68 protein-coding genes and 3 pseudogenes (2 of these 71 cut by a window edge) are annotated in these 53,461 nt (G+C 70.1%); 30 read left to right on the forward strand and 41 right to left on the reverse strand.

All coding sequences use genetic code 11. The features are described from left to right. The 4 genes from QSK25_RS17825 to QSK25_RS17840 form a co-directional block, all read right to left on the reverse strand. Positions 1-365, reverse strand: partial view of a fatty acid desaturase family protein gene (locus QSK25_RS17825; protein WP_285639617.1) — the 5' portion only. It extends 676 nt beyond the left edge of the window; only the first 365 of its 1,041 coding nucleotides appear in the window; the start codon lies at positions 363-365; its stop codon lies beyond the left edge, outside the window. Positions 366-405: 40 nt separating this feature from the next. Then, positions 406-1,566 (reverse strand): AI-2E family transporter, encoded by a 1,161-nt coding sequence (locus QSK25_RS17830; protein ID WP_285639618.1) that lies wholly within the window; start codon positions 1,564-1,566, stop codon positions 406-408. Positions 1,567-1,719: 153 nt separating this feature from the next. Then, positions 1,720-1,875 carry a DUF6307 family protein gene (locus QSK25_RS17835; RefSeq protein WP_285639619.1) on the reverse strand — a complete coding sequence of 52 codons (156 nt, stop codon included), beginning with the start codon at positions 1,873-1,875 and terminating at the stop codon, positions 1,720-1,722. A gap of 6 nt (positions 1,876-1,881) precedes the next feature. After that, a complete protein-coding gene (locus QSK25_RS17840; RefSeq protein ID WP_285639620.1) occupies positions 1,882-2,370 on the reverse strand; it encodes a DUF5994 family protein in 489 nt (162 codons plus the stop codon). Between the two features lie 482 nt (positions 2,371-2,852). On the opposite strand from QSK25_RS17840, the gene QSK25_RS17845 reads away from it, so the two are divergent. Together QSK25_RS17845 and QSK25_RS17850 are read left to right on the forward strand one after the other, a co-directional pair. Next, positions 2,853-3,209: an HPF/RaiA family ribosome-associated protein gene (locus tag QSK25_RS17845; RefSeq protein WP_285639621.1), complete on the forward strand. Its 357-nt coding sequence runs from the start codon at positions 2,853-2,855 to the stop codon at positions 3,207-3,209. A 148-nt stretch (positions 3,210-3,357) separates the two neighbouring features. Continuing rightward, positions 3,358-3,639, forward strand: a complete 282-nt coding sequence (locus tag QSK25_RS17850) for a hypothetical protein (RefSeq protein ID WP_285639623.1) — start codon at positions 3,358-3,360, stop codon at positions 3,637-3,639. Between the two features lie 6 nt (positions 3,640-3,645). On the opposite strand, the gene QSK25_RS45385 is transcribed toward QSK25_RS17850, so the two are convergent. The 4 genes from QSK25_RS45385 to QSK25_RS17860 are packed head-to-tail and all read right to left on the reverse strand — an operon-like array spanning position 3,646 to position 5,208. Continuing rightward, positions 3,646-3,906: an NAD(P)/FAD-dependent oxidoreductase gene (locus QSK25_RS45385; RefSeq protein WP_352236007.1), complete on the reverse strand. Its 261-nt coding sequence runs from the start codon at positions 3,904-3,906 to the stop codon at positions 3,646-3,648. Between the two features lie 28 nt (positions 3,907-3,934). Further along, a complete protein-coding gene (locus tag QSK25_RS45390) occupies positions 3,935-4,093 on the reverse strand; it encodes a hypothetical protein (RefSeq protein ID WP_352236009.1) in 159 nt (52 codons plus the stop codon). Continuing rightward, entirely contained in the window at positions 4,048-4,311 is a 264-nt protein-coding gene (locus QSK25_RS45395) for a hypothetical protein (protein ID WP_352236011.1), read from the reverse strand. The genes QSK25_RS45390 and QSK25_RS45395 overlap by 46 nt, the downstream gene beginning before the upstream one ends. A gap of 60 nt (positions 4,312-4,371) precedes the next feature. Then, entirely contained in the window at positions 4,372-5,208 is an 837-nt protein-coding gene (locus tag QSK25_RS17860; RefSeq protein WP_285639626.1) for a helix-turn-helix domain-containing GNAT family N-acetyltransferase, read from the reverse strand. A 98-nt stretch (positions 5,209-5,306) separates the two neighbouring features. On the opposite strand from QSK25_RS17860, the gene QSK25_RS17865 reads away from it, so the two are divergent. From QSK25_RS17865 to QSK25_RS17880, 4 genes are all read left to right on the forward strand, one after another. Next, positions 5,307-6,638 (forward strand): FAD-dependent oxidoreductase, encoded by a 1,332-nt coding sequence (locus QSK25_RS17865; RefSeq protein WP_285639628.1) that lies wholly within the window; start codon positions 5,307-5,309, stop codon positions 6,636-6,638. Positions 6,639-6,681: 43 nt separating this feature from the next. Then, positions 6,682-7,818 (forward strand): MFS transporter, encoded by a 1,137-nt coding sequence (locus QSK25_RS17870; protein WP_285639629.1) that lies wholly within the window; start codon positions 6,682-6,684, stop codon positions 7,816-7,818. 175 nt (positions 7,819-7,993) lie between these two features. After that, positions 7,994-8,197 (forward strand): hypothetical protein, encoded by a 204-nt coding sequence (locus QSK25_RS17875; protein ID WP_285639630.1) that lies wholly within the window; start codon positions 7,994-7,996, stop codon positions 8,195-8,197. Between the two features lie 8 nt (positions 8,198-8,205). Next, positions 8,206-8,520, forward strand: a complete 315-nt coding sequence (locus QSK25_RS17880) for a TSUP family transporter (RefSeq protein WP_285639631.1) — start codon at positions 8,206-8,208, stop codon at positions 8,518-8,520. A 1-nt stretch (position 8,521) separates the two neighbouring features. Here QSK25_RS17880 and QSK25_RS17885 read toward each other — a convergent pair whose 3' ends face one another. Beyond that, the gene (locus QSK25_RS17885; RefSeq protein WP_285639632.1) at positions 8,522-8,923 is read right to left on the reverse strand and encodes an arsenate reductase ArsC; all 402 of its coding nucleotides are present in this window, start codon (positions 8,921-8,923) and stop codon (positions 8,522-8,524) included. A 30-nt stretch (positions 8,924-8,953) separates the two neighbouring features. Further along, complete coding sequence (locus tag QSK25_RS17890) at positions 8,954-9,370, reverse strand: low molecular weight phosphatase family protein (protein WP_285639633.1); 417 nt, start codon at positions 9,368-9,370, stop codon at positions 8,954-8,956. 85 nt (positions 9,371-9,455) lie between these two features. On the opposite strand from QSK25_RS17890, the gene QSK25_RS17895 reads away from it, so the two are divergent. The 3 genes from QSK25_RS17895 to QSK25_RS17905 all read left to right on the forward strand — a co-directional run bounded on the left by QSK25_RS17895 (position 9,456) and on the right by QSK25_RS17905 (position 11,893). Further along, positions 9,456-9,785, forward strand: coding sequence for an ArsR/SmtB family transcription factor (locus tag QSK25_RS17895; RefSeq protein ID WP_285639634.1), 330 nt, complete (start codon positions 9,456-9,458; stop codon positions 9,783-9,785). A gap of 64 nt (positions 9,786-9,849) precedes the next feature. Beyond that, positions 9,850-10,923 carry an ACR3 family arsenite efflux transporter gene (gene arsB / locus QSK25_RS17900; protein WP_285639636.1) on the forward strand — a complete coding sequence of 358 codons (1,074 nt, stop codon included), beginning with the start codon at positions 9,850-9,852 and terminating at the stop codon, positions 10,921-10,923. Then, entirely contained in the window at positions 10,910-11,893 is a 984-nt protein-coding gene (locus QSK25_RS17905; RefSeq protein ID WP_285639637.1) for an ArsO family NAD(P)H-dependent flavin-containing monooxygenase, read from the forward strand. Before arsB ends, QSK25_RS17905 begins: the two co-directional genes overlap by 14 nt. Here the strand turns inward: QSK25_RS17905 and QSK25_RS17910 are convergent. After that, a complete protein-coding gene (locus QSK25_RS17910; protein WP_285639639.1) occupies positions 11,865-12,107 on the reverse strand; it encodes a hypothetical protein in 243 nt (80 codons plus the stop codon). The two genes, QSK25_RS17905 and QSK25_RS17910, sit on opposite strands and share 29 nt — an antisense overlap. Before the next feature lie 200 nt (positions 12,108-12,307). Between QSK25_RS17910 and QSK25_RS45400 the strand changes: the two are divergent. Continuing rightward, positions 12,308-12,634: pseudogene (locus tag QSK25_RS45400) on the forward strand (arsenate-mycothiol transferase ArsC); the annotation flags it as partial. A 241-nt stretch (positions 12,635-12,875) separates the two neighbouring features. Continuing rightward, positions 12,876-13,220, forward strand: a pseudogene (locus tag QSK25_RS45405) (three-helix bundle dimerization domain-containing protein); the annotation flags it as partial. Between the two features lie 145 nt (positions 13,221-13,365). On the opposite strand, the gene QSK25_RS17925 reads toward QSK25_RS45405, so the two are convergent. Next, the gene (locus QSK25_RS17925; RefSeq protein WP_285639643.1) at positions 13,366-13,716 is read right to left on the reverse strand and encodes an ArsR/SmtB family transcription factor; all 351 of its coding nucleotides are present in this window, start codon (positions 13,714-13,716) and stop codon (positions 13,366-13,368) included. Positions 13,717-14,032: 316 nt separating this feature from the next. Between QSK25_RS17925 and QSK25_RS17930 the strand changes: the two genes are divergently transcribed. Then, the gene (locus tag QSK25_RS17930) at positions 14,033-14,233 is read left to right on the forward strand and encodes a methyltransferase domain-containing protein (RefSeq protein ID WP_285639644.1); all 201 of its coding nucleotides are present in this window, start codon (positions 14,033-14,035) and stop codon (positions 14,231-14,233) included. Next, on the forward strand, positions 14,230-14,490 hold the full coding sequence (locus QSK25_RS17935) for a hypothetical protein (RefSeq protein ID WP_285639645.1): 261 nt from the start codon (positions 14,230-14,232) through the stop codon (positions 14,488-14,490). Before QSK25_RS17930 ends, QSK25_RS17935 begins: the two co-directional genes overlap by 4 nt. Positions 14,491-14,505: 15 nt before the next feature. Here QSK25_RS17935 and QSK25_RS17940 read toward each other — a convergent pair whose 3' ends face one another. Both QSK25_RS17940 and QSK25_RS17945 read right to left on the reverse strand, forming a co-directional pair. Further along, on the reverse strand, positions 14,506-15,555 hold the full coding sequence (locus QSK25_RS17940; protein WP_352236015.1) for a tyrosine-type recombinase/integrase: 1,050 nt from the start codon (positions 15,553-15,555) through the stop codon (positions 14,506-14,508). After that, positions 15,552-16,016: a hypothetical protein gene (locus tag QSK25_RS17945; protein ID WP_285639646.1), complete on the reverse strand. Its 465-nt coding sequence runs from the start codon at positions 16,014-16,016 to the stop codon at positions 15,552-15,554. The genes QSK25_RS17940 and QSK25_RS17945 overlap by 4 nt, the downstream gene beginning before the upstream one ends. A 728-nt stretch (positions 16,017-16,744) precedes the next feature. Between QSK25_RS17945 and QSK25_RS45410 the strand changes: the two are divergent. Further along, positions 16,745-16,813, forward strand: a pseudogene (locus QSK25_RS45410) (RGCVC family protein); the annotation flags it as partial. A 79-nt stretch (positions 16,814-16,892) separates the two neighbouring features. Here QSK25_RS45410 and QSK25_RS17955 read toward each other — a convergent pair. Then, the gene (locus QSK25_RS17955) at positions 16,893-17,795 is read right to left on the reverse strand and encodes an AI-2E family transporter (protein ID WP_285639647.1); all 903 of its coding nucleotides are present in this window, start codon (positions 17,793-17,795) and stop codon (positions 16,893-16,895) included. Between the two features lie 162 nt (positions 17,796-17,957). Here QSK25_RS17955 and QSK25_RS17960 point away from each other — a divergent pair, with 162 nt between their 5' ends. Next, a complete protein-coding gene (locus QSK25_RS17960) occupies positions 17,958-18,134 on the forward strand; it encodes a CsbD family protein (protein WP_285639649.1) in 177 nt (58 codons plus the stop codon). Positions 18,135-18,193: 59 nt separating this feature from the next. Here the strand turns inward: QSK25_RS17960 and QSK25_RS17965 are convergent, their stop codons facing one another. Continuing rightward, on the reverse strand, positions 18,194-18,883 hold the full coding sequence (locus tag QSK25_RS17965; protein WP_285639650.1) for a hypothetical protein: 690 nt from the start codon (positions 18,881-18,883) through the stop codon (positions 18,194-18,196). A gap of 193 nt (positions 18,884-19,076) precedes the next feature. On the opposite strand from QSK25_RS17965, the gene QSK25_RS17970 reads away from it, so the two are divergent. Further along, positions 19,077-19,511, forward strand: coding sequence for an STAS domain-containing protein (locus tag QSK25_RS17970; protein ID WP_285639652.1), 435 nt, complete (start codon positions 19,077-19,079; stop codon positions 19,509-19,511). Here QSK25_RS17970 and QSK25_RS17975 read toward each other — a convergent pair. After that, positions 19,486-20,202: a GAF and ANTAR domain-containing protein gene (locus tag QSK25_RS17975; protein WP_285639654.1), complete on the reverse strand. Its 717-nt coding sequence runs from the start codon at positions 20,200-20,202 to the stop codon at positions 19,486-19,488. The two genes, QSK25_RS17970 and QSK25_RS17975, sit on opposite strands and share 26 nt — an antisense overlap. 443 nt (positions 20,203-20,645) lie before the next feature. Between QSK25_RS17975 and QSK25_RS17980 the strand changes: the two genes are divergently transcribed. The 3 genes from QSK25_RS17980 (at position 20,646) to QSK25_RS17990 (ending at position 22,215) form a co-directional block, all read left to right on the forward strand. Further along, entirely contained in the window at positions 20,646-21,197 is a 552-nt protein-coding gene (locus tag QSK25_RS17980; protein WP_285639655.1) for a DUF5994 family protein, read from the forward strand. Beyond that, on the forward strand, positions 21,194-21,355 hold the full coding sequence (locus tag QSK25_RS17985) for a DUF6307 family protein (protein ID WP_285639657.1): 162 nt from the start codon (positions 21,194-21,196) through the stop codon (positions 21,353-21,355). The genes QSK25_RS17980 and QSK25_RS17985 overlap by 4 nt, the downstream gene beginning before the upstream one ends. A gap of 83 nt (positions 21,356-21,438) precedes the next feature. Continuing rightward, positions 21,439-22,215, forward strand: a complete 777-nt coding sequence (locus QSK25_RS17990) for a transglutaminase-like domain-containing protein (RefSeq protein WP_285639659.1) — start codon at positions 21,439-21,441, stop codon at positions 22,213-22,215. Positions 22,216-22,227: 12 nt separating this feature from the next. Here the strand turns inward: QSK25_RS17990 and QSK25_RS17995 are convergent, their stop codons facing one another. The 10 genes from QSK25_RS17995 to QSK25_RS18040 form a co-directional block, all read right to left on the reverse strand. Then, the gene (locus tag QSK25_RS17995) at positions 22,228-22,953 is read right to left on the reverse strand and encodes a GAF and ANTAR domain-containing protein (protein WP_285639661.1); all 726 of its coding nucleotides are present in this window, start codon (positions 22,951-22,953) and stop codon (positions 22,228-22,230) included. A gap of 104 nt (positions 22,954-23,057) precedes the next feature. Then, positions 23,058-23,984: a tetratricopeptide repeat protein gene (locus QSK25_RS18000; RefSeq protein ID WP_285639662.1), complete on the reverse strand. Its 927-nt coding sequence runs from the start codon at positions 23,982-23,984 to the stop codon at positions 23,058-23,060. A gap of 121 nt (positions 23,985-24,105) precedes the next feature. Beyond that, a complete protein-coding gene (locus QSK25_RS18005) occupies positions 24,106-25,065 on the reverse strand; it encodes an acyl-CoA desaturase (protein ID WP_285639663.1) in 960 nt (319 codons plus the stop codon). Between the two features lie 117 nt (positions 25,066-25,182). Next, on the reverse strand, positions 25,183-26,646 hold the full coding sequence (locus QSK25_RS18010; RefSeq protein ID WP_285639664.1) for a glycoside hydrolase family 130 protein: 1,464 nt from the start codon (positions 26,644-26,646) through the stop codon (positions 25,183-25,185). Then, on the reverse strand, positions 26,643-27,653 hold the full coding sequence (locus QSK25_RS18015) for a hypothetical protein (protein ID WP_285639666.1): 1,011 nt from the start codon (positions 27,651-27,653) through the stop codon (positions 26,643-26,645). The genes QSK25_RS18010 and QSK25_RS18015 overlap by 4 nt, the downstream gene beginning before the upstream one ends. Next, entirely contained in the window at positions 27,650-28,672 is a 1,023-nt protein-coding gene (locus QSK25_RS18020) for a glycosyltransferase (protein WP_285639667.1), read from the reverse strand. Before QSK25_RS18020 ends, QSK25_RS18015 begins: the two co-directional genes overlap by 4 nt. Before the next feature lie 230 nt (positions 28,673-28,902). Then, a complete protein-coding gene (locus QSK25_RS18025) occupies positions 28,903-29,082 on the reverse strand; it encodes a hypothetical protein (RefSeq protein ID WP_089927626.1) in 180 nt (59 codons plus the stop codon). 176 nt (positions 29,083-29,258) lie between these two features. Next, positions 29,259-31,922 (reverse strand): SpoIIE family protein phosphatase, encoded by a 2,664-nt coding sequence (locus tag QSK25_RS18030; protein ID WP_285639672.1) that lies wholly within the window; start codon positions 31,920-31,922, stop codon positions 29,259-29,261. A 12-nt stretch (positions 31,923-31,934) separates the two neighbouring features. Continuing rightward, entirely contained in the window at positions 31,935-32,213 is a 279-nt protein-coding gene (locus QSK25_RS18035) for a hypothetical protein (protein ID WP_285639673.1), read from the reverse strand. Between the two features lie 130 nt (positions 32,214-32,343). Beyond that, the gene (locus tag QSK25_RS18040; protein WP_285639674.1) at positions 32,344-33,636 is read right to left on the reverse strand and encodes a cation:proton antiporter; all 1,293 of its coding nucleotides are present in this window, start codon (positions 33,634-33,636) and stop codon (positions 32,344-32,346) included. Between the two features lie 190 nt (positions 33,637-33,826). Between QSK25_RS18040 and QSK25_RS18045 the strand changes: the two genes are divergently transcribed. Further along, a complete protein-coding gene (locus QSK25_RS18045; RefSeq protein ID WP_285639676.1) occupies positions 33,827-33,991 on the forward strand; it encodes an RGCVC family protein in 165 nt (54 codons plus the stop codon). Further along, complete coding sequence (locus tag QSK25_RS18050) at positions 33,988-34,560, forward strand: GNAT family N-acetyltransferase (protein WP_090052826.1); 573 nt, start codon at positions 33,988-33,990, stop codon at positions 34,558-34,560. Before QSK25_RS18045 ends, QSK25_RS18050 begins: the two co-directional genes overlap by 4 nt. Positions 34,561-34,737: 177 nt before the next feature. On the opposite strand, the gene QSK25_RS18055 is transcribed toward QSK25_RS18050, so the two are convergent. Then, on the reverse strand, positions 34,738-34,953 hold the full coding sequence (locus QSK25_RS18055; protein ID WP_143036029.1) for a hypothetical protein: 216 nt from the start codon (positions 34,951-34,953) through the stop codon (positions 34,738-34,740). 9 nt (positions 34,954-34,962) lie between these two features. On the opposite strand from QSK25_RS18055, the gene tal reads away from it, so the two are divergent. Further along, positions 34,963-36,105: a transaldolase gene (gene tal, locus QSK25_RS18060; protein WP_090052823.1), complete on the forward strand. Its 1,143-nt coding sequence runs from the start codon at positions 34,963-34,965 to the stop codon at positions 36,103-36,105. 3 nt (positions 36,106-36,108) lie between these two features. On the opposite strand, the gene QSK25_RS18065 is transcribed toward tal, so the two are convergent. Beyond that, positions 36,109-36,489: a hypothetical protein gene (locus QSK25_RS18065; protein ID WP_285639677.1), complete on the reverse strand. Its 381-nt coding sequence runs from the start codon at positions 36,487-36,489 to the stop codon at positions 36,109-36,111. 36 nt (positions 36,490-36,525) lie between these two features. On the opposite strand from QSK25_RS18065, the gene QSK25_RS18070 reads away from it, so the two are divergent. The 4 genes from QSK25_RS18070 to QSK25_RS18085 are packed head-to-tail and all read left to right on the forward strand — an operon-like array spanning position 36,526 to position 40,277. After that, the gene (locus QSK25_RS18070; protein ID WP_090052817.1) at positions 36,526-37,584 is read left to right on the forward strand and encodes a type III polyketide synthase; all 1,059 of its coding nucleotides are present in this window, start codon (positions 36,526-36,528) and stop codon (positions 37,582-37,584) included. Beyond that, a complete protein-coding gene (locus tag QSK25_RS18075) occupies positions 37,581-38,099 on the forward strand; it encodes an isoprenylcysteine carboxyl methyltransferase family protein (protein ID WP_285639678.1) in 519 nt (172 codons plus the stop codon). The genes QSK25_RS18070 and QSK25_RS18075 overlap by 4 nt, the downstream gene beginning before the upstream one ends. Beyond that, positions 38,092-39,126 carry an NAD(P)/FAD-dependent oxidoreductase gene (locus QSK25_RS18080; protein WP_285639680.1) on the forward strand — a complete coding sequence of 345 codons (1,035 nt, stop codon included), beginning with the start codon at positions 38,092-38,094 and terminating at the stop codon, positions 39,124-39,126. The genes QSK25_RS18075 and QSK25_RS18080 overlap by 8 nt, the downstream gene beginning before the upstream one ends. Beyond that, a complete protein-coding gene (locus QSK25_RS18085) occupies positions 39,126-40,277 on the forward strand; it encodes a geranylgeranyl reductase family protein (protein WP_285639681.1) in 1,152 nt (383 codons plus the stop codon). Before QSK25_RS18080 ends, QSK25_RS18085 begins: the two co-directional genes overlap by 1 nt. Here QSK25_RS18085 and QSK25_RS18090 read toward each other — a convergent pair. From QSK25_RS18090 to QSK25_RS18135, 10 genes are all read right to left on the reverse strand, one after another. Further along, positions 40,263-41,534: a glycosyltransferase gene (locus QSK25_RS18090; protein ID WP_285639682.1), complete on the reverse strand. Its 1,272-nt coding sequence runs from the start codon at positions 41,532-41,534 to the stop codon at positions 40,263-40,265. The genes QSK25_RS18085 and QSK25_RS18090 overlap by 15 nt on opposite strands. Positions 41,535-41,705: 171 nt before the next feature. Beyond that, on the reverse strand, positions 41,706-42,467 hold the full coding sequence (locus QSK25_RS18095; protein ID WP_090052809.1) for a GAF and ANTAR domain-containing protein: 762 nt from the start codon (positions 42,465-42,467) through the stop codon (positions 41,706-41,708). A 72-nt stretch (positions 42,468-42,539) separates the two neighbouring features. Beyond that, positions 42,540-43,241 carry a GAF and ANTAR domain-containing protein gene (locus QSK25_RS18100; protein WP_089927583.1) on the reverse strand — a complete coding sequence of 234 codons (702 nt, stop codon included), beginning with the start codon at positions 43,239-43,241 and terminating at the stop codon, positions 42,540-42,542. 310 nt (positions 43,242-43,551) lie between these two features. Next, the gene (locus QSK25_RS18105) at positions 43,552-43,800 is read right to left on the reverse strand and encodes a DUF2188 domain-containing protein (RefSeq protein WP_285639684.1); all 249 of its coding nucleotides are present in this window, start codon (positions 43,798-43,800) and stop codon (positions 43,552-43,554) included. A gap of 58 nt (positions 43,801-43,858) precedes the next feature. Next, positions 43,859-44,221: an STAS domain-containing protein gene (locus QSK25_RS18110; RefSeq protein WP_090052805.1), complete on the reverse strand. Its 363-nt coding sequence runs from the start codon at positions 44,219-44,221 to the stop codon at positions 43,859-43,861. Then, positions 44,218-45,408: a PP2C family protein-serine/threonine phosphatase gene (locus tag QSK25_RS18115; protein ID WP_285639685.1), complete on the reverse strand. Its 1,191-nt coding sequence runs from the start codon at positions 45,406-45,408 to the stop codon at positions 44,218-44,220. The genes QSK25_RS18110 and QSK25_RS18115 overlap by 4 nt, the downstream gene beginning before the upstream one ends. 32 nt (positions 45,409-45,440) lie before the next feature. Next, entirely contained in the window at positions 45,441-46,241 is an 801-nt protein-coding gene (locus QSK25_RS18120; RefSeq protein ID WP_089927574.1) for an alpha/beta fold hydrolase, read from the reverse strand. Positions 46,242-46,410: 169 nt separating this feature from the next. Further along, positions 46,411-46,620, reverse strand: coding sequence for a sigma factor-like helix-turn-helix DNA-binding protein (locus QSK25_RS18125; RefSeq protein WP_176946912.1), 210 nt, complete (start codon positions 46,618-46,620; stop codon positions 46,411-46,413). 121 nt (positions 46,621-46,741) lie between these two features. Next, positions 46,742-47,239 (reverse strand): GAF domain-containing protein, encoded by a 498-nt coding sequence (locus tag QSK25_RS18130; RefSeq protein ID WP_253325554.1) that lies wholly within the window; start codon positions 47,237-47,239, stop codon positions 46,742-46,744. 292 nt (positions 47,240-47,531) lie between these two features. Beyond that, entirely contained in the window at positions 47,532-48,587 is a 1,056-nt protein-coding gene (locus tag QSK25_RS18135) for an SPFH domain-containing protein (RefSeq protein ID WP_090052798.1), read from the reverse strand. 40 nt (positions 48,588-48,627) lie between these two features. On the opposite strand from QSK25_RS18135, the gene QSK25_RS18140 reads away from it, so the two are divergent. The 3 genes from QSK25_RS18140 (at position 48,628) to QSK25_RS18150 (ending at position 51,537) form a co-directional block, all read left to right on the forward strand. Continuing rightward, positions 48,628-49,845: a tetratricopeptide repeat protein gene (locus QSK25_RS18140; protein ID WP_285639690.1), complete on the forward strand. Its 1,218-nt coding sequence runs from the start codon at positions 48,628-48,630 to the stop codon at positions 49,843-49,845. Beyond that, entirely contained in the window at positions 49,845-51,050 is a 1,206-nt protein-coding gene (locus QSK25_RS18145; protein ID WP_285639691.1) for an FAD-binding protein, read from the forward strand. The genes QSK25_RS18140 and QSK25_RS18145 overlap by 1 nt, the downstream gene beginning before the upstream one ends. A gap of 115 nt (positions 51,051-51,165) precedes the next feature. Further along, complete coding sequence (locus QSK25_RS18150; RefSeq protein ID WP_285639692.1) at positions 51,166-51,537, forward strand: DUF6355 family natural product biosynthesis protein; 372 nt, start codon at positions 51,166-51,168, stop codon at positions 51,535-51,537. 16 nt (positions 51,538-51,553) lie between these two features. Here QSK25_RS18150 and QSK25_RS18155 read toward each other — a convergent pair whose 3' ends face one another. Further along, positions 51,554-52,267, reverse strand: a complete 714-nt coding sequence (locus QSK25_RS18155) for a helix-turn-helix domain-containing protein (RefSeq protein WP_285639693.1) — start codon at positions 52,265-52,267, stop codon at positions 51,554-51,556. Then, positions 52,264-52,617, reverse strand: a complete 354-nt coding sequence (locus tag QSK25_RS18160) for an HC3 family zinc finger protein (RefSeq protein WP_285639694.1) — start codon at positions 52,615-52,617, stop codon at positions 52,264-52,266. Before QSK25_RS18160 ends, QSK25_RS18155 begins: the two co-directional genes overlap by 4 nt. Before the next feature lie 265 nt (positions 52,618-52,882). On the opposite strand from QSK25_RS18160, the gene QSK25_RS18165 reads away from it, so the two are divergent. Next, positions 52,883-53,461: the start of a helix-turn-helix transcriptional regulator gene (locus tag QSK25_RS18165; protein WP_285639695.1), read on the forward strand. It continues 585 nt past the right edge of the window; the window shows 579 of its 1,164 coding nt (coding positions 1-579); it begins with the start codon at positions 52,883-52,885; its stop codon lies beyond the right edge, outside the window.

The raw sequence follows: 53,461 nt of genomic DNA on the forward strand, positions 1-53,461 counted from the left end.
TGCTTGGCGACCCACCACTGGTAGCTGATTCCGGTGAGGCTGCCGTGCAGGTGCCCGACGACGTCGTTGTTGCGGTGGCTGCGGAAGATCTGCCGGTGCCCGGCGTCGTGCCCGATGAACGCCAGTTGCGTGGAGGCCACGGCCAGGACGGCTGCGGTGACCAGTTGCCACCAGGAGTCACCCACCATCACGAACGTCACGGCGATCGCGCCGAGCAGCAGCGCGTTGACCGCCATCCGCAGCAGGTAGTAGCCGCGTCGGCGGTTCAGCAGGCCGGCGGCCTTGAGCTCCTTGGTGAGGCGGGCGAAGTCGCTACCGCGATGGCGATCAGTCGTGTCTGTCGGGACGTCGTGCGTTGAGGTCATGTACCTGCTCCGGGGTGGCTGCGGTGAGCCGTTGTGGGTTTCACTTCTCGGCTTCGGTGTCCAGGCCGGGTTCGTCCGGTCCGGACTCTTCTGGCTGGCTGGTGTGCACGTCGGCGGGTGACACGTGTTCGTCGGCCTCGCTGCGCAGGGAGCGGATCGCGGAGTTGAGCACCGCCAGCAGGGGAACGGCGAGCAGTGCGCCCGCGATGCCTGCGACGAGCAGGCCTGCCGCGATGGCCAGCACCACCGCGAGCGGGTGCAGCTTCACCGCGCGTCCCAGCAGGAACGGTTGCAGGATGTGACTTTCCAGCTGGTTCACGGCGATGACGATGATCAGGACGATCACGGCGGTCAGCGGACCGTTGGCGACGAGTGCGATGAGGACGGCGACCGCACCGGCCACCACCGCGCCGAAGATCGGAACGAACGCGCAGATGAACACCAGTGCCGCCAGCGGAACCGCCAGGGGCACGCGCAGCACGGCCAGTCCGATGCCGATGCCGATCGCGTCCACCACCGCGACCGCTCCGGTGGCGCGGACGTAGCTCACCAGCGCGGCGAGGCTGCGCCGGCCCGCGACGTCGACCCGCCTGCGGGGTCCGTCGGGAACGACGCGGAGGAGGAACTGCCAGATCCGGGGACCGTCGTAGAGGAGGAACGCCAGCGCGAACAGCACCAGCAGCATCTCGGCGAGAACCCCACCGACCGTCGCCGCGGTGGTGATGGCGCCCGTCGTGATGCCGGACTGGTTGTCCTGCGCCGTTTTCACGATCCGGTCGGCGAAGTCGCGCAGCTGCGTCTCGCTCAGCTGCAGCGGGCCGTTGACGAGCCAGCCGGAGATCGCGTCGATGCTGCGGGCCAGTTGCGCTGCCAGGTCCGGCAGGCCGTTGACGAAGGTCACCACGACGAACGTCAGCATCCCGCCGAGCGCGAGCAGTCCGCCGACCAGCACCAGCGCGGTGGCGAGACCTCGGGGAACCCGGTGTGCCATCAGGAAACCGACGGCCGGTGCGAGCAAGGCTGCCAGCAGCAACGCGATCGCGAGCGGCACGGCGAGCGCCGCCAGCCTGCTGAAGATGACACCGACGACGTAGAGCGCAGCGACCACGAGGAGAAAGCGCCAGCTCAGTGCCGCACTGACCCGCAGCACAGCGGGAACCGGACTTCGTTCGAGCGGCACGTCACCGCGGTCGGTGCTCACCAGCGCCTCCAGTGTCGATATCCGACGCCGGGGTCTGGGGTCATCGGTGAGTCGGCAGATGGCTGCCCGTCTCTGCTCGGATTCCCTGCCGCGCAGGTCGCAAACCCGGCTGGGGCAGCGGACGCTCGCGAACCACTCAGGTGCGTTGCTCGATCAACGGATGCTCTCGGGGATGTGGTCCAGCGCGCCCAGCACGTGCACGGCGAGAGCTCGCGAGGATTCGGCGCTGAACCCGGAATGCTCGGTCAGGGTGTCCTGAACCAGCTTGAGCCTGCGCTCGTACAGGGACACGTAGGTCGACGCTGTCATCTCTTCTCATTCTCTCGGCTGTGGTACTCGGGTCTTGAGGGCGATCGAGGAGAACAGGTCCTCGACGGTGTCGGTGTTGTCGCGGTGCGCAGCGCGCATCATCGCTTCATGTGCGGCCGATGAGGACGTGTCGGGGGGAACGAGCAGCAGCGTGAGGCGGCGCCGGTCTGAGGCGATCAGGTCCACGGTGTGCGCGGGTCTGGTGCGGAACCCGTCCAGCCGGACCTGGATGCCTTCGGCGGCTGTGCGGCGGGGCGCGGCGTCCCAGTCGCTGAGGTGATAGTTGACTCTGGGGATCTCACCGAGCCGGACGTTCAGCACTGCGAGCAGGGCGGGCAGTTCGGTGGTGAGGTCGTGGGAACGTGGCCACCAGGCGCCGTCGACGTATCCCGTGGCAGGCGTCTGCGGCCGCAGACGCAGTCGCAGCGGAGACCGGGGTCGGTCATCAGCGTTGGCGGCCGGTGGGGCGTTGGATTGGTGAGGGACCGGCGTCATGCCGGACTCCAGTCTCGGCCAGAGAAACTGCCGGTTCAGGTTTCGTCGAGTACGACCTGAACTTGACCGCTCAGGTGCGAGATGTTCTCGACAAAATCAATCATACACCGCTTTAGTTGTGATCGACCGAAAGTCTTGCGTTTTTCGTGTCGTCGGTGAGCTTCCTCGAAGCTTCAGTCGCAACACCGCCGATCGTTCCGTTCTCACTGGTAGATGCCCTGGTGTGGAGAGATGCGGGACGGCGCTGTGCCGCTCGGCGGCCGAAGGGTCGCTATCGCCGGATTCTCATGTGAATTTCAGGTGATAGTGCGCACGGGTGCTATAGGGTGCGGAGGAGAAGCTATTTCGGACTTTTTCCGTTTTGAGACTGAGGGCAGCGTCCCGTTCGCTCGTCGGGCAGGCGGCTCGTCTTGGTCGTGAGGAGAGATTTCAGTGAGCACTGTCAGCGACAACGCGTGAACGCAACTCCACAAGATGCTTCAGTGATCGCGCAGCGACTGCACCTCGCCGCCGGCTTCCACTCGTCCGAACGCGACTGGGTCGTGGACCGCCTGGCCGCGCTCGGTTCCCGTCTGCGGTCCTACCGCGACGACGAGATCGAACTGGAGATCAGCCTCAAAGACCGCAAGGGCGTCGAGCAGCGCGTCATGCTGCAGTGCTGGATCAGCCACGGCCATCGGCTGCACCTCGTCGCCACCTCGTCCCAGCGAGAGCTTTCCGCGGCGCTCAACGAGGTCCGCGACGAACTGATCCGTCAGGTCGGCGAGACCAAGACCCGCACCGAGCCGCGCAGCAACCGCGCCCTGCGGTCCGTCCCGACACCACCCGAACTCGGCTAGCGGCACCGGCATCGGTCGGTCCGGCAACGCCCCGGCATCAGAGCGCGTGATCGGGATGTGACATCGGTGTGTCCGTGAGGTGAGAAGGCACCTTCCGCACCATGACAGGGCTCGACTGCCGAGTCCTGTCGGTCGCGGCTGGGCGAGGTTGCTCAACGAGGGCACGAAGCCCTTCGACGTGGTCGACTTCGCGAGCTCCTGGCTTGGTGGCAACGTGATGCCTCGAAGCGCGATGATTGCTTTCTGCGACCGGACCATCGCGGCGTCGCATCGTCGGCTCGACCGGGAGAACGCTGTCAGCCTTGCGAGAGGTATGCCGTACCCGACGCGTTGGGATCCGTTCTTCCGCGAGTTCATGACGGTGGCGGATCTGTACCGCTTTCCCATGCGGCACTTCGACTTCCACCGCGAGCAGCTGTCGCTCAGCTGACTGCCGTCACTTGAGCAGGCTACGGACGACGTAGGCGGCGTCACGGCCGACGCCTCGTAGGGTCGCGGAGGAGAGGCTGCGCTGCCATTCGAGGCCTGCGAAACCCAGTCCGCGGTGATGGAGTGAGAGGCCGCGGTCGTGCTCCGTGCTGAGTTTGTCCAGGTAAGCGAGGTCAGGGCGGTATCCGGTGGCCAGGATGATCGCGCCCACGTGCTCGCGCTGCTCGTCGGGCCAGATGACCTTGGAACCTTCGAGTGCGGTGAACATCGGTCTGCGGTCTGGTCGCCGCGTCGGGCTACCGCGAACTGCGCGTGCGGTCGAGCCAGAAGTGCAGGTCACGGCCGAGTGGGCGTTGGGCGGAGAACTTCACGGGCTTGCGGGTGGCGAGGGTCACGCGAGCATGGTCGGCTAGTTCGGCGGCGATCCGGACAGCGGAGTTGCCAGCGCCCACCACGATGACGCGTTGACCTTGGAACGGTTCGTGAGTCCGGTATTGCGCGGCGTGCAAGAGGTGCTCAGGTAGTCGACGACCTCGTCGCGGTGCGGGTAGTGCTCCGGGCTGCCGGGGAACGAGAGGCCGGGCAAGGCGCTGTACCTGGCTGGGGAGAACAAGGTCAGGCTGTCGTAGTAATGCGGCCAGGAGCCGACGAGGGCGTTGCCGGCTTCGAGCACGAGCGGGCACCTCGAAGTAGCCGTCGCCGAGCACGGCGACGGTTGGGTGGTGGTCTGGGGTTAGTCGGTGGTGCGGCGTTCGAGGAAGACGGTGTCGCGCCACACGCCGTGGTGTTGTGCGATGCGTTCGCGGACGCCGAGGGTGCGGAAGCCCGCCGAGTGGTGCAGGGCGAGGCTGGCGCGGTTCTCGGGGAAGATCGAGGTCTGCAACGTCCACAGGCCGGCGTCGTCGGCGGCGTTGACCTGCTTGTGCACCAACGCCTTGCCGACGCCGCGGCCACGGAAGTCCGTGCCGACGTAGACGGAGGTCTCGGCGACGCCCGCGTAGCAGTCCCTTGTGGACACGGCGGTGAGGGCGGCCCAGCCCGCTACCCGGCCGTCGATCTCGGCGATCCAGCGGTGGTCGGGCAGCCACTTGGCGTCCAACGCCCGACGCAGGGGAACTTCGGTTTCAAAGGTGGCGTCGCCGGTGGCGATGCCTTCGCCGTAGATGCGACGGACGGCGTTCCAGTCGGCGGCTTCCAGTGATCGGATCAGCACGTCAGCGGGGAGGTCGGTCGGACAACAGGGGCGGGGCGCGAGCATGCCCATCACGACGTCGGCGGCGTGTGGAAGTCCGGTGCAGCACGACGGGTTCACGCTCACGTGCGTGGCGGTGCCTTCTCTGTGCTGACGTAGGAAACCGACCTCGACGAGCTTGCGGACGTGGTGGGAGCAGGTGGACTGGCTGATGCCGACGAGTTCGGTCAACTCGCCGACGGTCATCGAGCGGCCCGCCGTCGCCACCGCGTGCAGCAGGCGTACGCGGGTCGGTTCGGCCAGGCACGCGAACCAGTCCGCGTAGGTCGCGGCGTCGTCGGCGGGCAGCACGGCCGGCGAGGGCGCTGTCGTCGTCATGGCTGAAGTATCGACGCAAATCGATGGTTGCGTCAATCGATCCGGGTCGATAGAGTCCGCCGTGTTGATTTGAAGTCTGTCGATTCAAGGGGTGTGTGGTGAGCGCGTTGCCAGTCGTCGTGGTGGGTGCCGGGCCTGCGGGTTTGTCCGCGGCGGCCAACTTGGTCGAACGAGGCGAGCAGGTGCTCGTGCTGGAGGCGGGCGATCGTGCCGGTGCAGCGGTGTCGCAGTGGAACTACGTCCGGCTGTTCTCGCAGTGGAGCGAGCTCGTCGACCCGGCGGCCGAGCGCCTGCTGAAGGAGACCGGGTGGGTGCGGCCGGACGGGGACGCTTACCCGAGCGGCGGGGAGTGGGTCGCGAGCTACCTGCGGCCGCTCGCCGAGGTGCTGGGCGATCGGGTTCGGTTCGGTGCGCGCGTGGTGGGTCTGGCTCGCCGCGGACGCGACCGGATCGTGGACTCCGGGCGCGAGGACGAGCCGCTCACCGTGCACGTGGAGACCGCGACGGGGGAGGAGCGGATCACGGCACGCGCGGTGATCGACGCGTCTGGCACCTGGGGCTCGCCGAACCCGCTCGGTGGAGACGGACTCCCCGCGGTGGGTGAGAAGGCGGCGGTTGCTCAGATCACCTACCGCGTACCCGATCTCGTGGCCGAGCGCGCTCGCTACGCGGGCAAGCGGATCGCCGTCGCGGGCAGCGGGCACTCGGCGCTGACGGCCTTGGTCGTGCTGGCGGATCTCGCCGAGGAGGAGCCTGGCACGGAGGTCGTCTGGCTGCTGCGCCGCGGGGCCGTGGGCAACGCGTTCGGTGGTGGCGAGGCCGACCAGCTGCCTGCGCGTGGTGCGCTGGGGTTGCGCGCGAAGAAGGCGGCCGAGGCCGGGCACATCACCACCGCGACCGGGTTCCGCACCGCCGCTGTCGAGCGCGCTGACGATGGCAAGCTCACGCTGGAGTCCTTCGACGGGCACAAGGTCGAAGGCATCGACGAGGTCGTCGTGCTGACCGGGTTCCGGCCTGACCTGTCGTGGCTCTCGGAGATCCGCCTCGACCTCGACCCCGTGCTGCAGGCGCCGACGAAGCTCGCGCCGTTGATCGACCCGAACGTCCACTCCTGCGGCACCGTCTACCCGCACGGCGAGGCCGAGCTGCGCCACCCCGAGCCGGGCGTGTACCTCGTGGGCATCAAGAGCTACGGCCGCGCGCCGACGTTCCTGTCGTTGACGGGCTATGAGCAGTGTCGTTCGGTGGTGGCCGCGATCGCGGGTGACCACGAGGCCGCAGGGCGTGTGGAGCTCGTGCTGCCCGAGACCGGGGTCTGCGGTGGTGCGGGCGTGTTCGACGAGCCGGACGCTCAGAAGAGCGACGGTGGGTGCTGCGGTTCGCCGGAGAGCGGTGTGCTGACGGTCGGCCTCGCGCCCAGTGCGCGCTGACACCACAACGGCGGAGCCCAGTACCGGTGCTGGGCTCCGCCGTGTGCTGATCGTCCTGTGCACCACCGAGATCATCAGCTGGGGGATCCTCTACTACGCGTTCCCGGTGCTGCTGCCGACGATCGGTGAGCGCACGGGCTGGTCGCACGCCGCGATCACCATCGGGTTTTCCGCGAGCCAGATCGTCGCGGGGCTCGTCGGGGTTCCGGTGGGCAGGCTCCTCGACCGGCACGGTCCGCGCGCGATCATGACCACCGGCTCGGTCGTCGCCGTCCCGGCGGTCGTGCTGATGGCGACCGCACAGTCGCTCGCCTGGTTCACGGCGGCGTGGATGTTGATCGGCGTCGCGATGGCCGGGGTGTTCTACGCCCCTGCCTTCGCCGCCCTCACCCGCTGGTACGGGGTGCGGCGGGTGTCGGCACTGACCGCGCTCACCCTGGTCGCGGGGCTGGCCAGCACGGTGTTTGCGCCACTGACCGCGGTGCTGAACACGCACCTGGACTGGCGCGGGACCTACCTCGTACTCGCGGGCGTTCTGGCTGTCACCACGGTTCCGCTGCACCTGTTCGGGCTGCGCCTACCGTGGCCGGAGATCGAGCACGAGGCGAAGCACCATCCGTCGGCGGTGGCGCGCAGCAGGCCGTTCATCGTGCTGACGATCGCGATGAGCCTCGCGGCGTTCAGCGTCTACGCCGTCGTGGTCAACCTCGTGCCGCTGCTGACCGAACGCGGCATGTCGACATCAGCGGCCGCCGCCGCCCTGGGCCTCGGAGGGGTGGGCCAGGTCCTCGGACGGCTCGGCTACGCCAGGCTGACCGCGCGGACTACGGTTCGCACGCGAACTGCGCTCATCCTGCTGGCGAGCGCGGCCGTCACCACGCTGCTCGGGCTCGTTCCCGGACCGGCGCTGCTGCTCATCGCCGGCTCGGTGCTCGCGGGCGTCGCGCGAGGGATCTTCACACTGGTACAGGCGACGGCGGTCACCGACCGGTGGGGTGCCGTCCACTACGGACGGTTGAGCGGGTTGCTTGCTGTACCGGTGATGCTGTCCGCGGCGATCGCACCGTGGGCGGGCAGTGCCCTGGCCGGGTGGCTCGGGGGATATCCGGCGGTGTTCGTGGTGCTCGGCATCATTGGCGTGGTGGCCGCCGGGTTGTCAACGACAAGCGTGCCGCGTTAGCTCGTACCCGTGGTCGACACGGGAACGAGCGGCCCGCATCGGTGGTGTTCGCGGCGGGCGCGGCCGTCGGACTGCTCGGCGGGATGATCGGTCTGGGTGGCGCCGAGTTCCGCTTGCCGCTGCTGATCGGGGATTCGGGTTCGCCGCGCTGTCCGCGGTCATCCTGCACAAGGCGATGAGCCTGGTCGTCGTGCTCACGGTGCTGCCCTCCCGGCCGGCCGCCGTGACCGCTGCCGAGCTCGGCTCGCACTGGGCGGGGGCAGGCTGGGCCGTCCGCATGCGCACAGCCGCGCTCTACAAGGTCCGCGCCGCGCTCAACCTGCTTCCGGCGGTCCAGGCGGTCGCCGTCGTCGCCGCGGGTTCGGCACCGGTGTGGTAGCCGCGATCGTGGGCGTTGCCGGCGGCGAGCTGCTGATCCCGACGATCGTGCTGTTGTACGGGATCGACATCAAGACCGCCGGCAGCCTGTCGCTTCCGGTGTCCCTGCCTACCGTGCTCGTGGCCTTCGCCCGCTGCAGCAGGGACGGCAGCCTCAGCGTTCTGCGTCAGAACCTGCACTCCGCCACCGTCGTGGTCGCCGGGTCGATTGTCGGCGCCCTGCTCTCTGGACTGCTCCTCGGAGTCGTTCCCGATCTGGTCCTGATCTCCGCGCTCGCGATCATCCTGCTGATCTCAGCGGTGAAGATCGCTCGTCACGACTGAGTCAGTCGAGCAGCTCCGCGACCAGTCCGCGCACGCGGCGGTCGATGTCGTCGCGGATCGGCCGGACCGCGTCGAGGCCCTGGCCCGCCGGGTCCTCCAGCTGCCAGTCGAGGTAGCGCTTGCCGGGGAACACCGGGCAGGTGTCGCCGCAGCCCATGGTGATCACCACGTCGGACGCCTCGACGTCCGCGGTCGTGAGCTTCGACGGTATCTCGGCGGTGATGTCCAGGCCCCACTCGGCGAGAGCGGCTGCGGCGGCGGGGTTGACCTTCTCAGCGGGTTCGGAGCCTGCCGAGCGGACGGCGATGCGGCCCATGCCGTAGTGCTGCAGCAGTGCCGCGGCCATCTGCGAGCGGCCGGCGTTGTGCACGCAGACGAACAGCACTTCGGGGGTCTTGGACACGTCGGTTTCTCCTTGCTTTCCAGCGGGTTCTCAGTCTTGGAGCAGTTCGCGCGCGCGGCGATCGATGTCGTCGCGGACGGCTTTCGGCGAGGCGCCGGCCAGGTCGGCGACGTCCCAGTCGAGGTAGCGCTTGCCGGGGTAGACAGGAAAGGAGTCGCCGCAGCCCATGGTGACGACCACGTCGGCGGTGCGCACGGAGACCTTGCCGAACGCGTGGTGCTCCAGCAGTGCGGCGGCGATTTGGGAGCGGCCGGCGTTGTGCACACAGATGAACAGCACTTGCGGCACGGTGACGGTGGCGTTGTCGGCGAGCAGGTCGTAGGTCGCGTCCACGACCTTGGCCACGGTTTCGCGGCCGAACGCGCCGTGGAACCCGTCCGAGAGTTCGTCGATCCGGAGCAGCTGGGCGCTGAGCTCGTGCTGAGGGAATCCGCTGGTGCGGGACATCAGATCTCCATGGACCGAAGTTCGTCGATGCAGATCACACTCGGTGTATCGACTTTTGTCAATCCAAGCGGCTATGGTCTTGCTCATGACGAGCCAGGACCAGACTCTGCTCGACTCGACGACGGCCGCCCGCCTGTTCAAGGCGCTCGGCGACCCGATCCGCGTCGAGCTGGTCGGGCTGGTCCGCCGGACCGAGGGCCAGGAAGCGTGCTTCTGCGACCTCGCCGACCAGTTCGACATGCCGCAGTCCTCGCTGAGCCACCACCTCAAGATTCTCGTACGGGCCGGAGTCCTCAGCCGCGAACGCCGCGGCACGTGGAGCTGGTACCGCATCGACAACGCCGCCATCGACACCCTCGCGGCCGTGCTCGCGCCGGGAGGGCCGTTGCGCGACGCCAGCGCCTGCTGCGACTGACCTGAACGAACCGCACCCGACCCCTCGTCGGGCGATCACGCCTGCCTGCACCCAGGAGAACCCGTTGACCACCAACGAAACCGTGGCACCAGACGTGCTGCACCGACTGTCCTTCCTGGACAGGCTGCTGCCGGTGTGGATCGGCCTCGCCATGGTCGCCGGGCTCGGCCTCGGCCGGTTCGTGCCAGGCCTGCAGGGCGTGCTCGAGGCGGTGAAGATCGGCGAGGTGTCCCTCCCGATCGCCCTCGGCCTGCTGCTGATGATGTACCCGGTGCTCGCCAAGGTCCGCTACGACAAGCTGGACACCGTCACCCGCGACACGCGCACGATGGTCCTGTCGCTGGTCCTGAACTGGATCCTCGGCCCGGCGCTGATGTTCGCACTGGCCTGGATCTTCCTCGCCGACCTGCCCGAGTACCGCACCGGCCTGATCATCGTCGGCCTCGCCCGCTGCATCGCCATGGTCATCATCTGGAACGACCTCGCGTGCGGCGACCGCGAGGCCGCCGCAGTGCTCGTGGCGCTGAACTCCGTCTTCCAGGTCGTCATGTTCGGCGTGCTCGGCTGGTTCTACCTCGATCTGCTGCCCCGCCGGCTCGGCCTCGACACCGCCTCGGTCGACTTCTCCGCGTGGGAGATCGCCACGTCCGTGCTGATCTTCCTCGGGATCCCGCTGCTCGCCGGCTACCTCAGCCGCGAACTGGGGGAGCGCTCGAAGGGCCGCGAGTGGTACGAGTCGAAGTTCCTGCCGCGCGTCGGCCCGATCGCGTTGTACGGGCTGCTGTTCACGATCGTCATCCTGTTCGCACTGCAGGGCAAGACCATCACGAGCCGCCCGCTGGACGTCGTGCGGATCGCGCTGCCGCTGCTGGTCTACTTCGCGATCATGTGGGCCGGGTCGTACGCGCTGGGCAAGGCGTCCGGGCTGTCGTACGAGCGGACCACGACCCTGGCGTTCACCGCGGCCGGCAACAACTTCGAGCTCGCCATCGCCGTCGCGATCGGCGTGTTCGGCGTGACCTCGGGGCAGGCCCTGGCCGGTGTGGTCGGGCCGCTGATCGAGGTGCCGGTGCTCGTCGGGCTCGTCTACGTGAGCCTGTGGTTGCGGCGTCGATGGGCGGCCGGTGCCGAAGTCTGAGGTCGTGGTGATCGGCGGCGGCCAGGCAGGTCTGGCCGCCGCCTTTTACCTGCGCCGCGCTGGTCTGTCCCATGTGGTGCTCGACGCCCGGCCGATGCCCGGCGGTGCGTGGCCGCACGGCTGGAACTCCCTGCGGCTGTTCTCGATCGCCCGCCACAGCTCGTTGCCCGGCTGGCCGATGCCGGCCTTCCCGGACGGCTACCCGACCGCGCAGCACGTGGTCGACTACCTGACCGCCTACGAGAAGCGCTACGACGTGCCGGTGCACCGGCCGGTCGTGGTGACCTCGGTGAGTCGTGATGGCGACGAGCTGGTGGTGCGCACCGATTCCGGGGACTGGTCCGCGCGGCACGTGATCAGCGCGACCGGCACCTGGTGGCGGCCCTTCCGGCCACTGATGGACCTGCCGGGACGCCAGCTGCACACCGTCGACTACCGCGACCCGCAGGAGTTCGCCGGGCAGAAGGTCGTCGTGGTCGGTGGCGGCAACTCCGGCGCGCAGATCGCCGCCGACCTTCTGCCGTATGCGTCCCTGACGTGGATGACCCGGCGTCCGCCGCGGTACATGCCTGATGGGATCGACGGCAAGGCGCTGTTCGACGTCGCCGGCCGTCGCGTGGGCGGGGTCGGCGAACTCGGCGACATCGTGGCGGTGCCGTCGGTGCGGAAAGCTCGGGACAGCGGCTTGCTCGTGGCCACACCGATGGATCCGGATGTGCTTGCCGAGGCCGACGCCGTGATCTGGTCCACCGGGTTCCGGCCCACACTCGGTCACCTCGCACCGTTGCAGCTGCGCGACGAACACGGCCGTATCGCGGTGGACGGAACGACCGCGATCAGGGAGCCGCGTCTGCACCTGGTCGGCTACGGCGGATGGACCGGAGCCGCGTCCGCGACCCTGATCGGCGTCGGGCTTACAGCGAAGGCCACCGTGGCGAAGATCAGCTCAGCTTTGGACGCTCGATCATGACGCCGAGCAGTTCCTGGGCTTTGTTGACCGAGGCTGACAGCGTCTCGTTGTTGAGCAGGTCGTTGATCGTGAGAGCCACCTGGACCACGCAGACCGCGGCAGCCGCGAGGAAACTACCGAAGATGCCGAACACAGGGTGATCCGTGAGACCGCCGTCTACTTCGCGGATGTAGGCCTCGGCGCCCTTCGCGGTGGGGTGGACGTGCGTCGACATCAGCCGGTGCGGGATGAAGAGACCTCGCGCACCGTAGGCGATGCAGAGCTGCGCGAGGTTGGCGAGAAAGGGCCGCAGAGGGTGTTTGGTGCCCTCGGGGCGCGTCAGTTCTTCCGGGATCGGCCAGCCGGAAGCGACGAGGTAGTCGTACAGCTCCTCGGCGACGCCTCGCCCAGCGAGGTCGGCCTGCCGGCAACCTGATGGCCCACCACCTGAAGCTGCTCGAACAGGCAGGCGTGCTCGAGCGCATCCGGTCCGAAGGCGACGAGCGCTGCAACCACCTGCGCGTGCGCGCCGATGCGCTGACCGGTCTCGGACCGGCCGGGAGCCGCATCGCCCCGCGTGTGGTGTTCGTCTGCACCTACAACTCGGCGCGCTCCCAGCTCGCCGCCGCGCTGTGGGAGAAGCGCAGCACCGTGCCCACCGCCTCCGCCGGCACCAAGCCCGCGGACGGAGTACACCCCCTAGCGGTCGCGACCGCCAAGGCCTACGGCATCCCGCTGTCCCCCGCTCGCACCGCCCACGTCGAGGACATCGTGCGGCCGGGCGACCTCGTGGTCGCCGTCTGCGACAAGGCCCACGAACAACCCGGAGACCTGCAACGCCTGCACTGGTCAGTGCGCGACCCAGCCCGCGCCGGCACCGGAGACGCCTACCTCGACCTCACCGACCGGGTCGACCGGCTGGCCCCGTCGTTCACCAGTCTGGAGAACAGCGACGCCCCTCGGCATCGGCCGGCAACTCGCCTTCAAGACCGCAGCCAGCCGTCTGCGGCAGCAGTTCGACGGCAACTTCAGCACCGAGACCATCGAACGGTTCCTGCACACCAGCTACGACCAGTTCGCCTCGAACAGCACCGTCGCGAACTTCCTGCCACTGCTGGCCGAACGGTTCGCTCGCCAGCGCCTGCACGCCCTCGCCGAGGCCGACGGCCACGTGACCGACAACAAGCCCATCGTCCACTTCCTCTGCGTGCGCAACGCCGGTCGCAGCCAGATGGCCCTCGGCTTCTTCGAAGACCTCGCCGAGGACCGCGCGGTGGCCTGGTCCGGGCCCGGCAACCCGGCCACCGTCGAGGCCATCATGGAACGCGGCATCAAGATCTCCCGCGAGTTCCCGAAGCCCTGGACCGACGAGATCGTCCGTGCCGCCGACGTGATCGTCACGATGGGCTGCGGCGACGCCTGCCCTGTGTTCCCCGGCAAGCGCTACCGCCCCGTGCGCGACGAGATCGAACGCAAGGTCCGCGGGTTGCTCACTACGCCGATGCGCGGTCCGCGCTCACGCTCGCCAGCAGCGCCGCCATCCGATCAGCGGTCTCCGGCCGCGCCCGGTAGTAGACCCACGTCCCCCGCCGTTCGGAGTCGACCAGACCGGCCTGCCTCAACAGCTTGAGGTGATGTGAGATCGTCGGCTGCGAGAGGTCGAACGCCGGCGTCAGATCGCAGACGCACACCTCGCCCGACGGTCCCGACGCGATCATCGAGAACAAGCGCAGGCGCACAGGGTCACCGAGCGCCTTGAACACCAACGCCATCTCCTCGGCCTGCTCCTTCGCGAGCGGCTCCTCTGACAGCGGCCCGCAGCAGCCCTGACCTTGGTTCGACATACTTCAATATTGACGCGACTTCGCCTCCGGCGCAAACAGAAAATAGATAAACGTCTATACAACCTGGAGGGGTGTCGCTCATGAGCGAGCAGACCGAACTGCGCGAGACCGTGCGAGCCCGCTACGCCGCGGCGGCGATCGCCGTCACGGAAGGCGGTGGCGGCTGTTGCAGCGGCCAGGCCGTCGAGGTCGACGAGACCTTCGGCGCCACGCTCTACCAGACGGCCCAGCGCGACGAGCTCCCGCCGAAGCGATCGCGGCCTCACTCGGCTGCGGCAACCCCGCCGCGGTCGCCGAACTCCGCGAAGGCGAGCGGGTGCTCGACCTCGGCTCCGGCGGCGGCATCGACGTCCTGCTCTCCGCGCGCCGCATCGGTCCGACGGGCAAGGCTTACGGCCTCGACATGACCGGCGAGATGCTCTCGCCGGCCCTGGCCAACGCCGAGAAGGCCGGCGCCACCAACGTCGGGTTCCTCTCGGAGCGCATGCTGGCCTGTCTGGCGCGTTCACCCGGTTGACGTTCCCCACCTACGAACCGCTGGTCTTCCTGGAACAGGAAGGCTCCGTTCTCATCGAGGAGCAGAGCGAGACGGTCAAGCTCTACGAGGAGATCGTTCGTTCACTCGCCAGTGCGAGCTTGAACGAGGAGGAATCGAAATCGATGCTGCTTCGAGTGTGCGAGCAGCTCGCCGTTCTTGACGGTCCCGAGCACAGTTACACGCTGCCGGGCGCCCTGGTCGCGGGCGTGCCCTTCCTCGGCAGTCATAGGTCGTGATCCCGGGTTGCCTGCTCACCACGGTGAGCAGGCAACCTTGAGATCCGGATCAGTTACTCGGCGAGCGGATGATGCTCGCCGGTTAGAGCCGCCAGTGCTCTCGCGACCTCTTCCACGGTGGCGCGGATGTAGGTCGTGGTGCTGCCCGCGTCGGTGTTGGAGTCGTTGTGTCCGGCGTACGCGCGCTACGGCGTAGCCGAAATGCCGTTCGACCCAGGTCAGCGTGGTGTACCGGAGCCAGTGCGTGCTCACGCCCTGCTTGCCCGCCCAGGCGAGGTTCTCGCCGACGCGGCTCCAGAGGTAGTCGTAGCGGTGGTAGGTGATCTGGGTTCCGTTCGCGTTGCGGAGCAGGCGCCCGTTCATCGGCGAGCCGCGATGCTCGACGTGTTGAAGCAGGTGCCACATCAGGGTGGGGGAGACCGGTTGCCAGCGCGAGGTCTCGCCCTTCTCCCGTAGGTAGACCAGGCACTGCTCCTCGTCGAGGTCCTTAGGACGCAGGGCCAGTGCGCCACCTCGTCGAGCGGCGGTCTCGGTGTGGAACCGGATGATCAATGAGTCGAGTTGCGGGTCGTTGCCGGTCGTCGCGACGATGTCGTTGAGTTGGTCCATCTGCTTGCCCGATAGTGCCCGCCGGTTGCTGGGCTGGCGTCGCGGTTTGGCGACCTTGGCGGCCGGGTTGGACCGCTCGTCGATCAGCTCGTCGTTGACGGCGTGCCGGTAGAGACAGCGCAGTGCGGCGATGAGGTGCTCGGCGGCAGAGTTGCCGTTGCGGGTGTTGCGCCGGACGGTCAGGTTGGCCTTGATGTGCTGGACCAGCCGCTGGATGTCGGTCGGGGTCCGGTCGCTGAGCGAGACGTCCGCCCACTGGTCTAGCACGCGGTTCCAGTACGGCATGTAGGCACGGCGGGTGCCGTCACTGACCGCTGCGGCCACGACCGGGATGTACTCGCTGAAGGTGGGCGCCGGCGGCCTCACGGAGTTGAGCAGGTCCTCAGCTGTCACACCCATCCGGTCGAGAACCAGGCGTGCGGCGTCGAGCTCAGCCTGGGTCGGTGCGCCGGTCACGCGTCCTCACCACATGGCAGCGCGGGCAGCACCAGGTCGTCCAGTGCGATGGGTGGGAACACCGTGACGGTCTGGCGGTCGAGGTGTGCCGTCAGGAGTACCCGGTCGCCGCAGCTCACGCCTGCCGCGCGGCGAGCGTCTGCTGGCAGCCGGAGATAGCCCTGCTTGGTGGGTTGGAGGACGCCGTGCGGGTCGGCGGTGACGACTAGCAGGCCGTCGTGCTCGCGGATGTTCAGCCGGGTGCCCGCGTTCCAGTCCAGCGCGGCCGTGATGTGGCGGTCGGCAAGTCGGCCGCGGTGGTCGACGGCGGCCATCCGGTACTGGACGTTCGTCAGCCGTGGTGGCCGGGACGCGGGGACGGCGATCAGGGGGAGTGGCTGGCCGATGGCGCGGGCGGATGCGTCGGACGCCTTTTCCGGCGTCGTGTCCGGGACGATCGGGCGGATGTAGGAAATCGTCATCGAACGCCACCTGCACGTGGCACGGAAACGCAAAACAGGTGCTCAAGTGGACTTGAGCACCTGCCACGTAGACGTCGCAAATTTGCGACATTCTGGTGTCCGAGGGGGGGGGACTTGAGTTCCCATGCGTAGCAAGCTTGCGCAGTTTGTGTGGTCATGCGCTATTGGATAGCTCGAACCTAGTATAGAGGGCAAGTCGATGTGATTCAATCTTTCGCCGCCGAATTCTATCAACTGGGTCAGGAAATTTCGCGGTGACGTGTTGGATCGCCCGCTGATCTCGGAGTCAGACCCATCTGCGGCAAACGCTACGCGAGTACGAGCAGCACTACGAGCGCGGAGCATGACGATCACTCGCTGGTGCCGCACCACAAGTATCGTCATGCTCCTTGACCTGCGTGGACGTAATTCTCGGCACCCACAGGGTCTTCCGCTTCCGAGCTGGTGGCCGGACACGCGCAGACTGGCGACTACCGAGAGCATGTCGTGCAGCAGCGGTCGAGCTGGTGCCGCGTCGGGCGCGTCACGAGATCCGGCCGTCCGGCCGGAAGTGGAAGCGCTGGGCCGGCCTCGTATCCGCTTCGCGGACGTGGTCTCCGTCGGCGTCGTTCTCTTCTTGCAACACCGTTCATCGGAGTTCCCGCATGACCACGTCCGAGCCACTGACCACCGACTCCGAATCCAGGCGCGCGTGCGCCGTCTGCCCCCACCCGTGAGAGGAACACGACCCCCTCGGTGTGCGGTACTGCGCCGCTACCGCGGCCACCGCGTTGTCCCGGGGATGTATCTGCTCATGACGGCCACCGGCGTGTTCACCACCGAGCGGCTCACCCTGCGCCCGTGGCGGATCGAGGACGCACCCGCGGCGCTGGAGGTCTACGGCCACGCCGAGGTGACCCGCTGGCTGAGCCCGGAGATGGACCAGGTCCGGGACCACGCGGCGAAGATCGGGACGAACGCGCCGATGAACACCAGCGCTGCCAACGGAACCGCCAGTGGCACGCCGAGCACGGCCAGCCCGATGCCGATGCCGAGCGCGTCCACCACGGCGACCGCCCCGGTCGCGCGGACGTAGCTGACCAGAGCGGCCAGACCGCGCCTGCCCGCGACGTCGACCCTGCGCCGGGGGACGGCGGGGACGACGCGGATGAGGAACTGCCAGATCCTCGGCCCGTCGTAGAGGAAGAACGCGAGTGCGAACAGCACGAGCAGCATCTCGACGAGGGTCTCCCCGACCGTCGGGGCCGTGGTGAGCGCGCCCGAGGTGATACCTGACTGGTCGTCCTGCAGGGTTTTCACGGCCCGGTCGGCGAACTCGCTCAACTGGTTCTCGCTGAGGTGCAGGGGACCGCTGACGAGCCAGCCGGACACGACGTCGACGCTGCGGACGAGCTGCGCCGCGAGGTCCGGTACACCGTTGACGAACGTCGTCACGACGAACGTGAGCAGCCCGCCGAGCACGACAAGTCCGGCCACGACCACCGCCAGGGTCGCGAGACCGCGGGGAATCCGTTTCGACATGAGGAAACCGACCGCCGGTGCGAGCAACGCTGCCAGCAGCAACGCGATCGCGAGCGGCACGACCAGCGACGCCAGCCCGCCGAGGATGACGCCGATGACGTAGAGCGAGCCACCACGACCAGGAAGCGCCAGCCCAGTGCCGCGCCGGTGCGCAGCACCGGGGGAATCGCGGTTCGGGTGGGCGACGGGTGCTCGCGCTCGATGCTGACGACGGCTGTACCTCCGGTGTCGGTCGCCGACGCCGGGGTCTGGGGTCATCGGTGAGGACGTCGGTGTGCCCGCACGCCTCGGTACGGAATTCCCCTGCGATCTGAGCCACAAACCCGGACGGGCGGTGGCGAAGTCGGTGGTTGGGGTCCGCCGCCGGGGGCATCCGGGGTCTACGTCCCACTTGAGATTCAGGTGGGGGGAGAGGACGACATGGGCACCGACGACAAGTTCGACGCCAAGGCCGACCAGGTCAAGGGCAAGGTCGAGGAAGGCGTGGGAGACGCGACCGACGACCAGGGCCTGGAGAACGAGGGCAAGGCGGACCAGGCGAAGGGCAACCTGAAGGAGTCGGCCGAGAAGGTCAAGGACATCTTCAAGAAGAGCTGACCGGTTCCTGTCGCTCCACGGGAGCGTGCATCCCCCGGCGCACGCTCTCTCCAGGGCCGTCAGCCGAGCACATCGGCACCGGTCAGTCCTGCCACCAGCACCACCGCGCCCACGACGACGGCGAACACTTCGACCGCCACGAGCCGCTTCCCGGCCCAGCGGGCGAATCCGATGTTCACCAGGACGTGCGCGGACGCGGTCACCGCCACCCACCACAGCCCGGCGCTCAGCAGCAGGGTCGCCCCGAGGTGGAACGAGATCGCCGTGACGCCGCGCACCGCGCTGTGGAGCGGATGCGTGCTGACGAACCCACCCTGTGCTTTGAGCTGTTCAGCCGCCTGCCGGCCGACGGGCCAGCTGAACTTCGGCAGCTCGGTGGCGGCGGTGAAGACGAGCTGGGCCAGCGCCCAGCCGAACCCTGCCCAGAGCGCCGACTCCACACCGCTGACGGCGACCAGGACCACAGCGAGCCGGACCACCTCGTCGGTGGCGCCGGACACCAGCGCGATGATGGTCTCGCGCCGTCGGAGGGCGTGCAGCCTCCCGGCGGAACCCAGCACCGGCAGCCGGGCCGCCAGGGCGACGAACCAGCCGAGCGCCCCCAGCAGCACGACGCCCGCGTGGTCGGCACCGAGCACCACCGCCAGCGCCACGGCGAGGAGCGCGAGCAGCACCATCACCACGGCGGCGCCCGCGCGAATCCTCCCCGTGATCCGGGTGGAGCTCTGGGCAGGTTCCTCTTCGTTCACCGAGTCGTTGATGGCCCGACGCTACTCCACCGCCACGCGGCCGGTGTCGTCGATCATCCACAGTGGACTGGATCGTCTTGTCCGGGAGGTCGGGCGGCCCGCAGCGCTTTCGGAAGTTCCGCGCAGGGGTGTACCGTTTCCGGCACGTGCCCTGGACCCCGGCGTAGCGTCAGCCGTCGAGGAAGGCTCCCAGGTGCACACCGATCTCACCAGCGCCGCAGGCTCGCGGGCCGTTCAGGCAAGCACTCGCCCCACCGACCTTCTCGCGATCGCCGAGTGGACCGCCCCCACAGGAGCGGTCGTCCTCGCCGTGCACGGCGAGGTGGACACGAGCAGCTGCTCAGTGCTGCACGACCGGATCGACGAACAGCTGCGGTCCGCCCATCACCTGGTCCTCGACCTCGGCGAGGTGGATCTCCTCTGCGCGGCCGGACTCACCGTCCTGGTCGTCGTCAGGGAGAGGGCGCAGCTGAGGGGCACGGTGCTGTGCGTCGTCGCGCGCACTCGGCCGGTGCGGCTGCCGCTGATCATCACCGGGTTGACGGGTGTGCTGGACCTCCACCTCGACGTGGACGAGGCGCTGGCGTGCGGGCGCGCCCGTCTCACCAGCGAGGATGCGGTTTGCTGATCCTCGTCAGCCCGGAGACCGCCGGTGAGCGCTCGGTGACCTGCCTGGCGACGTCCGACAGCAGCTGACCGGTGTTGCGCGCGTAGTTGCGCATGAGGGACAAGGCGTCCGCGACACCGATCTCGAGCCGCTCGGTCAGCAGGCCTTTGGCCTGCTCGATCACGACGAGGTCGGACAGCGCCGTCTCCAGGTGCTCGGCTACCGCCCGGGTGGCCGCGCCCGGACGCACCTGGAACAGGCTGATCGTCGCCACGTTCGCGAAGGACCGCGCGAGGGTTTCCGCCTCGGCGGGCAACGCGCCCGCCGACGTCCGGAACAGGTTGAGCGAACCGACCACCTCGCCGCGCAGGCGCATGGGCACGGTGTCGACCGCGAGGAACCCGAGCTTCACCGCCGCGGAGGCGAACCGGGGCCAGCGCGGTGGCAGCGCTCTCAGGTCGGGGCACCGCACCGTCTGTCCTGAGTGGAACGACTCCTCGGACGGTCCGTCCGCGCTCTGCAGGAGGAAGTGCTCGAGCGGACGAGCCAGCCTGCTGGACGCGGCCACCAGTTCGAGCGCTCCGTGCTCGTCGGCCAGCAGGATTCCCGCCGCGTCCACCGGCAGCAGCCGGACGCTGCGCTCGGCCAGGAGGTGCAGGAACTCGATGCTGTCGAAACGCTCCACGAGCGCATCGGTGAGTTCGATGAACATTTGTGCCACCTGGTGGTCCGACACCTCGGTCACCTCTCAGTCGTCGTGGTCGCCACTCCCGCTGACTGATCCGGCACCGAGGTCTCACCACGTTCGCCCGCGGCGCTCACCGACGTCTTCTCACGAGAGCGGAGCTGCCGCTGGGTCCTGGCGGTTTTCCCAGCTTAGCGCCGAAAGCGCGGGCCGGACACTCTTCGGCGACTTCTCGTGGATCCGCACTGGGCCGCGCCGGCAGCCGAGCCGGAGCCGTGCGGCCGAACGGTCGAGTTCTGACGGGAGAGAACGGAACCCGGAAATAGTGGGCTCACAATCGGTGTGGTGCAGGAAAAGCGTGTAGGGTCATTCTTGTCGAGAACATTTCGCACCTGTGCGGTCAAGTTCAGGTCGTGCTCGGCGAAACCTCAACCGGCCATTTTCTTCCGGCCGGAGACGGGAGTTCCGGCATGACGTCGGCTCCGCACCAGTCCATCGCCCCACCGGCCGTCACGGCCACCGAGCAGCCTCGGCACCACCAACTGCGACTGCGGTTGCGGCCGAAGGCGCTCACCACGGCGTATGTCGACGGTGCGTGGTGGCCGCGTTCCCGGGACCTCGCCGCCGAACTGCCCGCACTGCTCGCTGTGCTGGCAGTTCGGCTGGGCGACATCCCGCGGGTGAGCTACACCCTGACGGACTGGGACATGGCCCCGCGTCAGATCGCGGTGGACGGCGTCCGCGTCCGCCTCAGCGGGTTCTGGTCCCGGCCGGCGCACACCCTCGACCTCGTCGCGGTTGACCGGCGCCGCATCGCGCTGCTCGTCGTCCCACCGGACACCGAGCCGTCCGCCGCCCACCACACGATGATGTCCGCCGTCCAGCGCGACAACGCCGACACCGTCGAGGCCCTGCTCCGCACCGGCGTCCGGAGGTCCGAGGAGGCCGAGGGGTCCACTGTGGACAACTGGGAGGGCGAGGGCGGCCGGATACCCCAGCAGAAGACGGGAGAAGCACGATGACCGAACCGACTTCCACCTTCACCTCCTCCTACGAGCGCCGGCTCAAGGTGGTGGAGGACGTGCTGACCGGCCGCACCGAGCTCGGCGGCAAGGCCGCGCGGGACCTGGCCGTGCATGTGTTGCGCGCGCTCGACCACATCCCCGAGCGGGTGCGTTGACCTCCCGCCACAGCGGCGAGGCGCGATCGACGCGGGGCACTCGCCTGCTCCGCGTCGGCTGTGCGTTCACCTACCGTGCCGAGGTGCCCACACCGGCGGTCTTCATGGTGAGACCGGACCGGCAGAACCACGTGCGGGTGAGCGGCGAGAACCTGTTCGCCGAGCCCGAGGTTCCCGTGCGCGACCACTTCGACGTGTACGGCAACTGGCTCGCGCGTCTGGTGCTGCCGCCCGGACTGTCCACAGTGCGCTATTCGGCCTGGGCGGACGTGCCCGATCACGTCGAGGACGTCGACGAGAACGCTCCGGAGAGGTGGCCCGACGACCTCCCCGGCGAAGTGCTGCTGTACACGTTGCCCAGCCGCTACTGCGTGTCCGACGTGCTCGGCGACGAGGCCTGGTCGAGGTTCGGCGCGCATCCGCCGGGCTACGGCAGGGTCCGGGCGATCTGCCGGCACGTGCACGAGTCGCTGGAGTTCGGGTACGGCACCTCCACGGTGTTGTCCACCGCGGCCGACGTCAACGCCACGGGGATCGGGGTGTGCCGCGACTTCACGCACCTGGCGATCTCGTTCTGCCGTGCTCTCAACATTCCCGCCCGCTACGTGTTCGGCTACCTGCCCGACCTGGACGTGCCGCCGGACGGCGCGCCGATGGACTTCGCGGCGTGGATGGAGGTCTGGCTGGGAGACCGCTGGTGGACCTTCGACCCGCGCAACGGCGTGCCCCGCAAGGGCAGGGTCGTGATCGGCAGAGGCAGGGATGCCGCGGACGTCCCCATGGTCACCACCTTCGGAGGCCCTGTACTGGAGTCGATGGTCGTCCACGCCGAGGAGGACAAGGCTCCCGCCTGGCGATGAGGCCGCCGGCTGTCACGACCTGCCGGCCGTCAGCACGGTCGTGTCGATCGTGCCGTCGACGACGTCCTGTGCCACCAGGCTCAGGTGCAGGCGGTTGCTCCTCGCGTGGTGGCGCAGGAGGTCGAACGCCTCGCCCATGTCGACCTGCAGGCGCTCGGCGAGCACACCTTTGGCCTGCTCGATGAGGACCCTGCTCCGCAGGGCGTGCCGCAGCTGCTCCGCGAGCAGCTCCCGGCCACTGATGACCTGTGACTGGAGCAGGCCGATGGTGGCCACGTCCGCCATCGCCCTCGCCACCCTGGCCCGCGCGTCGCCGAACGCGCTGTCCGCGACGGTGAAGAGGTTCAACGCGCCCACCGTCTGCTCGCGCAGCCGCATCGGTACGGCGTGCACCGCGCCGAACCCCGCCGTCACCGCCGCCGCGGAGAACGCTGGCCACCGCTGGCGCGGCTCGCTGAACCCGGCGACTGTGAGCGGTTCGCTGCTCAGGTAGCACTCCATGCACGGGCCCTGCCTGTGCTGCAGCTCGAACAGTTCCAGCACGCGCGCACGTTCGCTGGAGGCACCGACCACCTGCAGTTCGCCTTGGTCGTCGACGAGCAGGATGCCGGCCGCGTCCACGCCCAGGGCCGTGACGCAGCGGTCAGCCAGCAGGTGCATGAACTCGACCGGGTCGAAGTCCGCGACCAGGGTGTCGGCGAGCTCGACGAACGTCTCGGCCAGGTTCTCCACGAGCATGTGAGCCACCTCGGTTCGTCTTTGCGGGGGCGATCGGGTTCTTCGGAGATCGGACCGGCACGGCGGGAACCCGGATGCCGGCAGCGCGACCGCGCGCTCGTGGTTCATGGTGCCGCTGTTGTGGTTCTCGCGTCGACGAGATCGGCGAGGTCGAGTGCTTCGGTGTGGGACGGGTGCCTGCGCGCGTGCGCGGCGAGAGGGCGGAAGCGGTCGCGCATCCGGGCCGAACCGACGGTAGCCGCCGCCTCGAGTGCTCGCAGGCCGGTGGCGACGCCGACGTCGACGTCTCCTTCGACGAGCTGGCCGGTGGACAGCAGGATCAGGCTGAGGACCCGGCTTCGGAGCATGTCCTCGCCGTAGCCGTCGACCGCCGTGACGAGCAGCGGCACGGCGGTGCGCGCGTGGTGCAGCCCCGCGGTGTCCACCAGGGCCGAGTGCACCGCGCCCGCCATGGCCGAGAGGTCTGGCTCGGTGAAGAACATCGCCCAGCCGGCCACCTCGGTGCGGTCCGCGGCGCCGAACTGCTCTCGGCCGCGTTCGAGCAATGTCAGCGCGTGGTGCTCGGCGCCCTTCTGCGCGCACGCCCACGCCGCGTTGACGGTCAGGATGCTGGCCGCGAGCCGGTCGCCGGAGCGCGCCGCCGCGAGGCGGCCGAGGTCGAAGTACCGCAACGCCTCGTCGAGGTTCCCGTGGTGCAGGTACACCCGGCCGAGCCGGTAGCACACGTTCGCGAGCAGGCCGTCGTCCCGGGCCACTCCGGCGAGTGCCAACGCGTGCGCGAAGTGGTTGTGCGCCGCCGTGACCTGACCGGCGTCGAACGACACCCAGCCGGCGAGGTTGCGCAGGTCGGCGAGAGCGACGTGCAACCGCCGCCGGACGTCGTCCGGCGCGGGGGCGACTAGCAGCGGGAGGTTCTCGCGGATCTGCGTTCGCACCCGGTCCAGGCAAGACTCACCCCCGTGGCGGTAGTCCACCTCGCGCAGCGCGCGGGTGTGCTGTTCCAGCCGGGTGACGTCGGACAGACCCATCATCGCGGGCAACACTCCAGACCGGGTGGGGTGGACGATGCACCGCCGGGGGCCGGGGCGGTCGTGGAGTTCTCACCTGACCGGGCCAGGCGCACAGGTGACCTTAGTGCGGTACCGGACCGGCTCACGCCGCCGTTCGGGCGTCGCTGGCCGACTTCAGCTTGCGTGCCAGGCGCTCCGGCTTCGGCCAGCGCACGGCGGTCGCCCAGCCGAGCAGCTCGAACACGCGGATCAGGCGCGCGGAGATGTCGATCTGACCACGACGGACTCCGTGCCGTGCGCACGTGGGATCGGCGTGGTGGGAGTTGTGCCAGGACTCGCCCATGGACAGGATCGCCAGGGGCCAGAAGTTCGCGGACTTGTCGCGCGCCTCGAACGGCCGGTCGCCGATCATGTGACAGATCGAGTTGACCGACCACGTCACGTGGTGCAGCACGGCCACCCGCACGAGGCTCGCCCAGAAGAACGCCGTGAGCGCACCCCACCAGCTCCAGCTGATCAGCCCTCCGGCCACGGCGGGCGCGAGGAGGGTGACGGCCGTCAGCGCGGGGAACAGGCGGTTGACCCGCTGGAGGTCGGGATCGGCCTCCAGGTCCGGTGCGAAGCGGGCGGCGTTGGTCAGGTCGCGGCGGAACATCCAGCCCATGTGCGCGTGCCAGAAGCCCTTGGCCAGCGCCGTGGCCGACGTGCCGAACAGCCAGGGGGAGTGCGGGTCGCCCTCGCGGTCGGCGAAGGCGTGGTGGCGGCGGTGGTCGGCGACCCAGCCGATGACCGGTCCCTGCATGGCCATGCTGCCGATCATCGCGAGCCCGATCCGCAGCGCCCGGGTGGCCTTGAACGCGCCGTGGGTGAAGTAGCGGTGGAAACCGACTGTCACGCCGAGGCAGGTGAGGGTGTAGAAGAACACGGCGAGACCCACATCGGTCCAGCCCAGACCCCAGCCCCACGCGAACGGCACCGCGACGGCGAGCGCCAGCGCGGGAACGACCGCGAAGAGCTTGACCAGGAATCTCTCGAACGGGGAGTTCTCCCCCGCGAGCAGTGGCTGGGGTGTGGACTGCGTGCGGGGCACTGTCGTGGTCACGTCGCGAACCTCCGGACGGCGATCTTGTCGGTGCCGCCGGGGTCTCGGGCGAACGGTGATGTCAGTCAGAAAGGCTTACCCGTTGCCCCACCACCTTCAAACAGGCGCGAAACGATCTCACGGCGCCATCGCGGCGAGCACGTCGCCCACCGAGGTGGTGGCGAGGCCGATGGTCGCGTCGCTCGCGCCGTACGGGATCACGAGGGTGTCGCCGTGCAGCAGACCGCCGCACGAGTAGACGACGTTGGGCACGTAACCGTCGCGCTCAGCGGCGTTCGGCGTCAGCAGCGGCTCCGGCAGCGTGGCGAGCACCTTCGCCGGGTCGTCGAGGTCGAGCAGCATCGCTCCCATCGAGTAGAGCCGCATCGGACCGACCCCGTGGGTGAGGACGAGCCAGCCCTCGGGTGTCTCGACCGGCGAGCCGCAGTTGCCGACCTGGACGAGGTCCCAGTCCCTGCCCGGCGCCGCCACGGGCCGGGGTTCGTTCCACGACTTGAGGTCGTCGGACGTCGTCACAGCCGTGCTCTCGCCGTCACCGCGGGACAAGGCGGCGAACCTGCCGCCGATGCGGCGGGGGAACAGCGCCATTCCCTTGTTGCGCGCGGCGGGACCGGTCAGCTGTGTGATCCGGAACGTGCGGAAGTCGTCTGTCTGCAACAGTTGCGGCGCCACGTCGACTCCGTCGTAGGCCGTGTAGGTCGCGTAGTAGGTCTGCGAGCCGTCGTCGTCGGAGAAGCGCACGAACCGCGCGTCTTCCATGCCGTGGCGTTCCGACGGGCCGGTCGGCCAGAGCACCCGGCCGCTGACCGCGGAGTCCTCCGGGAAGTCGGTGGTGTAGTTGCACGCGGCGATCCACCTGACCAGCTCGACCGTCCGGTGAGCCGCCTGCCTGGTGACCAGCTTGGGGTGCAGACCGGCCAGCAGCTCGTCGAGCTCCGCTCCGGTGAACCGCGCGGGCAGCCACCGGCTGAGCACGGCCGACACCTCGTCGTCGTGGCCCCGCTCGGCGAGCTTGCCGAGGAAGAGGCCCTTGTCGTGGATCGAGTCCCTGCGCGGCCCGGTGCTGATGACGGCCGGCTGCGGGTCCACGGTGAGCACACCGCCCGGGCCCGCCACCCCGGTGCGGAAGCCGATCGAGGACAGGTGCCCCTCGCCGATGCCGCGCACGCTCAGCACGAACCGCAGCTGTCCCCGTGCCATCCCGCTCTGGTCGGGGTGGGCGACCATGGACGGGTTGCACAGCGCGGCACCCTCGACGGCGTACTCGTGGGTGAAGTAGGCGCCGATCAGGAGACGGCGGGACTCGGAGAGCTCGGCGTCCGCGGACAGCCGGTGGCTGACGCTCGCGAAGTTGTCCGCGAAGGTCCCGCGGACGTCCCGGTGCCGTCCGGCGAACAAGCGGACCGTGCGGTCGAGCGCCGCGCACGTGGTCGACTCGTCCAGCGCCATCACCCGCCGGATGACGGCCGCCGACCGCGACTCGTGCTCGGGCACCTCCTCGCCCGGCACGAACAGCTTGGTGATGACCCGGCGCGGGTCGGGGCGCAGCCGCAGCGGGCTGCGCGTGACGCGGGGGTTCATCCGGTGCTCCTCAGGAGCGTGCGCAGGTGTTGGCGGGTGGAGAGCAGCGCCAGGGTCGACTCGGCGCCCTGATTGGTGTTCGGACCGGCCGGCGTCAGGCCGTCGTATCCACCGCCGGTGTGCTCGTCCCGCATCAGCGAGCCGAGGTCGTTGTCCCCGCTGAACCAGGCGATCGCGCGGTGGACACCGGCGAGCCACGCGGGGTCGGAGGTGACCCGGTAGGCGCGGGCGCACGCGTCGGCCATCGCGGCGGCCTCGATGGGCTGCTGGTCGAAGGCAGGACGCGGCTCGCCGAGGAACCACCCGCCGGTCGGGACCGGTGAGAGGTGGAAGTCCCTGGACTCCACGGTCAGCAGCCAGTCCAGCAGCCGCAGCCCGTCGTCGCGGACCTCGTCGCTGCCGAGGAGGTCGCCCGCGGCGATCAACGCCTCGGGCAGCGCCGCGTTGGCGTAGAACAGCCGGTTCTCCGGCCACGGCCAGTTCTCGTCGGGGCGGGGCGCGCCGATGTAGGAGGTGATGTCGCCGAGAAGGGCGGTGGCGGAGGCGTGCAGGGGATCGGCGTCCAGCACCTCGGCGGCGCCGAGCGCGGCGAACGCCATCGTGCGCACCGACGGCGGCCGGTGGTGTGCGCCGCGGTCGAAGCACGCCAGCGCCGCCTGCTGGATGGCGGGCACCGTGCTGCGGGCGGCGGTGGTGCCGAGCCCCCACAGCGCGCGTCCCCACCAGTCGCCCAGACCCGGTTCGTCGAGCCAGCGGCGGTCGGGGCTGAGCCTGTTGTGGAAGCGCCCGTCCTCGGCCTGCGCGTAGGCGGTGAAGGCGAGGTAGTGCTCGGCCAGTGCGGCCAGGTCGGCGGGCAGATCGGGTTCGCGGTGCAGCACCACCAGGCCTCGCGCGACGTCGTCGAGGCAGTAGCCGTGCTCCCGGCGCGGCAGCGGCCCGTCCGCGTGCTCGTGCAGACCGGTGTCGTCGCTCAGCCTGACCAGGTGGGCGAACTCGAGGTCGCTCATCGCGTCACGGCGATGCGGTCGGCGAACAGCCTGTCCGTCACCAGGTTGTCGCAGACGCCGCGGTAGCGGTCCGCCACGGCGGGCCAGCTCAGCACGGCGCCCAGGTCCGCTGACCGGTCGCGCATCCCCGCGGCCAGTCCCGGTTCGGTCAGCACGCGCCGCAGCGCCGCGGCGATGGCGGCGGGATCCCGGTGCGGCACCAGCAGTCCGGCTCCGTCCGCGAGCAGTTCGACCGCGTGCGGGAAGACCGTCGCGACCACCGGTTTCCGCGCCGCGAGGGCCTCGACGAGCACCCCGGAGGTGACCTGCTCGGACGAGTCGTAGGGCAGCAGCACGACGTCGGCCCTGCCGACCAGGTCCGCCAGCGCCTCGGTGCCGAGGTAGGCCGGGTCGAACTCGACCAGATCGGTCACCCCGGAGGCGGCAGCCTGTTCGCGCAGGTGCGTCCGGTACGCCTCACCCTCGTGTGCCAGCACCTTGGGATGCGTCTGGCCCGCTACCAGGTAGCGCGGTTTCAGGTCGCGCAGCGCGGCGAGCGCCGCGATGCCCCATTCGACGCCCTTGCCGCGGCCGAGCAGGCCCCAGGTGAGGACCAGCGGGCCGCGGCCCGGTGCCGAGGCGGCGGACCTGTCGGCGGGCACGGCGCCGTGCGGGATCACCACGACCTCACCGGGCCGGTCGACCGCGTAGCCCGCCAGGAGACGGCTCCTGGCCGCTTCCGACATGGTGACCACGGCGTCGGCGTGGTCGACGACCGCTTCGAGCACCCGGCGTTGTCCCGGTGTGGGCGTGGTGAGCACCGTGTGCAGCACGACGACCACCGGGACCCGCAACCGGGCGAGCACGCCCAGCGCCTCGTCGCCGTCACTGCCGGCGTAGATCCCGTACTCGTGCTGGACCACCGCGACGTCACACCGGTTGAGCACCTCCGCGGCGGCGTCCACCGCTCCGGGACGCATGGGGTGGGCCGCCGACGGGGCGGCGGCGTGCGGTTCGGCGTCGGTCAGCACGCGGACCACGCGGCTTCTGCTGCCCGGGGTGGCGGCGGCCAGGTGGCGCTGGAGCGAGGCGGTGAACGTCGCGAGCCCGCATTGTGTCGGTGGGTAGGTGCTCAGAAAACCATAGGTGCGAACCATGAGGCGGCGGGCCTTTCGAGTCGGAGGCAGGCAGACGGGCGCACCGGCACGAGTCCGGTGCGAAGAGGGAGTCCACTGAGGACTGTCGCGGTGCGGCGGTCAGGTGCGCGGGGTCATGCCCGCGTCCGCCAGTCCGGCGGGTTCAGCGCGGGAACGGTGGTGGCGGGGTCGGTGGCGAGCGGCCGCCAGCCGCCGGGGAACTGGCCGTCGGACACCGCGTCCGGCTTCCTCGTCATCCGAAGGCCGCGTGGTGTGGTGAGGTCGAGGCTGGTGCTGATCGGGCCCGAGATCATCCCGGTGCTCCCGCCTCCGTCCGGACCAGCCGGGCGGGGTCGCTGACACTCCGCAGGAGGCACCTGGCTCGGTCGCCGATGCGCGAGATCCCCTCGGACCACCCACTCTACGCCGATGACGGGTCCGCGCCGGTCGCAACGGGGTGACGGACCGGCGCGGACCCGGGAGGCCGCTCTCAGCCGAGCGTCCTGTGCACCGCCAACGCGTCGCCGAGGCCCGACAGCGTCAGGATCCGGTCAGGCGCACTGCCGCTCAGGCACGTCACGCGGAACACGCGGCCGGTGCGCTGGGCCAGGTAGGAGGCTTCGAGGAGCAACGCGATCCCCGAACTGCTGAGGTATCCCACCGCGGTCAGGTCGATGTCGACCGGCCGCCGGTCGTCGCGGCGGTCGACATGGGCCATCACCCGCCCCCGGAGGTCCTCCACGGTGCCGGCGTCCAGGTCACCGGTGATGCGGAGCACGTGGGCGCCGTCCGACTCCTGCTCGGCCAGCTCGGACCGCACCGCCGGTGCCGGCGACGCGATCGGCGTCGTCGCGGCCGGCGAGGTGGCGAAGCGGAACCGGATCGTCGTGCCGGTGCCGCTGGTGGTCAGCTCGACGTCGTCGGCGAGCGCCCGGATCATCCGCAGGCCGCGCCCGCGGTGCCCCGGCTCCGCGTCCGGCGGACGCCAGGAACCGTTGTCCTCCACCGTCACCTGCACGGAGCCGCCGGTGTGCGCGAGGTGGGTCGAGAAGGTGCCGCGCGCCTGCTCGTAGGCGTGGTCCACCGCGTTGGCGGCCGCTTCGCCGTAGGCGAGCAAGAGGTCGTAGGACCTGTCCTCGGACAGGCCCGACACGGTCGTCCACTCGGACACCGCCGCGCGCAGCCCGGACAGCTGCTCCGGTTCGGCGGGGGTGGTCAGGTGCAACGGTGGTGGCAGGTAGCGGGCGACGACGAGCACCGCGTCGTCGTCTTGGCCGTGAGCGAGCAGGTCGCCCACGATCGAGTCGGCCAGCTCCTCGGGATCCCGTCCGCGCGCCTCCCGCACCAGGTCCAGCAGGCGGTCGGGCACCGCTCCCGGCCCTCCGACCAGGCCGTCGGTGTGGAACACGATCGACGTGCCCGGTGACAGGACGGTCGTGTGCTCCTCGTACGGCGCTCGGCGCGGTGCGCCCAGGGCGGCGCCTCCCCCCGAGAGCAGCCGGGTGCCGCCGGAACCCGTGACCAGCGGTGGTGGGTGACCCGCGGTGGACCAGCGCACCTTTCCGGTGGTCCAGTCGAACGTGACGCAGGCGCACGTGCTGCCGGTGGAGCCGCCGACCCTGGTGGCGAAGGCGTCGAGCCGCTCCAACGCCGCCGCCGGCGAGTGCCCGTCGACGAGGTAGCCCGCCAGCGCGCTGCGCAGCTGTGCCATCACCGCGGCCGCCGCGGGACCCTCGTGCGCGACGTCGCCGACCGAGAAGCCGACCACGGTGCCGCTGATCGGGAGCACCTCGTACCAGTCGCCGCCCGCGGGCGCGTGCGGTGAGGCGGGCAGGTGGCGGGCGGACACGGCGAGCCGGTCCAGCACCGGTAACTCCCGGGGCAGCAGGCTGTGCTGCAGGGCGATGGCGGCCTCCCGTTCCCGCCGCAGCGCCGACTCCCGCTCGGCCTCGGCGCGCAGCCGTTCGGTCACGTCCCGCCCGATGGCCTGCGTCCCGTCCGGGGTCGCCTGCGTGCTGAGCTCCAGCGCGACGAGAGCGCCGTCGGTACGGCGCAGGATCCACACCGCGGTCGTCCGGTCCACCGGCTCCTCGCCGTCCACGACGAGGTCCATCACCTCCGTCCCGACCAGCTCGTCGCGGCGGCGGCCCAGCAGTGCGCAGGCCGCCGGGTTCACCTCGACGAACCGCAGCTCCTGGTCGAGCAGCCAGACGGCGTCGGTGGCGTGGTCGACCAGCCGGCGCAGGCGCAGCTCGCCCTCGCGCCGGTCGTGGTCGGACCGGGCCCGGCGCATCGACTCCCAGCACCGTTCGGTGACGACGGCGACGAGGTCGACCTCGTCCTGGGTCCACTGCCTCGGCGTCGCGTGGTGCACGGCCATCGCGGCGACGAACCGCCCGCCGCGCAGCAGGGGGAGGCAGAGCGCCGCACGGACACCGGTGCCGGCGTGTGCCGTCAGATCCTCCTCGCCGAGGCGGGGGTCGTTCTCGTGGTCGGCGACGACCCACGGCTCACCGGCCCGCAAGGCCCGCAGTGCTCCGGGACCGAGGTGCCGCATGGGGAAGCGGCCGGGTAGCGGGGGCAGACCGGTGGCGTGGTCGCCGCTCAGGACGACGTGGTCCTCGTCCGCCCTGGCGTACGCGCAGCGGTCGACGTCGAGGTGCCGGCCGAGCAACCGGGTCGCCAGCTCCATCAGACCGTCGGGGTCCTCGAGCTTGCGCGACTCCTTCTCGAGCGCGGCGAGGAACCTCTCGCGCTCGGCGGGTGCCCGGTGCGGGGTGATGTCGACGAGCACGCCCTGGAGCCGCCGGGCCACCGCGGACTCGTCCCGCTGCACGTGCGCCTTCTCCTGCAGCCAGAGGATTTTTCCTCCGGCGTCGCGCACGCGGTAGGAGAGCTCGTAGTCGTCGTCCTCGGCGGCCCGGTTCCAGCGCTGAGCCTCGACCCTGGCCCGGTCGCCGGGCAGGATCGCGGACGTCCAGAGCGCGGGGTCGTCGAGCCACCGGCGCACCGGATGACCGAGCAGCTGCTCGACGTGCCGGGAGAGGAACGTGAGCCGGCGCGTCACGGCGTCCGCCTCCCACAGGACCACCGGCAGGTTGTCGACGAACGAGCGCAGTCCCTGTGTCTTCGTGACGCTTTCGGTGGCGCTCATCTGTCCAACCTGTCATGAGGGAGAACCGGGGGCGAACCGGCCCGGCGGTGTACGGGTCAGGGTGCGACGACATCGCTCGCGCGATGCCACGATCGGCTGCTCCGCCTGCGAGCGCGGCAGCGGTGAGGCGACCAGCGGGCCACACCCGAACGCGATGAGTCCCGCCGCGATCGGGCTTTCCCGCGCCTGCCGCACCGCTAGGCGGGGCGCGTCCCGCACCGTCTCCACCGCTCGCTCCGCGTTGCCGGCGTTCCTCGCCTGGCACACCACGTCGTCAGCTTCGTGGCGCACGACTTCTCCTCGGCTTCTCGGCTGGTGTTCGCAGTGCGAGCTACCCCGCGCCCAGAGGGTGCAAACTGCTTGGGAGCAAGGGAAGTTATTGCGGTGCAAGGAGTTTCTCGTGTTCGATCGGGGGTAGCGTTCACACGCGCGTGCGGGAGGCCTCGCCCGCGTCGCCGTTGTTCTCGATCGCCTTCCGCCGCCGCTCGCGGTCGAGCCACCACATGGCCGGTGTCGCGGTCAGGCCGTGCAGCAGGATCGACCCGATGACGACGAGTCCGACGATCCGCCACAACGCGGCCTGCTCGGCGAAGACACCTTCCTGGAGGGCGTAGGTGACGTAGAACAGCGAGCCGACCCCGCGGACGCCGAAGAACGCGATGACGGCGCGTTCCCGGGGCCCGGTCCTGCCACCGGCCAGACCCGCCCAGCCCGCCAGCGGCCGCACCAGCAGCAGGACGACCGCGGCGACCGCGACCTCGCGCACACCGGTGCCGGCGAGCAGCCCGGAGACGGCGGCTCCGCCCAGCAGGAAGACGATCACGACGGTCAGCATCCGCTCGGCCTGTTCCACGTAGCGGTGCAACACCTGGTGGTAGCCGTGGTGCCGCTCGGCGGACCTGATGGAGCACGCGCACACGAACACCGCGATGAACCCGTAGCCCTCGGCGAGTTCGGCGAGACCGTAGGCGAGGAAGGTGGCGGCGATGGCGACGAAGCCCTCCGCGTGCTCGGCGAGGCGGAAGGTGCGCCACGACGAGGAGAAGAACAGCTTGCCCAGCAACCAGCCGATCAGCACGCCGACGACGAGGCCGCAGGCCAGCCGCCACAGCACGTCCACGGCGAGCCAGTGCGGCAGCCACAGCGAAGGTGCCACCCCGGCGACGCTGATCGCGATCGCGGCGTAGGTGAACGGGAAGGCCAAGCCGTCGTTGAGACCGGCCTCCGAGGTGAGCGCGAACCTCGCCTCGTCGTCGGTCTCGTCCGGGTTCTCCGTCGGTTCGGCCGCCTGCACCTCGCTCGCCAGCACCGGATCGGTGGGGGCGAGCGCCGCGGCGAGCAGGAGCGCGGCCCCGGCGCCGAGGCCGAGAGCGCCCCAGCCCAGCAGCCCCACGGAGAACATCGACAGGGGCATCGTGACGGCCAGCAACCGCCACGTGTTCGCCCAGCGGCGCAGTCCGACCACCCTGTTGAGCGCCAGCCCCGCACCCATCAGCGAGATGATCACGCAGATCTCGGTGAGGTGCAGCAGCACCGTGCTGTGGCGGAGGGGGTCCGGGTCGGGCAGCGGGTCGACGACCGCGAAGGTGAGGGCACCTGCTCCCAGGAAGAGCATCGGCAGGGAGACCGGTGCGCGGTCGAGCAGGCGCGGCAGCGTCGCCGCGGCGAGCGTCGCGAGTCCGGCACCGGTGTAGAGCAGAGGGCTCGGGTCCACCGTGCACCGTCCGTTCGGGCTGGGAGGCCCCAGTTACCCGGTGCCGCCGCGGGCAAACGGGTGGCGCGGGGCCAGGTAGGGTGGAGTCACCGAGGGCATGTCGCGCAGCAGCGGTCGAGCTGATGCCGCCTTGGGCGCACCACACAGCCCGGCATCACCCCGTTCCCGCCCATGCTCATCGGAGTTCCGCATGCCCATGTCCACACCCCTGATCATCGACGTCGACGACCAGCCCGACACGACCGGCAGCTGCGCCGTCTGTCCCCACCCCTGGGCCGAGCACGACGCGCTCGGTGTGCGGTACTGCACCGCCACCACGGTGTCCGCGCTGCCCCGCGGCTGCATCTGCCCATGACCGCGAAAACCCTCACCACCGCGCGGTTGACGCTGCGCCCGTGGCAGGTCGACGACGCGCCGGCCGCTCTGGAGATCTACGGGCACGCGGAGGTGACCCGCTGGCTCAGCCCGGAGATGGACCGCGTCCCGGACAAGGCGGCGATGCGGTTGCTGTTGCAGCAGTGGGCCGCCGAGAACGCCCGCCTGCCGTCCGCGGCCGGCCGGTGGGCGGTCGAACGCACCGCCGACGGTCAGTTGATCGGCGGCGCGGTCCTGCTTCCGCTGCCGCCGGGCGAGGAGGACCTCGAGGTCGGCTGGCACCTCCGCCCCGACGCGTGGGGCAACGGCTACGCGACCGAGGCGACCCACGCGCTCGCCGAGTGGGCGTTCCGCCACGACGTGAACGAGGTCTTCGCCGTCGTGCGGCCGGGCAACACCCGCGCCGCCACCACCGTGCGGAACAACGGCATGCACTGGGTGGGGGAGACGACGAAGTACTTCGGCGTCGAACTGCAGGTGTTCCGCCTCCGCCAGGCCGATCTCGACCCGGCGGCGCCCCCGTCGCTGCGCCCGCCCGGCGACGACTGACCCGCACCTCCTGCTCCTCGGCCCCGCCGTGACGGCACCTCGGCGGGGCCGAGCCGTCTCCTGCGCGTTTGGCCGCCGGGATTCCGGCTATTCGCGGGGAGAAGCATCGACAGCCGCCCGGACCCGCGTGGTCTCGATTCCCTGCCGCGCGTGGTTCGCCGCACTGGAACTGTCCTATTAGGACGAAGCGCTCCCGCCGGGCTTGCGGGCCCGCGTGACCGTCGAGGCCGCGTCCACGAGGAGTTCGGCGTCACCGCTGTCGCCGAGGCCGCGCACGACTGCCTGCGCGACGCGGTCGCGCCGGTCCGTCCGGGAGGTGTGCAGCGCGGCTCCGCGCCCACCACCGGCGGCACCGGCGACCGTCCTGCCTGAACCACGAGGATTTCCGACCACGGAGGCACCATGGCCACGGGCCACGACCACCCGCTCACCGAACTCGCCGCCGCAGGCGTGTCGATCTGGCTCGACGACCTGTCCCGCGAGCTGTTGTCCGGAGGCAGGCTGCAGGCGCTGATCGCGGACCGCGGCGTCGTCGGCATCACCACCAACCCGACCATCTTCGCGTCCGCGCTGGAACGGGGAGAGCGCTACACGCGGCAGCTCAGACGGCTCGCGGAGGTGGAGGCGAGCATCGAGGACATGGTCTTCGCCATCACCACCGACGACGTGCGGGAGGCCTGCCACGTCCTGCGACCGGCGTACGACCGCACGGACGGCGTCGACGGCAGGGTGTCGCTGGAGGTCGACCCCGGCCTCGCCCACGACACCCAGGCGACCATCGACCGCGCCCGTCTGCTCTGGTCGGCCGTCGACGAGCCGAACCTGCTCATCAAGATCCCGGCCACCACGGCGGGGCTCGACGCGATCACCGCGGTCATCGGCGAGGGCATCAGCGTCAACGTCACGCTCATCTTCTCCCTCGACCGGTACCGGGAGGTGGTCGACGCCTACCTCACCGGCCTGGAGACGGCTCGGCTCAACGGGCTCGACCTGGCCGGAATCCACTCGGTCGCCTCGTTCTTCGTGTCCCGTGTGGACACCGAGATCGACGCGCGTCTCGACGCCATCGGCACTGACCGCGCGCTCGCGGCCAAGGGCAGGGCGGCGATCGCCAACGCCCGTCTCGCCCACGAGGTCCACGTGACGAGCCTGGCCACGCGACGCTGGCGCGACCTGGCCGCGTCGGGAGCGCGGCCGCAACGACCGCTGTGGGCCTCCACCGGGGTGAAGAACCCCGCCTACCCGGACACGATGTACGTGTCCGAGCTGGCCATCCCGGGCACCGTCAACACCATGCCGGGACCGACGCTCGAGGCGTTCGCCGACCACGGCACCGTGACCCCCGTCGTGCTCGAAGAGGTCTACGGTCCGGCCCAGGACGTGCTCAGCGAGATCGCGCTGCTCGGAATCGACTACCGCGAGGTCACCGACGAGTTGGAACGCCAGGGTGTCCGCAAGTTCGTCGACAGCTGGGACGAGCTCGTGGAGACCGTCCGCGGCGAGCTCAGCCGCGACCTGGCCGCTCCCGCGCCTCACGGAAGATAGCCGTCAGGTGCTCACGGTGAGCAGCAGCACGACACCGGCGAACCAGCCCAGCGACAACGACGACACGACCGTCGCCAGCGCCGCCGCGACCGCGGCGGCCGCGACCGCGGACACCGGAACCTCTCCTGCGGCAGCGGGTTTGTCCGCGCGCCCGGCGGCGTGATCGCGGGCGGCGTCGATCCAGTCGTTGGACCAGCCGATCGACAGCTGGCCCGTGAGCACCGCGGCACCGAGCAGCGTGGCGCGCGGGCCGTCGATCCCGGCGCCCAGCCCGAGCAGGACCGCCACCACCGTGACGGCGAGAGCGGGCAGGGGATGACACGCGCGTGCGAGACCTTGCAGTAGTCGCAACGACTTCCGGCGGTGGATCGCTGTGCCGCTCATCTGCCGAGTGTAGGCGGAAGCCGTACCGTGACAGGGGTGACGACAATTTCGGCGGTGCACGGAGTTCTTCCGCCGCACCGCTACCCCCAGGCAAGGCTGACAAACCTGTTCGCCCGATTATGTTTGCCGGACTCCGCTTCCCGCGCGGTGGTCTCGCGCTTCCACAGCAGCGCCCGCGTCGGGTCGCGGCACCTCGCACTGGCCATCGAGCGGTACGACGAGCTCGACGGTTTCACCGCGGCCAACGACGCTTTCCTCTCCGTCGCGGTCGATCTCGGCTGTGAGGCCGCACTGGCGGCGCTCGCGGACGCGGGACTGCGACCGTCCGATGTGGACCTCATCGTGTCGACGACCGTCACCGGGATCGCGGTGCCCTCCCTCGACGCCCGGATCGCGGCGCGGATCGGCCTGCGCCCGGACGTGAAGCGGATCCCGATCATCGGCCTCGGCTGTCTGGCAGGCGCGGCGGGAGTCGCGCGGCTGCACGACTTCCTGCGCGGCTGGCCGGGCTCGGTCGCGATGCTCGTGTCGGTCGAGCTGTGCTCGCTGACCGTGCAACGGCAGGATCCCAGCGCTGCCAACATGATCGCCTCGGGCCTCTTCGGCGACGGCGCCGCGGCCGTCGTCGCGGTCGGCTCCGAGCACATCGGCGCCACGGCCGGTCCCCAGGTCGTGGACTCGCTGAGCCACCTGTACGCGGACTCCGAACGCGCGATGGGGTGGGACGTCGGCAGCACCGGACTGAAGATCGTGCTGGGCGCCGAGGTCCCCGAGCTGGTGCGCGAGCACCTCGCCGACGACGTCAAGAACCTGCTGGCACCACACGGTCTGGAGATCGGCGACATCGCGCGCTGGATCTGCCACCCCGGCGGGCCGAAGGTCATCGAGGCCATCCAGTCGGTGCTCGGCCTCGACGAGCAGGACCTCGCGATGACCTGGCGGTCGCTGCACGAGATAGGGAATCTGTCCTCGGCGTCCGTGCTGCACGTCTTCGCGGACACGCTCACGGCCCGGCCCGCCGCCCCGGGCGACTGGGGCGTGGTGATGGCCATGGGGCCGGGCTTCTGCGCCGAGCTGGTGCTGCTGAGGTGGTGAGCCAGGCGTGGTACTCGGTGCTGGTCGGCCTCGTCGCGGCCGAGCGGCTGGCCGAGCTGGTCGTCGCGAGGAGGAACCTGGCGTGGAGCCTCGCCCGCGGCGGGCGGGAGTCGGGGTTCGCGCACTACCCGTTCATGGTCGTGCTGCACACCGGCCTGCTGGCCGGGTGCCTGGCCGAGGTCTGGCTGTCCGGCCGCGCCTTCGTGCCCGCACTGGGCTGGCCGATGTTCGCGCTCGTCGTACTGTCCCAGGTCCTGCGGTGGTGGTGCGTCCGGACGCTCGGACGTCAGTGGAACACCCGGATCGTCGTCGTGCCGGGACTTCCGCTCGTGACCGGCGGTCCGTACCGCCTGCTCCCGCACCCGAACTACGTCGCGGTCGTGGTCGAGGGCTTCGCACTGCCCTTGGTGCACGGCGCGTGGCTGACCGCGTCGGTCTTCACCGTGCTGAACGCGGGTCTGCTGGCGGTCCGCGTCCGCGCGGAGAACGACGCGCTGCGGTCGGCCCGTGTCTGACCGGATGCACGACGTCCTGGTGGCCGGCGGAGGCCCGGCGGGGCTCGCCGTCGCGCTGGGCTGTGCCCAGGCCGGCATGGACGTGCTGGTCTGCGAGAGGAGGCCAGGGGTGCTCGACAAGGCCTGCGGGGAAGGGCTGATGCCCGGTGCCGTGCACGCACTGGCCGCGCTCGGGGTGGACCCGCCCGGCCACCCGATCGACGGCATCACCTACCGGCAGGGACGTCTGACGGCGCACGCGCCGTTCCGCTGTGGCGCCGGACGGGGAGTCCGCCGCGTCCGGCTGCACGACGCGCTCGGCGAGGCAGTCCGCCGTGCCGGGATACCTGTGCTGGACACGCCGGTCACCGACGTCCTCCAGCACGACGACCACGTGCGGGCCGGGGCGTTGCGGGCGCGCTACCTCGTCGCCGCGGACGGCCTGCACTCGCCGATCCGCGCTCTCGTCGGCCTGCGCTCGCCGGGCAGGACCTCCTCGCCGCGCTGGGGACTGCGGCGCCACTTCGCCCTGGAGCCCTGGAGCGATGGGGTGGAGGTGACGTGGGCGCCCCGGTCGGAGGCCTACGTGACACCCGTGGCACCGGACACCGTCGGCGTCGCGATCCTGTCGCCGGTCCGGGGCGGCTTCACCGAGCAGCTCGCCGCTTTCCCCGAGCTGGCGGAGCGGCTGGCCGGTGCGGCACCGGTCTCGACCGTGCGCGGAGCAGGGCCGTTGCGGCAGCGGACCACCGGCCGGGTCGCCGGACGCGTGCTGCTGGCGGGCGATGCGGCGGGCTACGTCGACGCGCTGACCGGCGAGGGGCTCGCCCTGGCGCTGACGACCGGGGCCGAGCTCGTCCGCTGCCTGCGGGCCGGGCGCCCGGCGGACTACGACCGCGCCTGGGCGCGCGCGTCGCGCCGTTCCCGCTGGCTGACGGAGTCCCTGCTGTGGACCAGGAACCGGCCGGTGCTCGGGCGCCGGATCGTTCCCGCCGCGGTGCGCGCGCCGTGGCTGTTCGCCGCCGCGGTCGACCAGCTGGCTCGCTGATGGCCGCGCGCGACCGGTGGGACCTGGTCGTCGTCGGCGCCGGGCCCGCGGGCTCCACGGCCGCCCTGGCGGCGTTGCGCGCCGACCCGGACGCCCGCGTGCTGCTGCTGGACGCCGCGGAGTTCCCGCGCGACAAGGTCTGCGGCGACGGGGTCGCACCGCACGCGCTGGACGTCCTGGGCGGGCTCGGCGTGGACGTCGGCGCTCTCACCGCCGGCACGGCCCCCGTCCTCGGCCTGCGGCTGACCGCGCCGAGCGGCGTGACGGCCGCCAGGGGGTTCGCGCGCCCCACCTCGGTCGTCCCCCGCGCGCTGCTCGACGCGCGACTCGTCGCGGCTGCCCAGGAGGCGGGTGCGCGGCTGCGCCGGCACCGGGTGCGCTCGCTCGTCGCGGTGGCGGACGGCGTCGAGGTCTACGGGCGGTTCCACGCCCGCACGGTCATCGGCGCGGACGGCGCGGAGTCGGTCGTACGACGGCGAAGCGGAGCCAGGACCGCCAGACCGGGCACCACCGCCATCGCACTGCGCGGGTACACGAGCGCGGACCCGTGGCCGGAGCAGGAGCAGCGGCTCGTGATGGCCACCGCGCACTGGCCCGCGTACGCCTGGGTCTTCCCCGTCGGTGACGGCACCGCGAACGTCGGCTACGGCGAGCTCATGCGCACCGGTCCGCCGACGCGAGCGCATCTGACGGAATGCCTGCACGCGTTGCTGCCCGGCTGCCCTCCGCTGGCGCTGCGCGGCCACCGGCTGCCGTTGTCGCCGGGCAGGCCGGGCGTCGGCCGCGGTCGCGTGCTGCTGGCCGGGGACGCGGCCTCGCTGATCAACCCGCTCACGGGCGAGCGGATCTACTACGCCGTCCTGTCCGGAGCCCTCGCCGGTGCGGCCGCGACGACAGCGGATCCCGCCGGGCACTACCGGCTGTCGTTGCGCCGTCTGCTCGGCAGACACCTGCGGCACACCGATGCCCTCGCCTTGCTTACCCGCGCGCCCGCCCTCGTGGACCTGGCCACGGCCGCGGCACGTGACGACCGGCACGCCTTCGACGAGCTCGTCGAGATCGGCCTGGGAGCGGGCACGATCAGCCCTGGCCTCGTGGTGGCGATGCTCAGGGCAGCGGCCGGGAGACCGCCGCGCTCACCTCGGCGTTGACGTCGCCCGCGCGCGGACGTGCCGCGGCGCGATCCCGCGGCTGGTCACCGCCGCGGCGTAGACGCGCACCAGGTCGGACGCGACGCGGTGCCAGGAGTACCGCGCGAGCGCCCGGTCTCGTCCCGCGACGCTGAGCAGTTCCCGGTACGTGCCGTCGGCGAGCAGCGCGCGCAACGACTTGGCCATGGCATCCGGTTTCGCCCGCGGGACCAGCACTCCGCTCAACCCGTCCACAACGAGGTCGACCAGACCGCCGACCGCGGTGGCGAGGACGGGCGTGCCGCAGGCCATCGCTTCCAGCGCCACACCGCCGGACGACCACTCCCGCGGCGTGCACGCCACCACGTCGGCGGACCGCAGCAGCGCGGGCAGCTCGGCGTAGGGCACCTGGCCCGCGAACACGACGCGGTCGCCGACCCCGGCCGAACGGGCCAGCGCCAGCAGTCTCCTGGTCTCCTGGTCACCGTGGACGTCGCCCTGCGCACCGCTGCCGGCGATCACCAGTTCCACTCCCTCCATTGTGGACAGAGCGCCGATCAGGTCGTCGAACCCCTTGCGCGGCAGCAGTCTTCCCGCCGACACGATCCTGCGCGGCCGGATCCGGTCGACGGCTGAAGGTCCCGGTGCGAAGAGGTCGAGATCGACGCCCTTCGGCACCACCGCCAGTTTCGACCGGTCCACGCCCATGCCGAGGACGGCGCGCGCTTCCGCGGAGCTGGTCGCGACGACCAGGGTGACCTCGTGACCGATGAGCCGTTCCACCGCGACGCGTTTGGTCGAGTCCGCCTCGGCCGCACGGTGGTCCTGAGGCCGTGCCGTGCCCAGCGAGTGGTAGGTCTGCACGACCGGCACCAGGCTGTTCCTGGCGCTCAGCACGGCGGCGATCCCGGACAGCCAGCCGTGGGCGTGCACGACGTCAGGGCGCCGCGCCTTCCAGGCCAGCTCGAGGAACTCGACGAGATCTCCCGCGTGGGCCAGGACTTCGTCCGCGCCGAGCTCCACCGGGGGCCCGGCCGGCACGTGCACGACCTCGTAGCCGCGCGGGCTGTGCACGAGCTGCGGAACGTGGGGATGGTCGCGCCGCGTGTAGACGACGACCCGGTGGCCGAGCGCGGCCAGCGCGGCCGCGAGTCCCGCGACGTGGAGACCCTGGCTGCCGGCGCCGGACGATCCGGGGTCGGCCAGCGGGCTGGAGTGCGCGGAGACAAGCGCGATGTTCTTGCGCGTGAACGAGATCGGCTCGACACGGACGCCCACGGTGTTCTCCTCACGACGAGGTGATGAGACCGCGGGTCCGGGCGGTTGCTGCGTCTGCCAGCTCGTTCAGGTTACCCACATGGCGGCCGTCCGGCACTCTGGAACGCCGAGCACCCGTTGAGCCGAGCCGAGATCCCGGTCCCGGCGGACGATGCCGCGGGACCGGTCCGGTCACAGATCGGTGGGACGTGGTGAGAGGACGACCTCGGGGCGCAGTTCGCCGAGAACGACCTCTCTGGCCACATCGGCCAGCCGGCGACCACCGTTGCGGGCGTAGCCGCGCAGCGTGTGGAACGCCTGCTCCATGTCGAGGTTCCCGGCGAACGCGAGCACACCCTTGGCCTGTTCGATGACGACCCGGCTGTTCAGCGCCGTCTGCAGCTGCTCGGTGACCACCTCGCCGCGCCGGATGGCGCGTTCCTGCAGGATCCCGATCGTCGCTGTGTCCGCGAGGGTGCGCACGACCAGCAGGTCCTCGTCGCTGAGCAACCCGGTCTCGTGGCGGAACAGGTTCAGCGTGCCGATGGTCTCGCGCCGCAGCCTCATCGGTACGGCGTGCACCGAGGCGAAACCCCCCGCGAGGGCGAGCGGCGCGAACCGCGGCCAGCGCTGGACCTCCTTCGACAGGTCCGCGACGAGCACCGCCTCGCCGCTGTGCGCGCAGTCGTAGCACGGGCCCTCGCTCGCCTGGACCTGGAACAGCTCGAGCGTGCGCGTCTGGGCCGACGAGTAGGCCACCACCCGCAGGCCGCCGCGCTGGTCGGACAGCATCAACCCGGCCACCGTCGCGTCCAGCAACTGGACGCAGTGTTCGACCAGCCGGTGCAGCACGTCCACCACGTCGTAGTCGTCGACCAGCGTGTCCGCCAGCTCGACCAACGCGTGGAGCAACCGCGACTCCCGCTCGGTCCTGGACGGTGCGCTACCGCTCATCACCAGCTCCTGTCTTCTTCGTCCGACGGTAGTGCTGCCAGTACGGGGCCGCCGTCGAGGTCTCGCAGGCGGTCATGCGCGGAGCTCCAGCGGGGACAGCTCGCGGTTCACGATGTCCTTGGCGACCTCGTCGAGAGGTCTGCCCATCGCGAAGGCGTAGCCGCGCAACCGGGACAGCGCCTCCTCCGCGGAGATGCCGAGCGCGGCGAGCACCATGCCGGTCGCCTGGTGCACCTGTTCGCGGCCGGGCGAAAGCACACCCCGCAGGCCGTCGGCGCCGTCGAACTCGCCCAAGAGCACGCCGAGCAGCACCGCGGTCACCACGTCGACCACCTCCAGCGCGACGGCGAGCTCGTCCGCCGACAACCAGCCGGGCCGGCTTCGGTAGAGGTCGATCGCGCCGATGCCGATCGCGCCCGCCTGCAACGGGAACGCGAAGATCGCGCCGATGGGCAGCGCGGCGATCGCCGCCGCGAACACGGGCCACGCGAGGACCGACGCCTGCGACAGGTCGGGAACCAGCACGGGCCGGCGGGTCGCGAACGCCTCGAAGCACGGACCCTCGCCCAGGTCGAACTGGACGTTCTCGATCTTCATCGCGATCACGTCGCTGGCGTACAACGTCTCCCGCTCCTGCGGGCCACTCAGCACCGAGATCGAGGCGCCGTCCACCGGCAGCAGGCCCACGCACGCGCGGATCACGCGAGCCAGGACGTCGAGCTCGCTGTTGCTGTCGCGCAGCGCCGCGATCACCGTGGCGCGCGCTTCGATCACCGATCGGCGACGACTGTCAGGTTCGCGCACCTCTGGTCACACCGCCGAACAGCGACCACTGGTCCATGACTGGCACGGTTTCCTCCACCACGTCGACTGGTTCCAGTCGCTCCTGGACGTAGCGAGGTCTAGGCCCACGCCTTGCGTGACCGCATCAGGATCAACACACCCAGCGTACCGCGTGGCTTCGTGGCAGGCGGTACGCCCCGCTCACAACGGGTTTCAGCGCACGTGGCGGCTGAGTCCTGCCCGGCGCCGCCCGCCGGGGAACCCGCGGTGGCGGACGCGAACCGGTGCGGTTCGCGTCGGTTCACCGGCGGTGCGCGCGGGTGACCCCGCCACCGGTGTGCGGGTCGCGGCCGCGCGGGTAGACGTCGTGCTCGCTGATCGTGCCGTCCCGGTTGCGCGTGATGTGGTCCACCGCGTGCACGATCGCCATCTCACGGCCGTCGGCGCTAGCCTCCTCCTTGGTGAGGTGCGTGCTGGAGGCCTGGTCGTTGCCCTCCACCCGGTTCTTCCACCGGCCGTCCTCGAAGTAGGTCTCGATGTCGCCTCGCATGGGCTCACTCCTGTCGGGTCGTCCGGTCGAGTACCCCCGGCCGCGACCCGCACACCACTCACCCTCCGGCCGGCGACTCCGGCCAGGCGGCCTGGGCCTGCGCGGCGGTGGCGTAGGTGGTGAAGAAGGTGTCCAGCCCGATGAGCACGAGGGTGCGGGCGAGGTGGCGTGGGACGCCGGCGAGCGCCAGGCCGGCCTCCGCGGAGTGCGCGAGGTTGCGTGCGGCGATCAGCGCGGAGATGCCGCTGGAGTCGCAGAAGAGCAGTCCGGTCAGGTCGAGCACGACCTGCTGGCCCGGCCGCGGCGAGATCGCCTCGACGGCCTGGAGTGCGCGCGGGGCCGAGGCGGAGTCGAGCTCCCCGGCGAACTCGACCACCGGACCCGCTTCCAGGTCGAGCGTGGTGACGGTGAACGAGGTCATGGTCTCTCATCTCCAAGCAGGCGCACGCTGAGTGCGAGGAGCGCGGTGTCGTCGTCGACACCGTCGCCGAAGCTGTCGAGCAACCGGGACACCGCGGCCACGGTCTCGGTCGCGCTGCCGACGTCAAGGGTGTTGGCCCAGTCGCGCAGGTCCTCCTCGTCGTAGCGGACGCGGCCGTGCGTGCGGGCCTCGGTGAGTCCATCGGAGTAGAGCAGGAGTGTGTCACCGGGCCGCAGGCGCAGCTCGACCTCGACGAAGCGGGCGTCCGGCAGCGCGCCGATCAGCTGACCGCCCCTGGTGTCGAGTAGCTCGGCCGCACCGTTGTGGCGGATCACCAGCGCCGGCGGGTGCCCACCGCTCGCGAGGGTGACCTTGGCGCCGTCTCCCGCCGGTTCGAGCAGGCCCTGGATGGCGGTGCAGAACCGCGGCGTCGCGCCGTGCTGGTCCTTGAGCAGCGCCGTGTTGAGGCGCTTCAGCACGGAGGCGGGACCGGGCTCCTGCACGGCGGCGGCGCGCAGCGTGTAGCGGGTAAGCGACGTGACCACGGCGGCCTCCGCGCCCTTGCCGGACACGTCGCCGAGGAAGAACGCCCACGTGTCGCCGGTGAGGGGGAAGAGGTCGTAGAAGTCGCCGCCCACCTCGTCCGCGGAGGCGGGGTGGTAGTAGGCCGCGACGTCCATGCCGGGCACGTCCGGCAACGACGGCGGCAACAGCGTGCGCTGCAAGGTGGAGGCCAGCAGCTGTACACGGTCGCGTTCCTGCTCCGCCTCCTGGCGTGCGCGCAGCAGTTCGTGTTCGTAGGCGCGCCGGTCACCGGCGTCGAAGATGGTGGTGCGGATCAGCTGAGCCGTGCCGTTCGCGCTCGTCTTGACCGTCGAACTGACCAGCACGGCCATTCGCGTTCCGTCCGCGCGCACCAGTTCCAGCGCGATACCGCCGATCTCGCCGTGCATGCGCAGCATCGGCGCGAAGTGCGTCTCGTGGTAGATCCGGTCGCCGACGGGGAGCAGATCGGCGAACCGCCGACGCCCGAGGAGTTCCGCGCGTTCGTGTCCCAGCCATCCCAGGAGCGTGGCGTTGATCTTGGCGATCGTGCCGTCCATCAGCGTGGACAGGTAGCCGCACGGTGCGTTCTCGTACAGGTCTTCCGCACTGTCCTCCAGCAACGCCGAGAACGTGGTCTCCACTCCGGCCTCCTCGCCGCTTCCCGCCGGGCGGATCACCGGGCGCCCGCGAACTCAGCGATCGCGGCCGCCGTCTGCTCTGGAGCGCTCAGCTGCGGGCAGTGGCCGATCGCATCGAGCGTCACCAGCACGCTGCCCTCGATCCGGTCGTGCACGAACTGGCCGACCTCGCGCGGCGCGATCGCGTCCGAGGAGCACTGCAGCACGGCGGTCCGCACGGTGACGTCCGCGAGGTCCGCGCGGTTGTCGGACAGGAAGGTGGTGCGCGCGAACACCCGCGCGATCGCCGGGTCGGTGCGGCAGAACGCGGCCTCCAGCTCACCGGCGACCTCGGGCCGGTCCGGGTTGCCGGCGATGACCGGCGCCATCGCCGCGGACCAGCCGAGGTAGTTCGACTCGAGCGAGTCGAGCAGCTCGTCGATGTCCGCACGGGTGAAACCGCCCCGGTAGTCGCCGTCGTCGAGGTAGCAGGGCGACGGGGTCAGCAGCACGAGCTTGGCGAACCTCTCGGGCTCGCGGTTGGCCGCGAGGACGGCGATCATCGCGCTGACCGAGTGTCCGACCAGCACGACGTCCCGCAGGTCCAGCTCCGCGCAGATCTCCAGCACGTCCTCGGCATAACCGTCGAGTGTGGTGTAGCGCTGCGGGGACCAGGCCGCGACGTCGGACCTGCCCGACCCGACGTGGTCGAACAGCACGATCCGGAACCGCTTCGACAGGTCAGGCACCACCAGCCTCCACAGGTTCTGGTCGCAGCCGAACCCGTGGGCGAGCAGCACCGTCGGAGCGTCCTCGCAACCGATGACGGTCACGTTGTTCCTGCGTCGGGCATCCATCACCGCATCCTGTCACCTGTGCGCGCGGCGGCCGGCCTGGGCGCACCCGGCCACCGGCCGTCGGGTCCGGCGTCAGCGGAGCGCGAGCGGAGTCCGCGTCCGGCGTCTGTCCACTGTGGAAGATGATTCCGGCATGATCTTTCCGTGCTGTGCCGGTGCCCTGACGGACTCATTCCCGCGTCCCTTCGCGCGTGATCGCGTTCCGCAGCGCGTCCAGGGCGTGGTGTTGCAGCAATCTCACGGCCGCCGCCGTCGAGCCCAGTGCCGACGCCGCCTGCTCGGCGGTCAGGCCGCGCACCACGCGAAGCTCCAGCACGGCGCGTTGCTCAGGGCTGAGCACGCTCAGATGTCCCAGATCGGCGTGGGGCTGATCGCTCAAGAGGACACCGGCCCTGGACCGGAGGGATCCCGAAACCTGTGGGGAACGTGGTCTCGCACGGCCCACGCGAGGCCACGAGGTGCCTCGGCGTCGAGCTGCGACTGCACCGCCACCAGACACTTCACCACTCGTCGTCCAGCAGCAGGGTGAGAGCAATGTCGGCCAGCTGCACTGCTCCGGCGACCTCGGTGGGTGTCAGCGCGTCGCCGTCGCCGCGGTGGATCTCCAGCACACCGAGCGGTTCCGCGCCGAGGGCGAGAGGAAAGGCGAAGATCGCCGCGACTCCGGCCTCGACCGCCGCGCCGGCCAGGAGCGGCCAGCGCACCGACGCCACGTGGTCCACGAGATCCGGCACGAGCACCGGCCAGTTCTGCCGGGCCGCTTCGAACGCGGGCCCCTCGCCGAGCATGGTCTGCAGCTCCGCGATCTCCTCGCCGCAGAACCCGGAACTCGTGTAGAGGTCACAGCGGCCTGCGGCCTCCCACAGGTAGAGCGCCGTGCCGATCGCGTTCGTCCGCACCCCGCACGCGATGCACACGTGCCGGACGGCTACCTGGCGGTGGACGAGCCGGGCGGCGACGTTCGCCGAAACCGCCGAAAGGCGGCTGATGTCGAGCATGGTGGGCAGCACTCCAGACCGTGACTGGCGAAGTGGGGCCACCGGGGTCCGGGGCGGCGTGGCGCGATTCCGCCCGACCGAGCCGGACGCCGGACCGATCCTAGCGTCGAGCGCGCCCGGCGACCTCCGCCGTTCGGTCACCGCGGCGAATCTCGGCGCACGGATGTCGTCCGGTGTGGCACGACACCACTTCGAGCACAGGCCGGCACCGGGTGCGCGTTCGCGGCTCGGCGACCTGCCAGGACCAGCGGCCTGTCAGGGCTGGGCACGGTCACGGCGGCGCCGAACGCGATCACCGCGGCCGACGCCGTTCTCGGCTTCCCGCCGGTTCCGGTCGCAGTGCGTTCACCGGCGCGGCGGCGTCCGCGGCGTCCGAGACCGCTGCGGCTGCCGCCTCGCTCGCCCGCGCGACGTCCTCCTCGGCCTGTGCGGCGGCGGCCTCCACGGCTTCGTCGCGCCCGGCGGCGACTGATCGTGGCAGCACCTCTGAGAACGCCTTGGAGACGTCTTGCAGTGCGGTGGTGACCTCGCTCGGGATCACCCAGAAGGTGTTGCCGGGACCGTCCGCGAGCTTGGGCAGCATCTGGAGGTACTGGTAGGCGAGGAGTTTCGGGTCGGGATCGTTGCGGTGCACTGACTGGAAGACCTGGTCGATGGCGCGGGACTCGCCCTCCGCCTTGAGGATGGTCGCGGCCCGGTTCCCTTCGGCGCGCAACACCGCGGCCTGCTTGTCGCCCTCGGCCGTGAGGATCTGCGACTGACGCTGTCCTTCGGCGTTGAGGATCGCGGCCCGCTTGTCGCGTTCGGCCCGCATCTGCTTCTCCATCGCCTCCTTGATGCTCTGCGGCGGGTCGATGGCCTTGATCTCCACGCGGTTGACCCGCAGACCCCACTTGCCGGTCGCGTCGTCGAGCACGCCGCGCAGCTGGTTGTTGATCGTGTCGCGTGAGGTGAGGGTCTTCTCCAGGTCCATCGACCCGACGACGTTGCGCAGGGTGGTGACGGTGAGTTGCTCGACCGCCTGCAGGAAGCTCGCGATCTCGTACGCCGCGGCGCGGGGGTCGGTGACCTGGAAGTACAGCACCGTGTCGATCTCCACCACGAGGTTGTCCTCGGTGATCACCGGCTGCGGCCGGAACGACACCACCTGCTCGCGCAGGTCGATCGGCGGGTAGACGCGGTCGACGTAGGGGATGACGAAGTTCAGGCCGGGCGTGAGGGTGCGCTGGTAGCGACCTAGACGTTCGACGTTGCGCGCACGTGCTTGCGGCACGATGCGCACAGCGCGCAGCACGGTGAACACCGCGAAGATCGCGAGCACCAGCCCGGCGACGAGCAGTGTGGACATGGCTCACTCCCGTGGGTAGACGACGGCGGTGGTGCCGTCGATGTGCAGTACGTTCCGGCAGCTCGGCCTCCACCCCGGTGGACCGATCAGGATCGAGGCGGCGGCCGCGCTCGTCGGGCTCTCACCGCTGCAGGCGCAGGGCCACCTGTCTGCGCTCGCCACCGTGCACCTCGTGGAGCAGACCTCGCAGGACAGGTTCGTGATGCACGACCTCGTCCAGGCGTACGCCCTCGAGCAGGTTCGTGAGCTCGCTGGCCAGGAGGCCAACCGCGCGGCGCTGTCACGTCTGGTGGACCTGTACCTGAACACCGGAGCAGCAGCTATCCGGATGCTCTGGCCGTCCCGCCCGAGACGGCCGCTTGACCTGCCTCAAACCGACGTGGAGACGCTGACCTTCCATCGCCCCGCTGACGCGGTCCGGTGGTTCGAGGACGAGTTGCAGCTCCTCGTTCGCCTGGTCCGATGTGGGGCTCGATTGGACATCGCGTCCGTCGCCTACCTGCCGGTGGTGGTGAACGAGATGCTGTTCCACCGCCGCGCCTGGTCGTGGTGGGTGCCTGCGCTGCGGGACGCGCTGGAGATGGCTCGCCGGGGCGGTCACCGCGACGCCGAGGCGTGGGTTCTGGAAACGCTTGGGGACGCGGGCATCGACGAGTTGAAGGCGGGTTCGTCGGCGGGCATGTACCGGCAGGCGATGCGGATCAGGACCGAGCTGGGCGATGCCAACGGCGTTGCCGCATGTCACGTGGGCCTCGGTCGTGCTTGCTACCAGCTCAACGACCTCGACGCTGCGGTCGCGCACCTTGAGACCGCTCGGCGGCTGAGTACGGAGGCTGGCGATCGATGGGAGTTCGCGGTGGCTTCCGCGCACCTGGCTTCCGTGCTGGCTGCTGGTGGCGACGTCGCCGCAGCACGAGATCTGCTCACCCAGGTGCAGGCGATCTTCGACGAGGCCGAGGACCTGATGTCCTCGGGCTGCACCTCGACCTTGCTGGCAGGGCTGGCGGAGTCCGGTGGCGAGCACGAAGCAGCCCTGCACCACCTGGAGAACGCTTTGCGCATCTTCGCCGAAGTTGCCGACGTCTGGAGCCAGGCGCACATCCACCGGCGCGTCGGCGACCTGCACGCCGACCGCGGCAACCTCCACCAGGCCCACAAGTCGTGGTCCGCGGCCGCCGATCTACTCAGTGGGAACACCGAGCCGACTGCGGCCGGACTGCGAAAGCAGTTGATCGAAAGCCTCAAGGAGGACTGCTAGTGCACCAAGCGCTCAGCACTATGCCTGCGCTCACTGGAAATCTGGACACCGATGAGAACGCGCTCGCATGGGCGGCGCGCGACTACGGCGGCACCGTGCACGATCGCCCGGCAGCCGTTCTACGTCCTGCGGACGCGGCCGACATCGGCGCTCTGATCAAGCACGCCCGTGAGCACGACCTCGCTGTCGTTCCCCGTGGACAAGGCCACTCCACCAGTGGCCAATCTCAGGTACTCGGCGGGGTCGTCATCGACATGACGGCCGTCTCCGCGATCCACGAAGTCGGAGCAGACCGGGTCGTGGTCGACGCGGGCGCGAGGTGGAGCGACGTGCTGCGCGCGACCCTGCCGCACGGGCTCACACCGCCAGTTCTCACTGACTACCTTGAGCTGTCGGTGGGAGGAACCCTGTCCGTCGGCGGCCTCGGCGGGGCCAGCCACCACCACGGAGCGCAAACCGACAACGTGATCTCGCTCGACGTCGTCACCCCTACCGGCGACGTCGTGACGTGTTCACCTGACGCGAACCGGGCCGTGTTCGACGCCGTTCGTGCAGGACGCGGTCGCAACGGCGTCATCGTCCGCGCCACCCTGCGCCTTGTCAGGGCGCCCGAGATTGTTGCTTGGCACAAGCTCAGCTACGGCACTATCGGGCAGTTCGTCGCCGACCAGCGTCAGCTGGTGACTGCTGGTGGGTTCGACTACGTCGAGGGGCAACTCAAGATCCGCGAAGGGGAGCACGTTGCCGAGCTTGAGGCAGTCGCGTTCGCGGGGCGAGGTGATCTCGCAGGCCTCTCGTTCCGTGAGGCCGAGACCCAGACGGTGACCTACTGGGAGTTCGTTGACCGGCTCGCACCTGGAGAGCCGGTCCTCCGTGAAGCCGGGTTGTGGGAGTCGCCGCACCCCTGGTGCAACCTGCTCGTACCGAGTTCTGCAGCAGAGGAACTACTTCACCACGCTGATGGTGAGCTCGGCGCGGATCTCTACAGCGACTTCGGCCTCGTCCTCGCCTATCCGTTGCGCACCGACAGGATCTCCACTCCACTGCTCCGGCTTCCTGCCGACGACCTGGTCTTCCTGGTGGCAGCCCTCCGATATGCACCAGCCGCGTCGCCGGAGATCGTGAGCGCAATGCAGGAGGCAAACGGCCACTTGGTCAGCAGGACCCTTGCCGCCGGAGGCACGCTGTACCTCGATCCGCTCTGAGCCGGGTGTCTTCCGTCTGCTCTGCGCGGGCAGACGGAAGACACCTTCCGAATCTGTTGTGGACACCCGAAAACTGAAGTGCAGCAACCACTTCAGGAGAAGGGCAGACACAACTATGAACGGACGACTCGGCCGCGCCGCCACTGCCGTCGGCATGGTGCTCGCGACCACGGCGATGGGATTGATCGACGCACCATCGAGTTCCGCGACGCGAATCATGCCTCCGCGGTGCGGCTTCTACGAGGTGTCGCCGGCGGTCGGAGAGCTCACCGGTCGGTACGTGCACTGCGCGGACAGCTTCATCCTCATCAAGTTTCACTGGTCCTCGGGTAGCACCGGGACGACGTGCGTGTCGCCGTGGTGGCAGGTGCCGTTCTACCGGGACGGACAACACAGGGTCGTCAACGCCTACTACGTCACCACCCCGCCGAACCTGAGCGGTCCACCCCACGACCGCAGGTGTTCGACAGGGCAGCCGCGAGTTTGATCGACAAGCGCCCGAATCAGCGGACAGGAGCGGAACCGGAGCGCTGAGCCTTCTTCCGCGCGAGTTCCCGAACTCGACGTACCGCGAACTGGTGTGTGAGCACCGCGCGGAACGTCGGTTCGGCGATTCGCAGGGCTAGCACCTGCTTGTCGGGCTTCGAGTGGCAGGCAGCCTGAACGATCAGATCGGCCGCGTCGAGTCGATAGATGTGAGCCAGTTCGGCAAGTGTGATCAAAGTAGGTAGCGCGTGCCCGTTCTCGAAGGTCGAGAGCTCCGCGCTCGAGAGGCTGGACGCCCTGTCGGCTACCTCGACCTGACTCAGCCCGGACGCGATGCGCGCGTCACGCAGTGCCTTGCCCAGTGCGGCCGAATAGGGCCGCTGAGTCGAGAAATCTCCCAATGCGCGATCGATGTCGAGTCCGCGTTCTGAGACGAGTTCGCGGAGGTCGGCATCATCGACCATCTGAAGGGCGACGCGTGCGCGTTCGACGTGTTCAGCGGGCAGCTGGAAGTGGTCCTCGGCGGGCACGACGTCGACGTCGGTCCGCCGAGCGAGCAAACGCGCCTTCGTGAACCGACGCAGTTGGTCAAGCACGTCCACGGTCGGGAGACGGGTCAGTTCTCCGAGACGAGCAACTGTGTGTTCGACAGTCACTCGCTCAAGGAAGGCAACGAGAACCACGCCACCTTTGCGGTCCCACGAGAGACGCTCGTCCTTGGTGATCTTCATCGACCTGCGGTCTCGCGGTACGCGCCTTGTGTCGTCAGCGTGTCGATGATGAGCGCAAGCACGTCCATCGGGCTGTCGCTGCGGGAAGTGCTGGAGATGCCGGCATGACGTGACGGCGTGATCTCAGAGTCGTGACCGTCCCGCGGCCATGGCAGGATGCCTTCCGATTCACGCCACGCCAGATCGCACTCTGGGCACGTAGGCCAGAAGCGGGCTTCGTTGGGCCACTTGTCCGGGCCCGCTGCCACCCTGATGTTGCACAGGGTTCGACCGACTTCGTCGACGGCCAGCGCGTGCGGTATGGCGTGACGCCACTTGTCGTGCGGCTGCCATTTATAGCTTCGAACCATGCCCGATCACTTCCCGAGAACGTTCGCGCGATCTGCGCACCTGATGTCGGCAGTGGTCCACGGAAATCGACATGTCACGGGAGAACCAGGGCCGCAATCCACCTGCGACCCAGCAGCAATCGAGCATGTGGAGCCGCTGCCTGCGTAAACAGCTAGCTGACCCGACCGGGTGAAAACGAAGTTCTCTTGGAGGAACGGTTGTTCGGGGGATCTCCCGAGCTAGCCTGTCCAGGCACAATGCGCCGAATTCGCGTCAGGGAGACCGATGGCGAAGCCGAGGAAAGGGCTAGCCGCCCACCGCAAGGCCATGGGATTTTCGCAGGAGGGCCTGGCCGAGCTCCTAAGGATCACTCCTGGAACCGTCGGTCGCTGGGAACAGGGCACCTCCACGCCGGAGGCCTGGCTCCAGCCGCGCCTCAGGAAGGTGTTGGCGCTGTCGGTTCAGGAGCTGGTCGACCTCCTGAATCCGCGTGTCGATGTGCTGGCTGATGCCGATCGTCTGGAGCGTGCCCTCGCGAACCCGTCGAAGGTCGACCTGGTCACGGTTGCTGAACTGCGACAGCGCATCGCTCAGCTGAGCACTCGCTACGACGGTGAGCGGTCGGCCGGACTCCTCGCCGAGGAGGGGCAGGCGCTCGGGCAGACCCGCCTGCTGCGCGCACACGCGGCCGAGTACCGGGTGAAACGGGATCTGCTCGCCGCCGAGGCCGAAGCCTCCATCCTGATGGGCCAGTTCGTCTGGGACGCATCCCAGCGTCGCGATCACGATGCCGCGAAGGAGCACTTCACGACCGCGACAGAAGCGGCTCGCAAGATCAACGATCCCGTGTTGGAGGCGGTCGCG

It is taken from the genome of Lentzea sp. NBRC 102530, from assembly GCF_030269365.1.
Classification (GTDB): Bacteria; Actinomycetota; Actinomycetes; order Mycobacteriales; family Pseudonocardiaceae; genus Lentzea.

Coding starts and splice junctions, on each gene's coding strand:
- QSK25_RS17835 (WP_285639619.1), bottom strand. CDS start 1,875: ATGACAGCGTCGACCTACGTGTCCCTGTACGAGCGCAGGCTCAAGCTG.
- QSK25_RS17840 (WP_285639620.1), bottom strand. CDS start 2,370: ATGACGCCGGTCCCTCACCAATCCAACGCCCCACCGGCCGCCAACGCT.
- QSK25_RS45385 (WP_352236007.1), bottom strand. CDS start 3,906: ATGTTCACCGCACTCGAAGGTTCCAAGGTCATCTGGCCCGACGAGCAG.
- QSK25_RS17860 (WP_285639626.1), bottom strand. CDS start 5,208: ATGACGACGACAGCGCCCTCGCCGGCCGTGCTGCCCGCCGACGACGCC.
- QSK25_RS17875 (WP_285639630.1), top strand. CDS start 7,994: ATGAGCCTGGTCGTCGTGCTCACGGTGCTGCCCTCCCGGCCGGCCGCC.
- QSK25_RS17890 (WP_285639633.1), bottom strand. CDS start 9,370: ATGTCCCGCACCAGCGGATTCCCTCAGCACGAGCTCAGCGCCCAGCTG.
- QSK25_RS17895 (WP_285639634.1), top strand. CDS start 9,456: ATGACGAGCCAGGACCAGACTCTGCTCGACTCGACGACGGCCGCCCGC.
- QSK25_RS17910 (WP_285639639.1), bottom strand. CDS start 12,107: ATGTCGACGCACGTCCACCCCACCGCGAAGGGCGCCGAGGCCTACATC.
- QSK25_RS17925 (WP_285639643.1), bottom strand. CDS start 13,716: ATGTCGAACCAAGGTCAGGGCTGCTGCGGGCCGCTGTCAGAGGAGCCG.
- QSK25_RS17945 (WP_285639646.1), bottom strand. CDS start 16,016: ATGACGATTTCCTACATCCGCCCGATCGTCCCGGACACGACGCCGGAA.
- QSK25_RS17955 (WP_285639647.1), bottom strand. CDS start 17,795: ATGACCCCAGACCCCGGCGTCGGCGACCGACACCGGAGGTACAGCCGT.
- QSK25_RS17960 (WP_285639649.1), top strand. CDS start 17,958: ATGGGCACCGACGACAAGTTCGACGCCAAGGCCGACCAGGTCAAGGGC.
- QSK25_RS17975 (WP_285639654.1), bottom strand. CDS start 20,202: ATGTTCATCGAACTCACCGATGCGCTCGTGGAGCGTTTCGACAGCATC.
- QSK25_RS17980 (WP_285639655.1), top strand. CDS start 20,646: ATGACGTCGGCTCCGCACCAGTCCATCGCCCCACCGGCCGTCACGGCC.
- QSK25_RS17985 (WP_285639657.1), top strand. CDS start 21,194: ATGACCGAACCGACTTCCACCTTCACCTCCTCCTACGAGCGCCGGCTC.
- QSK25_RS17995 (WP_285639661.1), bottom strand. CDS start 22,953: ATGCTCGTGGAGAACCTGGCCGAGACGTTCGTCGAGCTCGCCGACACC.
- QSK25_RS18000 (WP_285639662.1), bottom strand. CDS start 23,984: ATGATGGGTCTGTCCGACGTCACCCGGCTGGAACAGCACACCCGCGCG.
- QSK25_RS18010 (WP_285639664.1), bottom strand. CDS start 26,646: ATGAACCCCCGCGTCACGCGCAGCCCGCTGCGGCTGCGCCCCGACCCG.
- QSK25_RS18015 (WP_285639666.1), bottom strand. CDS start 27,653: ATGAGCGACCTCGAGTTCGCCCACCTGGTCAGGCTGAGCGACGACACC.
- QSK25_RS18025 (WP_089927626.1), bottom strand. CDS start 29,082: ATGATCTCGGGCCCGATCAGCACCAGCCTCGACCTCACCACACCACGC.
- QSK25_RS18030 (WP_285639672.1), bottom strand. CDS start 31,922: ATGAGCGCCACCGAAAGCGTCACGAAGACACAGGGACTGCGCTCGTTC.
- QSK25_RS18045 (WP_285639676.1), top strand. CDS start 33,827: ATGCCCATGTCCACACCCCTGATCATCGACGTCGACGACCAGCCCGAC.
- QSK25_RS18050 (WP_090052826.1), top strand. CDS start 33,988: ATGACCGCGAAAACCCTCACCACCGCGCGGTTGACGCTGCGCCCGTGG.
- tal (WP_090052823.1), top strand. CDS start 34,963: ATGGCCACGGGCCACGACCACCCGCTCACCGAACTCGCCGCCGCAGGC.
- QSK25_RS18065 (WP_285639677.1), bottom strand. CDS start 36,489: ATGAGCGGCACAGCGATCCACCGCCGGAAGTCGTTGCGACTACTGCAA.
- QSK25_RS18085 (WP_285639681.1), top strand. CDS start 39,126: ATGGCCGCGCGCGACCGGTGGGACCTGGTCGTCGTCGGCGCCGGGCCC.
- QSK25_RS18095 (WP_090052809.1), bottom strand. CDS start 42,467: ATGAGCGGTAGCGCACCGTCCAGGACCGAGCGGGAGTCGCGGTTGCTC.
- QSK25_RS18105 (WP_285639684.1), bottom strand. CDS start 43,800: ATGCGAGGCGACATCGAGACCTACTTCGAGGACGGCCGGTGGAAGAAC.
- QSK25_RS18110 (WP_090052805.1), bottom strand. CDS start 44,221: ATGACCTCGTTCACCGTCACCACGCTCGACCTGGAAGCGGGTCCGGTG.
- QSK25_RS18120 (WP_089927574.1), bottom strand. CDS start 46,241: ATGGATGCCCGACGCAGGAACAACGTGACCGTCATCGGTTGCGAGGAC.
- QSK25_RS18130 (WP_253325554.1), bottom strand. CDS start 47,239: ATGCTCGACATCAGCCGCCTTTCGGCGGTTTCGGCGAACGTCGCCGCC.
- QSK25_RS18135 (WP_090052798.1), bottom strand. CDS start 48,587: ATGTCCACACTGCTCGTCGCCGGGCTGGTGCTCGCGATCTTCGCGGTG.
- QSK25_RS18140 (WP_285639690.1), top strand. CDS start 48,628: ATGTGCAGTACGTTCCGGCAGCTCGGCCTCCACCCCGGTGGACCGATC.
- QSK25_RS18150 (WP_285639692.1), top strand. CDS start 51,166: ATGAACGGACGACTCGGCCGCGCCGCCACTGCCGTCGGCATGGTGCTC.
- QSK25_RS18155 (WP_285639693.1), bottom strand. CDS start 52,267: ATGAAGATCACCAAGGACGAGCGTCTCTCGTGGGACCGCAAAGGTGGC.
- QSK25_RS18160 (WP_285639694.1), bottom strand. CDS start 52,617: ATGGTTCGAAGCTATAAATGGCAGCCGCACGACAAGTGGCGTCACGCC.